A 54,307-nucleotide genomic window follows, 5' to 3' on the forward strand; every position below is an offset into this window, starting at 1 on the left:
CCTTCTGCTCGGGGCGCGCGTTCATCTGCGCGCCCGCGTCCCAGGCCCCGCTGAGCCGGGTGAGGACCAGGCCGTTGCCGATCTGCGCGTCGGCGATCCGGGCGCTGGAGGCGTTGGTGTAGACGAGTCCCTCGTCGATGAGACGCTGCCAGTACGCGGCGACCTTCCGGGTCGGGGCGTCCGCCATGGAGACGTTCCACGCGCCGTGCGAGGTGTCGAACCACTGGGCGCCCGCCTGGCAGGCCCAGGCGGCGAACTGTGTCATCCCGTCGGTGGGGAACAGCGTGAGCCTGCGACCGCCGCCCGTGCGCCGCACCTTGCGCGCCAGGTCGGCGAACTCGTCCCAGGTGGTGGGGACGTCGAAGCCGTACTTGTCGAACAGGTCCTTGCGGTAGTGCATCACCATCGGCTCGACGTCGAGCGGCACGCTGAACGTGTGCTTCTCGAACGTCGTCAGGCCGAGCGCCTGCGGAAGCAGCTTGCGGCGCAGCTTGTCGCTGATGAGCCCGGTGATGTCGCGGGTGACGCCGTCGATGGCGAAGCCCGGCAGCTGCGGATACTCGATGGTGGCGACGTCGGGGGCGTTGCCCGCGCGCGCCGCGTTGCTGAGCTTCAGATAGCCGCCCTGGGTGCCGGACGGGACCTGTTGGTAGTCGACCTGGATGTGGTCGTGGGTCTTGTTGAACTCGTCCACCACTTCCTGGCTGCCGCGAAGGGCGGACCAGAAGGTGATGGTCGTCTTGCCTGTCCTGCGTGAACTGGAGCTTGCCGACGCCGCGCTGTCGTTCCCGCTGCAGGCGCTCAGGGCGCCCGTCAGGGGCAGCGCGGTGATCGCGGCGAGCATCGATCGACGGCTCTGTCGACCAGGCATGGGCGCCTCCCGCGGCTCCTGCGTGTTCGAGTCACGGGAATCCTGATCGGTTCACGAGATACGGTCAATAGATCGATCAGAAGAAAATGAAACGGTCAAACGCTCACTGTGGGGCGGGTGTTGAGGGGAGCGGCCCGCGATACGGGGCGGACCGGGTGGAACCGCGCACCTTGAGCGTCGGGAGCAGCTCGACCCGGTGCGCGGGGCCGGCTCCCGCGCCCCGGCCCAGGCGGCGCAGCAGCTGCTCGGCCGCCGCCCGGCCGACCTCCGCCTTCGGCGGGGAGACGGCCGTCAGGGGAGTGCTGCCGAGCCCGGCGACCACGTCGTCGTACGCGATCGCGGAGCAGTCCTCCGGGACCCGGATCCCCGCGTCGCGCAGCGACTGGACGAGCATCAGCGCGTCGACGTCGCCGTGCAGCAGGACACCCGTGGCATCCAACTCCTCCAGCAGCGGCGGAAGTTCGAGCGGCTTCTCGGTGTGCTCCGCCTCCGGTTCGGGGACGGCGGTGGGGGAGCTGAGGGCGACGTCCCACTTGTCGACCCGCGGATGGTCCGCCGCGATCTCGGCGAACGCCGCACGCACCGCGCGCGCCGTCGGGCTGTCGTCGCGCGCCGCGAGCACGATGCGGCGGTGGCCGAGGCCCGTGAGGTGCTCGACGGCGAGGTGGACGCCGTACCAGTGGTCGGTGCAGACGGTGTCCACGGCGTGCAGCGCGCTGCCCCGGCGCGGCCTGCGCTCCATCACCACCGTCGGGACGTCGACGCGCGCGAGCCAGGCGTAGTCGGCCTCCTCGGTGGCGAGGCTGCGCCAGCGCGGGGCGATCAGGAGCCCGCGGGCGCCGTCCGCCAGCGCCCGCTCCACGAGGGGCTGTTCGGCGCCCGGCGCCGCGGGGGCGATGTGCAGGGCGATCCTGACCCCGGCCTCCTCGAAGGCGGTGCGGGCGCCGTGCAGCATCTCGTACAGATACGCGTGCCGCTCGGGGACGACGACGGCGACGGGGCCGCCGTCCGGGCCGAGGTCGGGGGCCGACTCCGGGGTTTCGCCCTGCTCGTGCCGCCGACCGTGGCCCTCGTCCTGCTCGGGCAGGATCGGGCGGGCGATGCCGTGGCCGCGGCGGAGTTTGCCCGCGCGTGCGAGCTCCTCCACGTCGCGGCGGAGTGTCACCACCGACACCGCGAGCTCCGTGGCCAGATCGCTGACCCGCGTCGCGCCGCGCGCCTGCACGGCGGCGAGAATCCGCTGCCGCCTGAGATCGACCGGTTCGCGCATGCTGGTGGCCCCCTCGTGTCCCGCTGGTCCCGCTGTTCGTTTGAGCGTTTCGCTGAACGCTTCGGCCGAGCATAACCAGCGGGCGGTGTCGGGCGTCAGCCCTCCGGGGAATTCGGTTCGGGCGGTACGTGATCGAGAACGATGCCGAAGTGCTGGTCGTAGGCCTCGAGGACGGAGGCGTCGGTGGGGAGCTCGGTGACCGTGCGCTCGCCGTCGACGGTGGCCGTGAGCGTATGACCGCTGAGGGTGATCCGGCCGTCCTCGGTGAGCAGCGAACAGACGAGGGACCGTGTGAAGTGGGAGGCGGGCGAGGTGCGGTGGTACCAGGCGCCCGCCTCGAAGTCCCGCAGCGCACGCGGCCGTTGCTCCAGCAGATACTGCACGTCGCCGTCCCTCAGCACGAGGAGGTCGTCATCGGCGGCGCCCTCGACCGCATCCGCGTCGGCGCCCTCGATCCGGAACACACCGCCCGGATCGGGCTGATCGGCCCGCTCGTCGAAGGCCAGCGGATAGTGGGTGTGCGTGCCGAACCCGACGTCGGCGAGCCACGTCGTCCCCTGCGCGGTACGTACGCGCAACGCCATGTGGTCGTACGGGATGCCGAGCCGGCCGTCCTTTCCCGCGACCCGTGCCTGAAGCGGTGTCACCTCGAACCCGAGGGCCGTGAGTAGAGCCCCGAACGCGCCGTTGAGCTCGTAACAGAACCCGCCGCGGCCACGATCCACGAGCTTCGACACGAGCGCGTCCGCGTCGAGGACGATCTCCTCGCCCAGGTGCACGGAGAGGTTCTCGAAGGGCACGGCGCGCAGATGCGCCAGATGCAGCGCCCGCAACGCGCCCGCGGTCGGCGCCGGGGGCCGCTCGGCACCGATGCGACGGAGGTAGGTGTCGACGCGGTGATCATCCATCGGGCCAGTGTCGCAGGGAGGCCTCCACCTCGGGGATTCCCGCTTCGCAGATCCCATGAGCCGTGGCCGGCGGGACGCGTAGGCTCCGGCGGATGACGAGCCACGGCATGCGCGACGCCCAGCTGAACCGCCTCTGGGGAGCCGTCTGCGCCTTCGGCGGGATCTTCCTCCTCCTGTGGGCACTGTCGTGGGTCAACGCGAACGTGCTCAACGAGGACCTGCAGAACCGCTGCGAAGACCTGCGCACGTCCGGCTTCCCCTTCGAGAAGTCGTGCGCACACGCGGACGGGACCGTCGAGGGAGCGAACAGCGTGCTGTTCGAGGGGCTCTTCTTCGGCTCGCTGGCCGCCGCAGTGGCGTCGCTGGGAGCCGCGTCGGTGCTCGAGGGCGTCCGCAGGAGGTAGTCCTCAGCCGCCTCCCTCGGCATCGTGGCTGTCCGCGCCGGGGCGCACCGGGAGTTCGCGCACGCTGTTGCCCACGAAGCTGGAATTCACCGGGAGCTCCTCCTCGGGAACGGCCAGGTCGAGCGCGGGGAACCGGGTGAACAGGCGCTCCAGGGCCACTGTCGCCTCGATCCGCGCCAGCGGGGCGCCCAGACAGTAGTGCGCTCCGTGCCCGAGCGAGAGATGCCGGGCCTGCCGGGCGCGCGTGACGTCGAAGCGGCCGGCGTCCGGGCCGTGCGCCGCCGGGTCGCGGCCCGCCCCCGAGTAACCGGCGAGCACCGGTGTGCCCTTCGGTATCAGCGTGCCGTCGACCGTCAGGTCCCGCGTCGGGTAGCGGAACGGGAAGTAGCTGACCGGGCTGTCCCAACGCAGCGTCTCCTCCACGACATCCGGCCAGCCCGCCGCGCCGTCGCGCACCAGGGCCAGCTGCTCGCGGTGGGCGCACAGCGCGCGTACCGCATTCGTGATCAAGTTCAGCGTCGTCTCATGCCCCGCCACGACGAACAGGATGAGCGTGCCGAGCAACTCCTCACGGCTGAGCCGGTCGCCGTCCGCCTCGTGTGCCGCGAGCAGCGCGCTCGTCAGATCGTCGCCCGGCTCCCTGACGCGGGAGGCGACCACCTCGGCCAGTACCGACACCATCTCCTGGTTGGCGGCCACGGCTCTTGCCGGTTCGATGTTCGTGGCCACGACCTCGCTGGACAGACGGTGCAGCGTGTCCCTGAACTCCGCGTCCACGCCGAAGAGCTCACAGATCACCCCCATGGGCAGCGGCAGCGCGAAATGCGTGCGCAGATCGGCCACCCCGTCCCCGGCCCGCGCCGCCGCGGCCAGTGCGTCCAGCAGTTCGTCCGTCAGAGCCTCGACCCGCGGGCGCAGCGCCTCCACCCGCCGCGCCGTGAAGGCCCGGCTCACCAGGGACCGCAGCCGCCGGTGGTCCTCGCCGTCGGCCGTCGTCATCCCGCGCACCGTCGCGAACGTCCGCAGCGGCCATCCCGCCGGTATGCGGCCCTCGGCGAGCGCCGTGAAGTGGCGGGCGTCCTTGGCCACATCACTGTGCCCGAGGAACTCCTTCAGCGCCTCGTGGCCCAGCACGAGCATGCCCTGGACTTCATCGGGCAGCACGACGGGGGCCACCGCGCCCTGCGCGCGCAACCGGGCGTTGCGCGCGTGCGGGCAGCCGCCCGACGGGTCGATGCGGTGCGGCGGATCCGAGGAGACAGTGCTCATGTCGTGCTCCCTGCAAGCCAGATGACGGCCGATGCGCCGGAACGCGACCGACACACCGCGTGCGGAGCACGATGCTAGGGCGACTCGGCCTCCAGTCCCAGCCCATAGATCCGCTCCAGCAGCCACGCCTCGTTGCCCGCGAGGCCCGCCCTGCTGAGCGCCTCGTCGGCCTCGGCGATCGGCACGGTGAGGACCGCCGCCGTGGCCGGAGACTCGGAGGCGGAGAGCGCCGCGCGGGCCGTGTGCATGAGGCGCAGGCAGGCCTGTGCCGCGGCCAACTCGGGGTTCATGGTCAGCTGTCCGTGGTTCCTGGTCCCGTTCATGACTCCACTCTTGCGCATGGGTCTGACAATCCGGCCGCGACGACGCGGGACTACCCTCGGGAAGATCCACTCAAGGGAGAGGAGGGACCGCTCGTGTCGTCGCCGTTCGCGTTCTCGCTGTTCGACCCGGCCGCCGGACAAGGCCTGCGCCAGCTCGCCGAGTTGGGGCTCGCCCTGGTGCTCTCCACGCTGATCGGGGCGGAGCGCGCCGTCCAGCAGAAGAGCGCGGGGCTGCGCACGCACACCCTCGTCGGCGTGGGAAGCGCGCTGTTCATGGAGGTGTCGCAGCACGGGTTCAACTCCGTGCTCGGCATGGACGGCGTGTCGTTCGACCCGTCGCGTGTCGCCGCGCAGATCGTCTCCGGCATCGGCTTCATCGGCGGCGGTCTCATCTTCGTGCGGCGCGACGCGGTGCGTGGACTGACCACCGCGGCGACCGTCTGGCTGACGTGCGCCATAGGGATGGCGTGCGGCGGCGGTCTCCCCTTGCTCGCCATCGCCGCGACCGCCTGTCATTTCCTGGTCGTCCGCGGCTACCCGTGGCTGACGCGCCGCGTCCCGTCCCTCGCGACGGAGCGGCGCACGGGCCTGCACCTCGCCTACCGGGTCGGCTCCAGCGTGCTCCCCCGCGTACTGGAGGAGTGCACGAGCCGCGGCTTCCGGGTCGTCGAACTGCGGGGCGGTAGCGCCGACTGGGAACCCGGCCGGGGCCGGTCCGGGACGATGGCCGTCCGTATGGAGATCGAGGGAGCGGCCGACGTCCCGCACCTGGTCGCCGTGCTCGCGGAGTTGGACGGGGTACTGGACGTGGCGTCGCTGGCGGCGGCGCCGGACGAGTAGCCCGACGGGAGGCTTACGTCCGCGTCCCGTGCCAGGACCGCCACAGCGCCGCATACGCGCCGCCCGCTGCCACCAGTTCCGCGTGCGGGCCGAGTTCGGTCAGCCGGCCGTCCTCCATGACCGCGACCCGGTCCGCGTCGTGCGCCGTGTGCAGGCGGTGGGCGACGGCGATGACCGTGCGGCCGTGGAGGACCGCTGCCAGGGCGCGCTCGGTGTGGCGGGCGGTCGTCGGGTCGAGCAGGGCGGTCGCCTCGTCGAGGACGACGGTGTGCGGGTCCGCAAGGACCACCCGGGCCAGCGCCAGCTGCTGCGCCTGCGGACCGTCCAGGCGCAGGGCGCCGGCGCCGAGCTCCGTGTCCAGGCCGTGGGGGAGCGCGCCGGCCCAGTCGTCGGCGCCGACCGCCGTGAGCGCCGCGCTCAGGTCCGCGTCGTCCGCATCGGGCGCGGCGATGCGCAGGTTGTCGCGGACCGAGCCGAGGAACACGTGGTGCTCCTGCGTGACCAGGACGATGTGCCGACGGAGCTGTTCGGGCGCGAGCGCGGTGACCGGCACGCCGCCCACGCTGACTGTGCCGGAACGCGGCGCGTCGATCGCCGCGATGAGCTTGCTCAGGGTGGTCTTGCCCGCCCCGGACGGGCCGACCACGGCGAGCCGTTCGCCCGGCCGCACGGTCAGGTCCACTCCGTGGACGACATCGTCGCCGCCCTCGTACGCGTAGTGCACCGAGCGCAGTTCGATGGCGTCGCCCACGGGGAGTGCGGCTGTGCACGCGCGCGTACGAGGTGTCCCGTCGATGCCCTCGACGCGGGCGAACGAGGCGCCACTGCTCTGCAGTTGCTCACCGGCCGGTCTGTCGTCCGGCAGGTCCGTGGTGGGGTCACTCATTGACGCACCCTATGCGGGGCGTCGGAGCCCCGGACAGGTCACCTGCGCGTCAGCCGCAGCCGCAGGCCTCGCGGCATCAGCGTCAACCGCTCCGTGATCGCGAGGCGGTAGTCGGGCTCCGGGCGCAGGTCGTAGCGGCGCAGCAGCAGGCCCAGTACCAACGTCGCCTCGTGCAGGGCGAACTGGCGGCCGATGCAGGCGCGGGCACCCGTGCCGAACGGCTTGAAGACGTGGGCGGGGCGGGCGCGGACCGCCTGCGGGGTGAACCGTTCCGGGTCGAAGGTCTCCGGGTTCTCGCCCCACGCGTCCGGGTCGCGGTGCAGCATCGTCGTCAGGACCAGCGCCCACGCGCCGCGCCGCATCGGGTGAGTGCCGCCGAGCGTCGTGTCCGCGAGCGCCTCGCGTGCGAACGCGGGTGCGGTCGGCCACAGGCGCAGCGATTCGTCCAGCACCCGCCGCAGGTAGCGCAGCTTGGCGACCTGTTCGTACGCCGGGACGTCGGCGTCGCCCCACACCCGGTCGACCTCGTCGCGCGCCTTCGCGAGGACCTCGGGGTTCTGTGCGAGGTAGTGCAGCGCGAAGGACAGCGCGCCCGACGTCGTCTCGTGCCCGGCCACCAGGAACGTGATGACCTGGCGGCGGATGTTCTCCGGCGAGAGCCGCTCGCCGGTCTCCGGGTGCGTCACCTCCAGCATCCGGTCGAGCAGGTCGCCGGGCCCGCCGTCGGAGGCGCGGCGCGCCGCGACCACCTCGTCGACCGTGCGGTTCAGATACGCCCGGTCCGCCGCGTTGCGCTTCTCCGCGCCGCGCAGCAGCACGGACAGCAGCGGCGGCACGACGTTGCGGCGCTGCGCGAACGTCAGCGCACCGACCATCGCCGTCACGAACGGGTGCGGCCGCTCGCGCTCGAACGACCCGAAGTCGTGCCCGAACCCGGTCCGGGCGATCGTCTCCAGGGTCAGCTTGGTCATGTCGCCGGGCACGTCGACCGTGCGGCCCGCGGCCTCGCTCGTGTCCCAGGAGGCCATGAGCTGTCCCGCCACGTCCAGCATCAGCGGGTGGTAGCCGGCCATCGCGTCGCGGCTGAAGCCCGGCGCGAGGATGTCGTGCGCGAGCTGCCAGTTGGGCTCGTGGTTGTACGCGGTGAACAGGCCGTCGCCCGCGACGGGGCGCAGATTCGCGACGCCGAGTCCGACGTGCTTGGCGAACCGCGACTCGTCGGCCAGCTCCGCCGCGAGCTCCGCGCCCGACACAAACACGATCTCCTTGCCGAACCCCTTGCGCCGGAAGATCGGCCCGAGTTCTGCGGCGAGCTTCATCGAATCCTGCAGCGGGGAGCGGACGTTCGCCCCGACCACGTCACCGATGAACGGGACCCGGCGGGAGGGGTGCGGGATGCGGTCCAGGCGCGGCCACCCTTGCTCGGCACTGCGAAAACCTCGCGGCAGCGGGGTGCCCGCGGCCTGCGTCACCTGCGGCGTCGTCATCGTGTCCATCTCCCTTGCACCGATGCCCCGTTGGAGCACCCGGACCACACTGTTAGACGTGGATTCAATAACGGGCCACAGTCTGTGCCTGTTATTGAACTCACGTCAAGTAAGAGGCGGCGGGTCCAGTAGGGTGCGCCTCATGGCCAGGGAGCGAGCGGGAGTGTCGGCGACGGGGGAGCGCACCCGGCGCAGACTCAGTACGCAGGAGCGCCGCGAGCAACTGCTCGCCGTGGGTGCCAAGTTGTTCGCGCAGGCCCCCTACGGCGACGTATGGATCGAGGAGGTCGCGGAGATCGCCGGCGTCTCGCGCGGGCTGCTGTACCACTACTTCCCGAACAAGCGGGACTTCTTCGCCGCCGTCGTGGAGCGCGAGAGCCGGCGGATGCTGCGTCTGACGGCGGCCGTGCCGGGCATCCCCGTCCGTGACCAGCTCGGCACGGGGCTCGACACCTTCCTCGAATACGTCGCCACGCACGCGCACGGCTTCCGTGCCTTCCACCGCGCCGAGGCGGCGGGCGATCCGGCCGTGCGCGCGGCGTACCAGGAGGGGCTCGCCGCGCACGAGGAGCAGATCATGGCCGCCCTCGCGGCGGACCCGCACATCGCCGACAGTCTCCCCGCGCCGGAGGTGCTGCGCCTCGCGGTGCGCGGCTGGCTCGCGTTCCTCGTCGCCGTCTGCCTCGACTGGCTGGACGCCTCCCAGCTCACGCGCGAGCAGGTGCGGGACCTGTGCGCCCGGGCGCTGGTGGGGGCGATCGGGCTGTGACCGGCCCGGGACCGGCGCAGGCGAGCCCGCGAGGGTCATAAGGGTAACTTGCAAGGCTTCCTGTCTACCTCGTACGGTGTCGACATGTCAGCTACGCAGTCAGCCGCAGGGGACGAGCCGCCCACCGGGCAGCTCGCCGCCGATCTCGCCACCGTCGTCGGCCGGCTCTCGCGCCGGCTGCGCAGCGCGTCGCCGGACAGCCTGCTCACCCCCACCCAGCGCACCGTCCTCGCCCGCCTGGAGTCGGAGGGCCCCGGCACGACCGCGGCGCTCGCCCGCGGCGAGTACGTACGGCCGCAGTCCATGCGGCTCACCCTCGGCGCACTGGAGGAGCAGGGCTTCGTCTCGCGCGCGCCGGACCCGACCGACGGGCGGCAGTCCGTCGTGTCGATCACCGACAGCGGCCGCGCCACCCTCGACGCCGTCCGGGCCGCCAAGCACGGCTGGCTCACCCAGGCGCTCACCGACGAACTCGACGCCGCCGAGCGGCACACCCTCGCCGAGGCCACCGCGCTCCTCGAACGGCTGGTGCGCAAGTGACACAGGGCGTGGGAGACCCGGCCGTCGTCACGGGCGACGGTGAGGCTCCCGCGCGCCTGCAGGGATTCAGGGCCCGGCTCACGGCGCCCCTGCTCCTCGGCTCCGTGCTCAACCCGCTCAACACCACGATGATCTCCACCGCCCTGGTGGCGATCGGGCACGACTTCGGGATCGGCGCCGCCGACACGGCCTGGCTGATCTCCGTCCTCTACCTGGCGAGCGCCGTCGCCCAGCCCGTCCTCGGCAAGCTCGCCGACACCCTCGGCCCGCGCCGCGTGTTCCTGGCAGGGCTCGTCGTCGTATGCGTCTCCGGGGTCGTCGGCGCGCTGGCGCCCGCCTTCGGCTGGCTCATCGTCTCCCGGCTGCTCCTCGGCATCGGGACCTCCGCCGCCTACCCGGCCGCGATGGCCGTGCTGCGCGACGAGGGCCGCCGGGTGGGCCGCCGCCCGCCGCGCCCGGTCATGGCCCGGCTCTCCTTCGCCGCGCTCGGCAGCGCGGCGGTCGGCCCGACGCTCGGCGGACTGCTCGTCATGGTCGTCGGCTGGCGCGGCATCTTCGCGGTCAACGTGCCGGTGGCGGCGATCGCGTTCGCCTCCGCCCTGCTGTGGATCCCGCGCGACCCTCCGCGCTCCACGGACGGGGAACCGGCGCCGCGCCCCGCCCTCGACCCGCTCGGCATCGGCCTGTTCACCACGGCCCTCACCGTCCTGGTGTTCTTCCTTCTCGACCTGTCCGACCCCATGTGGTGGCTGCTCGCGCCCTTCGTCGTGCTCACCGGCGTGCTGGTGTGGTGGCAACTGCGCAGCAGGGCGCCGTTCATCGACGTCCGCATGCTCGCGGGCAACGGCCCGCTGGCCCGCACGTACCTGCGCCACGGCCTGAGCTATCTGCTCATCTACTGCGTCATGTACGGCTTCACCCAGTGGTTGGAGGAGGCGCGCGGCTTCTCCTCCGGGCACACCGGGCTCCTGATGCTCCCGATGTCGCTCACGGCACTGGTGTGCTCGCTGCTCGGCGCCCGCACCAAGGGCATCCGCGCCCCGCTCGTCACCGCAGGCGTGCTGCTGACCGCGGGCGCCGGCCTGCTGGTGTTCCTCGACGGCGACACACCGCTGGCGCTGCTGCTGCTCGCGGGCGCGTGCTTCGGCATCCCGCAGGGGTTCGTCGGCACCTGCAACCAGGCCGCCGTGCAGGAGCACGCCCCCGCGGCCGACATCGGCTCCGCCGCCGGGCTCCAGCGCACTGCCCAGTACATCGGCGCCATCACCGCGTCGAGCCTGATCGCCCTCGCCTACGGGCAGCGCGCCAGCGACAGCGGGCTGCACCTGATGGCCGGCGTCTCCGTCGTCCTCGGTGTGCTCCTGGTGGGCCTGACGGTGACGGACCGGGCGCTGCGCAGGAGTTGAGCCCGTGGGCGCCATAATGCGTGCATGGATCATGTGACCGCGCGGACGTTCGTCGACTCCTGGGTGTCGGCGTGGAACGCGCACGACCTGGACGCCCTGCTGGCCCACTTCGCGGACGACGTGACGTTCAGCTCGCCGGTCGCCGCCCAACTGCTCGGCGGCGACGGCGTCATGCGCGGCAAGGAAGCGCTGCGCGCCTACTGGGCGGAGGGGCTCCGGCGCATCCCCGACCTTCGGTTCGAGGTGGTGGGCAGCTACGTGGGCGTGAACAGCCTGGTCATCAACTACCGCAACCAGAAGGGCGGCCTCGTCAACGAGGTGCTCGTCTTCGAAGGACCGCTCGTCGCCGAGGGCTACGGCACCTACCTCGGCGAGGACGTCAACCCGGCCGGAGCCCGCTGAAGTCGCTCACGAAGCGGGCGGCTGGGGCTGCTGCTGTGCCCGCTCCAGGAAGCGCAGCAGCTCGACGGGGAACGGCAGCACCAGTGTCGAGTTCTTCTCGGCGGCGACCGCCACCACGGTCTGCAGGAGGCGGAGTTGCAGGGCTGCGGGCTGCGCCGACATCTCCTTCGCGGCCGCGGCGAGCTTCTTCGAGGCCTGCAGCTCGGCGTCGGCGTTGATGACACGCGCGCGGCGCTCACGGTCGGCCTCGGCCTGCCGGGCCATCGAGCGCTTCATGGTCTCCGGCAGCGACACGTCCTTGATCTCGACGCGGTCGATCTGCACGCCCCAGCCGACGGCCGGGCTGTCGATCATCAGCTCCAGGCCCTGGTTGAGCTTCTCGCGGTTCGACAGCAGATCGTCGAGGTCGCTCTTGCCGATGATGGAGCGCAGCGAGGTCTGCGCCATCTGGGAGACGGCGAACCGGTAGTCCTCGACCTGGATCAGCGCGTTCGCCGGGTCGACGACCTTGAAGTAGATGACCGCGTCGACGCGCACCGTGACGTTGTCCCGCGTGATGCCGTCCTGCGCGGGCACCGGCATCGTCACGATCTGCATGTTGACCTTGCGCAGCCGGTCGATCATCGGCACGACCATCGTGAACCCCGGCTCGCGCGCGCTGCCCGCCAGCCGTCCCAGGCGGAACACGACACCGCGCTCGTACTGCTTCACCACCCGGGCCGCTGCCGCCGCGTACACCAGCAGGACGCACACCAGTGCCACGCCCGCGATCGCCAGTTCCTGCACCATGGCGACACCCCCAGGTGTCCGAGTCCTCCGCTTAATCAACGATATGCCCGGTGTGCTGGTCCAGTCGAGAGGCGGGCGGGGTTACGGGACCGGGATGACGGGGCCGTGGCTCATTCCGCGTCGTGGAGCACGAGCCCCAGGGTGTGGCGACGGCCGGAGCGGACCGTGCTCACGCCGTGCCGCATCGGACCGTTCGACCAGCCGCGCACCGAGCGCACAGGCCGGTCACGCGTCGTGAACACCAGGGCGTGCCCCTGGAGCAGCGTGGTCGAGTGGCCGCGCGACTGGGCACGCGCCCGCTGCTCGGTCATCAGGAACTCGCCGCCGGTGAAGTCGACACCCGGCTCGTCCAGACCGATCACGACCTGCAGCGGGAACACCAGCTCGCCGTAGATGTCGCGGTGCAGCGCGTTCCAGTCGCCCGGCCCGTAGCGCAGCAGGATCGGTGTCGGCCGGGTCTGGCCCGCCGCGTGGCACTGGTCGAGCCACTCGTCGAGGGTGTCGGGCCACGGCGCGGCCCTGTTCAGGCGCCGCGCCCACTCGCGCGCGACGGGCAGCAGCCGCGGATAGAACGCCGCACGCAGCTCCCGTACGAGCTCGGGCAGCGGGTGGTCGAAGTAGCGGTACTGGCCGCGGCCGAACCGGTAGCGCTCCATGTCGATCGTCGACCGGAACCGGTGCACGTCGTCGTAGAGCGCCGCGACGGAGCGGCACTCCTCGGCGGTGAGCACGGGATCCGGGGTGAGCGCATGCCCGAACGCGTCGAGTTCCGCGCCGAGGGCGGCCCAGTCGAGGGCCTCCACGCGCGCGTGCGTGGCGGTGGTGGTGCCGGTCATGGCTGTGCGTCTCCGTAGGTGGGCGGTGGCGGCCAGGACACCAGCCTCGTCGGCTCCGGCGCCGGGTGCTGGCGGCAATCGGACGCGGTGTTCGGTGGGGTAATGTGGCCGCTCCGTGCAGCACCGCGAGGGAACGAGGAGGTGAGTCCGATCACCGTTGTGTCAGGTCGGGAGCTCCCTTCTCCCGCCGTACGCCCCGCCCGCTCGCGCTGAGCGTGGCCTCGGCCGTGCGGTGACCGGGAGCCCCCTCGGCATCCCGAGAGGCCACCCGCTTATGCCGCTTTCCCCTTCGACCGACTCGCTCCTTCCCACCGACACGGCCTCGCTGGTCGCGTCGCTGCGTGCCGCCGGCTGCGTCTTCGCCGAGGACGAGGCGCGCGTCCTGCGCTCCAGCGCCCGCGACGCCGCCGAACTGGCGGCCATGGTCGAGCGCCGCGCGAGCGGACTGCCCCTGGAACACGTCGTCGGCTGGGCGGAGTTCTGCGGGCTGCGCGTCGCCGTCGACCCCACCGTCTTCGTGCCGCGCCGCCGCACCGAGTTCCTGGCCCGCCAGGCCCTCACCCGTACGCCGCCCGGCGCCGTCGTCGTCGACCTGTGCTGCGGCACGGGCGCCGTGGCCGCCGTCCTGGCCGCCCGCCGCCCGGCCCGGCTGCACGCGGCCGACCTCGACCCCGCGGCCGCGCGCTGCGCCCGCCGCAACCTCGCCCCGCTCGGCGGGGAGGTCCACGAAGGCGACCTGTACGCGCCGCTGCCCGCCGACCTCAGGGGCCACGTCGACACCCTGGTGGCGAACGGGCCCTACGTCCCGACCGGCGACGTCGCGCTGTTGCCGCCCGAGGCCCGCGAGCACGAGCGGCGCATCGCCCTCGACGGCGGGCACGACGGCCTCGACGTGCTGCGCAGGGTGGCGGGCGAGGCCCCGGACTGGCTGGCGCCCGGCGGACACCTCTTCGTGGAGACCAGCGAGCGCCAGGCCGCCGCGGCGTGGGCGGCCGTGCGCTCGGCTGGCCTGCACGCGCGCGTGGTCGCGGACGAGGACCTGTACGCCACGGTCGTCATCGGTACACGCCCCTCCTGACATGGGGTTTGACCCGACGCGTCGCCGGTACCCGCAAACGACCTCGGACCACGGTCCGGGTACCGGCGACGAATAGGGAGAAGCACCATGACCGACACGCCTCCCGTCCACGGCTTCGCACCCGCGGTGGTGGGCGTCGCCCTCAGCGACTGCACACCACAGGACGCCGCCAAGGTCCTGCGCGTGCTGTGCACCGCCTTCCCCTCGGACCGCACCCCCACGGACCGCCCCGACGACGACGCGACGGTCTGGCTCACCACCGTGGACGCCGGTTCCCTGCCGGCGCCCTCCGAGGCGGCGCCCCTGGCCGAGGCGGTCACTGCGGACATCCAGGGCGGCCCCGAGGCCCTGGACCATGTGCGCGCGGCGCTGACGTCCGCCTTCACCCTCACCGAGGCGACCGCCGCCTCCGGCGACCAGGAACAGGAACTTCACGTGCGCCTGATGTCGCGGCACTGACCGGGGAATCCGGCGCGGGGCAACGGGCGTTGGTCGGGGAGACCGCATCCAGGACAGCACCGCCCGCGTGAAAGGCCCCGCCTCCATGACGAACACCGCGCCGACCCCGGCCGCCCCGAAAGTGCTGCACTACACCGCGTTCTCGACGAGCCCGGACGGCGGCAACGGCGCCGGTGTCGTGCTCGACGCGACCGGGCTCGGCGAGCGCGAGATGGTCGCGATCGCCGCCGACCTCGGCTACTCCGAGTCCGCGTTCCTCACGCCGGGACCCGACCCGGACGACAAGCGGTCCTTCACGCTGCGGTACTTCAGCCCCAAGGCCGAGGTCGACTTCTGCGGCCACGCCACCGTCGCCGCCGCGGTGGCGCTCGGCGAGCAGTTCGGCACGGGGGACTTCGAGTTCCACACCGCGGCCGGGCGCGTGCCGGTCGTCGTCAGCAGCGAGCACGGCGTCCTCAAGGCCACCCTCACCAGCGTGGAGCCGCGCGTGCACGACGCGGCACCCGAGGATGTGCGCGAGGCGCTCGCCGCGCTCGGCTGGCAGGCCGACGAGTTGGACTCCGCGCTGCCGCCGAGGATCGCCTACGCGGGCGTGCGGCACCTGGTCCTCGCGGCGGCAGCCCGGGACCGGCTGGCCGATCTGGACTACGACTTCGAGGCCCTGCTGACCCTCATGCGCCGGCTCGACCTGACGACCGTGCAGCTGGTGTGGCGCGAGAACCCGACCACCTTCCACGTGCGCGACCCGTTCCCGGTCGGCGGCGTCGTGGAGGACGCCGCCACCGGCGCGGCGGCCGCCGCCTTCGGCGCGTACGCCCGCGCCCTGGGCCTCGTGCCCGACGAGGCGCATCTGACACTGCACCAGGGCCACGACATGGGCCGCCCGTCCCTGCTGGAGGTCGACCTCAGCGCGGGGGACCCCCGCGTACGGGTGTCCGGGGCGGCGGTCCGCGTCCGGTGCTAACCTTTCGGAGGCCGTGCGAGAGAACGAGGAGGTGGTACCCGTGAACGAATCGACGTGGGTGCTCTCCTCCGGGGTCACGGTCGGGCGATAGGTCGTCGCCCGGGAGCGCCGTCTCTGTGCTCTCCCGAAAGGCACGACCATGCATTTCACTTCTGAACAGCGTCTCGACGACGGCGTCGTCGAGCGCTCCTTCACCCTCGGCGACATCCCCGGCATCCTGTGGACACCCGCCTCCGCGTCGGCGTCCGCGCCCGTTCCGCTGATCCTGCTCGGCCACCCCACGCTCGGCCTGAACAGGATGTACCCGCGGCTCCTGGGCAGGGCACAGCGCTCCGCGGAGGAGGGCTTCGCCACGGCGACCATCGAGCTTCCCGGCTGCGGTGAGCGGCCCCGTTGGCCCGCCGCCGAACAGGCGCGCGCCGACCTGCGCCGCGCCCTGCAGGCCGGGGAGCCGGTCGGTGACGAGATCATCGACGCCGTGATCCTCCCGCTCGTCGAGAAGTCGGTCCCGGAGTGGCAGGCCGCCCTGGACGCCCTGCTCGCCCAGCCGGAGATCGGCGGCCCGGTCGCCTACTCGGGCGGCGTGATCTCCATCGGCGTCCGCCTCGCGGCGATCGAACCGAGGATCGTGGCCGCCGGCCTCTTCGCCGGGAGCTTCGTGCCCCGCGCCATGTTCGAGGAGGCCCGCCGGGTCACCATCCCGCTGCACGTCCTGCTGCAGTGGGACGACGAGGGCAACGACCGACAGGCCGCCCTCGACCTGTTCGACGCCTTCGGCTCCAAGGAGAAGACGCTGCTCGCCAACATGGGCGGCCACACGGGCGTCCCGCGGTCCGCGGGGGAGGACGCGGCCGCGTTCTTCGCCCGGCATCTGCGCTAGTCCGGGCGTCTGCGCCAGGGGCCTGCCGAGGGCCCCTGGTCACGTCCCGTAGGAGACGTTCACGTCGCGGAAGCCCAGGGAGCCCAGCAGGCCCCGGAGCATCTCGGTCGTGTTGCGCTCGGCGCGGCCCGTGAGGTGGCTGTCCCGCGCGGCCTCGCCGATGTGCCGGGCGGCGAGTTGGCGCACCGCCTTCTCGTCGCCCGGGTTGTCGGAGAAGAGGTCGCCGAGCCGGTCGAGCAGGCCGCGCTGCTTCGCCACGGCGTACGAGCGGTCCGTGTCGAGCACGGGCGCGGCGAGCCGGGCGTGCGGCAGACGCAGCGTCGCGGAGGTCCGGTCGTCGTTCACGCGGACGTCGCCCGGGCCGACCCGGCCCAGGTCCACGTACGCGTTCACGCTGCCCGCACCGATGTAGAGCGTGCGCGTGCCCTGGATGGCGTCCGGCAGGTACTTGGAGTCCTTGTCCAGGTCGACCACCACCTGGTAGTTCCCGGCCGCCGCGTCGTAACGGCTCAGGTCCCGCACGGACTTGAGCAGCGCGGGCCCCGAGCGGTCGTGCGTCTCGGTGCCGAACACGCCGCCCAGGCGGTGCACCATGCCCAGGGCGGTGAACACGACCGCGAGCACCACGAGGAGCACGACCGCCGCCTTCGCCCACAGGGGGAGTCGCGCGGCCCTCGCCCACCGGGGCAGTACGGACCTCGTCGTCATGGGGAGGCCTCCTTCCCATGACTACGAAATGCCACAGAGGACGCTGATCACGCCCTTTTCACGAAGCTGCGAACCTCCGTACGTACCTCTTCTGCCACGGCGTCTCAACCGCCTCACGCCTGTAGTGCTCGCGTACGTAGGCGACGGCCACGTCCGCCGGTACTCCGTCCAGCACCGCTAGACACGCGAGCGCCGTTCCCGTACGACCGCGTCCACCCACGCACGCCAGTTCCACCCGCTCGTGCGCGCAGCGCCGCCAGGTCTCGGCGAGCACCGTACGCGCGCGTGCCCGGTCGGCGGGGAGCCGGAAGTCGGGCCAGCGCAACCACGTCGACTCCCAGTCCACGGGCGGGGGTTCGGCGCCCAGGAGGTAGACGCCGTACGTCGGGACGGGGCCGGTCGGCAGCGGATCGCGCAGCCCTCTGCCGCGCACGAGCCGCCCCGAGGGCAGCCGCAGCACGCCAGGAGCCCCGGCCTGCCAGGTCGTCGCCGTCACCGCGCGTCCTTCGCCGCGGACAGCAGGAACGCGGCCATCCGCCGCGCCCGCCCGAACGCGTCCGGGAACACGTCCAGGCCGTCCGAGACCAGCGCCCCCTCGTGCAGCAGCATCAGGGAACGCCCCAACTCCCTTGCGGAATCCGGCGCCACGTCCCCCGCGAGCCGGGTGAACAGCTCCAGCATCCACCGCTTCTGACCGGTGATCACCGCGTACGCGGGGTGCGCGGGGTCGCTGATCTCCGCGTGGGCGTTGACCATGCTGCAGCCCTTGCCGCTGTTGTCGCGCATCCACTCCTGGGAGGCGTCGAAGACGGCCAGCACCCGGTCGGCGGGGGAGAGTTCGGCGTCCTCGTGGTGGCGGGCGAGATAGGCGCGCCAGCGGGCGTCACGGGTCGCCAGATAGTCGACGACGATCTGCTCCTTGGAGCCGAACCGGTCGTAGAGCGTCTTCTTCGTGACACCCGCCTCGGCCGCGATCAGGTCCACGCCGACCGCGTGGATGCCGCGCTCGTAGAACAGCCGCGAGGCGGTCTCCAGGACCCTGCGCGCGGCCGGTGTGAGGTCGGGCCGGTCCGGATCGACGGCCGGCGGGGCGGGGTTCGTCGTCGTACGCATGCCTCCAGGCTATACCGATCTGTATAGTGGCGCCAGGTAAGCCGATCGGTATACCCGGGCCGTACGGCCCTCGACCTGAACCCGACCACGCGAGGCGGTGGCCGCGCCATGAACGTCCTTCTGTCCATCGGATTCGTCCTGACCTGGAGCTCCGGCTTCATCGGGGCCAAGCTCGGCGCCGGCGACGCGAGCGCCGTGACCACGCTCATGTGGCGGTTCCTGCCGCTGGCGCTGGTCCTGGGTGCCGTCGCGGTCGCGACCGGCAGGGAACGGTGGCGCGGGCTCGGAGCGCGCACGGTCGGGCGGCAGGTCGTCGTCGGCGCCCTCTCGCAGAGCGGATACCTGCTGACCGTCTACTACGCCATCCAGCTCGGCGTCTCCAGCGGCACCACCGCCCTCATCGACGGCACCCAGCCCCTGGTCGCGGGAGCCCTCGCCGGACCGCTGCTGCGGCAGTACGTCACCGCGCGCCAGTGGCTCGGCCTGTGCCTGGGGCTCGCCGGGGTCGTGGTCGTCACCACGGCCGACGCGGGCGCCGTCACGGGCGTCCCGTGGTGGGCCTACGGTGTCCCGTTCCTCGGGATGCTGTCGCTGGTCGCGGCCACCTTCGTGGAGAGCCGCTCGCGCACCAGGGTCGAGCCGATGGTCGCGCTGACCGTGCACTGCGCCACCAGCGCCGTCGTCTTCACCGGCCTCGCGGTCGCGCTCGGCGAGGCCGCGCCGCCCGCCGATCCGTCCTTCTGGCTGGCGGTCGCCTGGCTCGTCGGCCTGTCGACGTTCGGCGGCTACGGCCTCTACTGGCTCGTGCTGCGGCGCCGCGGCCTCACGCAGGTCAACACCTTGATGTTTCTGATGGCGCCCGTGACCGCCGTGTGGGGCGCGCTGATGTTCGGCGAGCCCTTCGGAGTGCGCACGGCGATCGGGCTCGTCCTCGGCCTCACGGCCGTCGTGGTCGTGCGCCTCGGCACGCGCGCGTACCCGCTACGGAGCGGCCGTGACAAGGTGGCGGTTGGGGAGCACCGCCGCGTCGGCCAGCTCCGGGACCTCCACCACGGTGACGCCCGCTGAGGCGAGCAGCCCGATCCCGTCGGCGCCCGGCACGAAGGTGTCCGGCTCCCGCCACGCCGTCACCACACGGCGGACCCCCGCCTCGACGATGAGCCGGGCGCAGGGCTTCGGACGCGAGGCACGGTGGGCGCACGGCTCCAGGCTGCTGTAGACGGTGGCCGCGGCCAGGCGCGGGTCGTCGGCGGCGAGCTTGCCGAGCGCGGCCTCCTCGGCGTGCACCACGGGGTCCTCGCCCTCGCGCGAGTAGCCGCGCGCCAGTTCCGTGCCGTCGTCCGCGACGACCACGGCGCCGACGCTGAACGCGGTCCTCGACGGCGGGCACTCGGCGGCCAGTTCGCAGGCCAGGCGCAGCCAGTGCCGGTCCGCGGCGGTGGCGGTCCCCCCGGGACCGGGGACGGTCGGCGCGTACCGGGTGACGATCACGTCCCCGACCCGTTCCGTGCCGAGCACCCGCATCCGGCTGCGCGGCCCGCCGGGATAGGAGCCGGGCCCGAACAGGCGCGGCGCGCCCGGCTCGCTGACCACCAACGGGGCGACGGCGAGCCGCAGTTCGTCCGCGAGGCCCAGCTGCAGCAACTGGGTGTGCACGCGCGCGCCGCCCTCGACGAGCAGCCGCCGCACCCCGCGCGTACCGAGGTCGTCGAGGAGCGCCGCCAAGTCGAGGTGCGGGCCGAGCTCCACCACGTCCGCCGCGCCACCTACGCGCGTGTGCGCGAGCGTGGCACCGGATTCCGTGGTGTACACGAGCCGTTCGCCGCCCGTGGTCCAGAACGGGTCGCCCGGATCCAGGTCCCCCGAGGCCGTCACCGCCACCTTCAGCGGGTAGGCGGGCCGCCCGTCGTCGACCCGCTTGGCGCGCCGCGCTTCGGAGTTGACCAGCAGCCGGGGCCGGTCCGCGCGCAGTGTCCCCGCCCCGACGAGGATCGCGTCGCTCGCCGCCCGCACCGCGTCCACCCGCTCGAAGTCCTCGGCGCCGGACAGCAGCAGCCGCTCGGGCCCGGTGTCGTCGAGGCACCCGTCGAGCGACACAGCGGCGGAAAGCAACACGTGGGGGCGGGACATGGCGACTCCGTGACCAGGTGGTTCGTACGCCCAGAGCCTATCGGGACGCGGGTGGTGTGCCGTCGCCGAACGGGCGCCCGCCCAGCTTCTCGCGCCCGTGCGGGGTCTCCCAGCCGGACGGGTCCGGGCCGAGCGGCACGATCCGCGTGGGGTTGATGCCGGTGTGCACCTGGTAGTAGTGCCGCTTGATGTGGTCGAAGTCGACCGTGTCCCCGAAGCCGGGCGTCTGGTAGAGGTCGCGCGCGTACGCCCACAGGACGGGGTCCTCGGCCAGCTTGTTGCGGTTGCACTTGAAGTGGCCGTGGTAGACGGCGTCGAAGCGGACCAGCGTCGTGAACAGCCGGACGTCCGCCTCCGTGATCGTGTCGCCGACGAGGTAGCGCTGGTCGGCGAGCCGCTCCGACACCGTGTCGAGGCGCGCGAACACGTCCCGGTACGCCTCCTCGTAGGCGTCCTGCTCGCTCGCGAAGCCGGCCCGGTACACGCCGTTGTTCACATCTCGGTAGATGCCGTCCATCACCTCGTCGATCTCGTCGCGCAGCGGCTCCGGGTACAGGTCGGGCGCGCCGTCCCGGTGCAGCGCCGTCCACTCGGTCTCCAGGTCGAGCGTCAGCTGCTGATAGTCGTTGGTGACGAGCTTCCCGGACGGTACGTCGACGATCGCCGGCACGCTGACGCCGCCCGGATACCCGGTCTCCCGCGCGTCGTAGGCCTCGCTGAGGTAGCGGATCCCGAGCACCGGGTCGCGGTCGTCCGGGTCGAGCGTGAAGCGCCAACTGCGGTCGTCCTGGATCGGATCGGCGACCGCGAGCGACAGCGCGTCCTCCAGGCCGAGGAGGCGGCGCACCACCAGGGCGCGGCTCGCCCAGGGGCAGGCCCTGCTCACGACGAGCCGGTAGCGGCCCGCCTCCACCGGCCAGCCGTCGCGGCCGTCGGCGGTGATCCGGTCGGTGAAGTGACTGCGGGACCGCTTGAATGCCTTCTTGCCGTACGAGGCGTTGCCGGGCACGTGGGTCTCCCTCCGGGGTCTGACACGATCCGTGCGCCCCGAGCCTGCCCGAGGAACGGCCCGCGCACCACCGCGGCGGAGGCGACTGTCGGCGGCCGGTGAGAAGGTCGGCAGTGGGCATTGACCGCGACGGCACGGAAGGCGCAGGCATGACGACCACCACCGGCAGCTACCTCACCCTGGACGACGGCCGACCCGCCGTCCGGTTCACCCGTACGTACGGGAAGCCGATCGACCGCGTCTGGCGGTATGTCACGGACCCGGCCGACCTCGCGCACTGGTTCCCGTCCAAGTTCGAGGCCGGCGAGCTGGGTCCGGGCGCCACGATCCGCTTCTTCGACGACCCGAACATGCCGGAGTCGGTCGGCACGGTCGTCGCCGCGGAGCCCCCGCGGCACTTCTCGTTCACGTGGGGAGGCGACGAGCTGCAGTACGACCTGGAGGAGCGCGGCGACGGCGGCACGCACCTGACGCTCACCAATGTGCTGGAGAGCGCGGCCGCGGCGGCTCGCAACGCGGCGGGCTGGGAGGTCTGCCTGCTCGCCCTCGACGCGGCGGACCGCGGCGAGCCCCTGACCGAGGACCACACGGGGGCGACGCCGCCGTGGAAGGAGTTCTACGACGCCTACGTCGCGGCCGGCTTCCCGTCCGGCGCGCCCGTGCCCGGCCTGGACGAGGGGTCCTGAGGCACACGCACCACGTGTGCGCACGGTCACATTCTGAATAGCGGGATCCCACGAACGGGCGCAAAATCGGACGCATGTCCTTTATGTCCGCGAGTGTGACGTGGCTCGGACTCGGCCTCACGGTCGGTACCGCGGGACTGGTGACCTACGGTCTTGCGGCGCTCCCGTGCGGGGCCTCTGTCCGGCAGGAGGATGCCGAGGCGGCCTGCCGCCCGGCCAGGCGGACGGCGCTCGCCCTCGGTGCGCTCGGCATCGCGGCGTTCGTCGTCGGGACGGTGTTCCTGTTTCTGGACGTGACGAACTTCGGCTGAGCGGCGGGCCGGGGAGCGCTTCGGGATTTTTTCGCGGAAGCCGTCACACATCCGTCGTGGCGCGTGTCGTAGCAGTGAGAGTCACGTATCGATTGAAGGAGTACTCCATGACCAGCGGTCAGCACACGATCATCGCCCCCGTTCGCGACCTCGCCGCCGCCAAGGCCGTCTACACCAAGCTGCTCGGCGTGGAGCCGTCATCGGACGAGGCGTACTACGTGGGCTACGACGTGGCGGGGCAGCACTTCGGGCTGAATCCGAACGGGCACCAGCAGGGGATGACGGGCCCCGTGGGCTACTGGACCGTCGACGACATCGCGGGGACGGTCAAGTCCCTGGTCGAGTCCGGCGCCGAGGTCGTCCAGGACGTCACGGAGGTAGGCCCCGGCCGGCGGATCGCCTCCCTGAAGGACGCGGACGGCAATGTCTTCGGAGTGCTCCAGGACAGCTGACCGGTCCTGGAACGGACGGTGGGGCCGGGCCCGAAGGCCACGGCCCCACCCGATCCCGGTCCTGCTACTTGTCACCGCTCCCGTAGGGGCGCGTGATCGCTTCCATGCCGTGGCCCGCGGGGTCCATGAAGTACACGCCACGGCCCCCGTCGTTGTGGTTGATCTCGCCGGGCTGCTTGCCGTGCGGGTCCGCGTAGTACGTGAGCCCCGCGTCCTTGATGCGCCCGAAGATCCCGTCGAACTCCTCCTCGGTGACGAGGAAGGCGTAGTGCTGCACGGTGATGGACTCGGCGGGGATCGTCGCGAAGTCCAGGGTCACGCCGTTGCTCAGTTCGAGCGGGATGAACGGGCCCCATGCGTCCCCTGCTTCGAGTCCCAGGATGTGTGCGAGGAACTCGGCGGACTCCCGGTTGTCCCGGGCGTGAACGATGGTGTGATTGAGCTGAACTGCCATGGTGGATTGCCTCCAGAAGGCAACTCCGGCACCTCCATGCCTCACCCGGTCGGTGACCGGCACGCGATGCTGCCCGGGATCCTATACACGGTACGGCGCACGGGGCCAGCCCGTTTTCGGCTCCGGTGTCAGTCCAGGACCAGCTCCGGGTCGTACATGTCGAGCCAGAGCGCCAGGTCGAGCGTGCGCTCCAGGCCGCGCCGCGAGGCCTGCATGATCTGCGGACTCTCACGGTGGGCGAGGGCGCTGAGCCGGTCCCGGTCGACGATCTCGAAGACCCGGTGCGAGGGCTTCGCGAGCAGGTCCTTGGCGTGCTCCTGCAGCGCGAGCGCGTACTTCGGGTCCTGCGTCGACGGGTAGGGGCTCTTGACCCGCTCGTACACGGACGTCGGCAGCACGTCCGCCGTCGCCTCGCGCAGCAGGGACTTCTCCCGGCCGTCGAAGGACTTCAGCGCCCACGGCGTGTTGTAGACGTATTCGACGAGGCGGTGGTCGCAGAACGGGACGCGCACCTCGAGGCCCACCGCCATGCTGGCCCGGTCCTTGCGGTCGAGCAGGACCCGCACGAAGCGGGTCAGGTGCAGATAGCAGATGCGGCGCATCCGGTACTCGAAGTCGCTCTCGCCCTCCAGGCGTTCGATGTCGCGCACCGCCTCGGCGTAGCTGTCGGCGGTGTATCCCTCCAGGTCGAGGCGCTTGGCGAGCTCGGGCCTGATCACGTCCGAGTCGTCACCCATGTGTCGGCCCATGCTGACCAGCCACGGGAACGCGTCCGCGGTGCGGGCCTCCTCGTCGAAGAACTGGAGGTAGCCGCCGAACACCTCGTCCGCCGACTCGCCGGACAGGGCGACCGTCGACTGCTCGCGGATCGCCTTGAACAGCAGGTACAGGGAGGCGTCCATGTCCCCGAGTCCCGCCGGCAGGTCACGTGCCCGGATGACGCGGGCGCGCACCTCGGGGTCGGCGAGCGCGTTCGAGTCGAGCACGATGTCCTGGTGGTCGGTGCCCGAGGCCTGCGCCACGTCGTGCACGAAGGGGGTGTCGGGCGTGCCCCGCAGCTCGTCGGCGACGAAGTTCTCGGCCTGGCCGAGGAAGTCGACCGCGAAGCTGCGCACCGTCTCGCCCTGACCGGCCAGCTGCTGGGCGGCGATCGCCGTCATCGCGGAGGAGTCGAGGCCACCGGACAGCAGCGTGCAGCGCGGCACGTCCGAGACGAGCTGGCGGCGCACGATGTCGTCGAGCAGCTCGCGCACCTTGGCGACGGTCGTCTCCTGGTCGTCGGTGTGCGGCTTCGTCTCCAGCGTCCAGTACGCGCGCTGCCGCAGTCCCGCACGGTCGACGGTGACGATCGTGCCGGGCTCCACCTCGTTCATGCCGTCCCACACGGCGTGCCCCGGAGTCTTCACGAACGTGAACAGCTCGCGCAGACCGTCCAGGGTGACCCGGCGTGCGGCGTTCGGGTTGGCGAGGATCGCCTTGGGCTCGGAGCCGAACAGCACGCCGTCCGGGGTCTCGTAGAAGTAGAAGGGCTTGATGCCCATCCGGTCGCGGATCATGACGAGCTTGTCGGCGCGGCCGTCCCAGACGGCGAACGCGTACATGCCGTTGAGGCGCTCGGGCAGGTCCTCGCCCCATTCGAGGTAGCCGTGCAGCACCACCTCGGTGTCGGAGTCGGTGCGGAACTCGTGGCCGAGGGCTTCGAGTTCGGCGCGCAGCTCGGTGTAGTTGTACGTCTCGCCCGAGTAGACCAGGGCGACGTTCCCGTCCGCCGTTTCGACGGTCATGGGCTGCCGGCCGCCCGGCAGGTCGATGATGGCGAGCCTGCGGTGACCGAGGGCCGCGGGGCCCTCGATCCAGGTGCCGCGGTCGTCGGGACCGCGGCACTCCATGGTCTGGGTCATCGCATCCACTGTCTCGGCCGAGGCCCGCAGGTCACGGTCGAAGGAAACCCAGCCGGTGATGCCACACATAACGCTTCCTCCTGCTCGCCGTACGGCCGTGGCCAACCGGGGCAACAAGTTGTACACGGCATCTATGTGTCGAGCGTGTGTCATGGCGGCGGGGTGGGTCAATGTCCCCGTAACACGCTGAAGGCGCCCGACCGAGCGGTTTCAGCCGCCGGTCGTGGCGCCAACCGGAATGATCCCCTTCGCAAATCCCTTGTGGCGGGGGCCTCCTGGAAAAAGTTGCCTTGGGCGACCAGAGCGATCCGGCCACGGGCAAAGAATTGATCAATCCTGCGTCGGGTCCGACGCCGTCTCAGCAAGTGATCCGTCGAAGGTCGCCGCCGCGAGCCCGAACGACAGCGTCATGCCGATCCCCGAGGTCACCGAGAGCGCCCGGACGCCCGGCGCCACCTCGCGCACGAGCAGGGGGCCGCGGGGGCTGCTGGCGTAGACGCCCTGCCAGCGCTCCGTGACCCGCACCGAGGGGACGCCCAGGACGCGCGAGGCCTCGCGCAGCAGCAGCCGAGTCGTCGCCTCGTCCTGGAAGGGGATCTCCGTCGCGTCGTACGCGTGCGAGTCGCCGACCAGGACCGTGCCGTCGGGCAGCCGCGTGAACATCACGTTGGCGACCACGTCCAGCAACTCGGGGCTGTGCCCGGTGACTTCGGTGCGCAGCCGGTCGGCCGACGGCATCGCCGTGAACCCGTCGTAGCGCAGCATCGACGTCGCGGTCAGCACCGCCGAGTCCGTGCGGAAGGCATGGGGCGCGGCCACCCGGGCCATCGACAGGCGGCAGCGTTCGATGCCGTGCGCCTCGGCCTGCGCCGGATACAGACGGTCCAGGTCGTGGCCCACGCAGAGCAGGATCCGGTCCCCGTGCACGGGGCCGCGGCTGGTGTGCACCGTGCCGGACTCCACGCCGACCACGTTCGTGCCCCAGGTGATCGTCACGCCGGGCTGCCCGGCCAGCCACTGCGCGAGCCGGGGCGCCGCCTCGCGCGGGTCCACCCGCAGGTCCGCGGGCAGCAGCGCGCCGCCGACCAGGTCCGCGCGTCCCTCGGTGGAGCGGCCCAGTTCCTCGCCGACCTCGTCGCGCGTGCGCAGCCGCACCGCGTCCGCGCCGCGCTCGTCGCGCAGCTCCTCCAGGACCGCCAGCTCGGTCGCCGACCGCGCCACCACGAGCGCGCCCGCCTCCGGCGCCCAGAGGCCGGCCGACTTGGCGGCGTCCAGCCAGCCGGAGCGCGAGGCCAGCGCCAGGTCGAGCAGCTCGCCGCGCTGCGCCGTGACACAGCAGTGGCCGAAGTTGCGCACGGAGGCGCCCACCGGCCGCCGGTCCCGCTCGACCACGGTGACGCTGAGCCCCCGGCGCACCGCCTCGAAGGCGTGGGCGAGGCCGACGATGCCGGCGCCCACCACGACGAGATCGCTGCGGTCGCGGGGGAGGGCGGTGGATGGCGCTGATGCGTTGTTCATGACACCAACCCTGCGGAGCGCCCGCCACCACCCGCAAGGGTTGTCTATACAAGTTTCCTCGTTGTTTACCAGCTGTGCGCCGAGGTCACTCTTGCCCGGCTCGGCGTCGGGCTGAGACGCTCTACTTGTGAAGACAAGTGGTGAGGAGGGGCCGCTGCACCAGCGGCTCGGCGCCGAGTTCCGGCGGCGCATCGAGACGGGGGAGTGGCCCGAAGGGGCGCCCGTGCCCAGCGAGGCGCAACTGTGCGAGGAGTTCGGGACCTCGCGCGGCCCCGTGCGCCAGGCGCTCGCGCAGTTGCGGGCCGACGGCCATCTGGTCGGCGGCCGCGGCAAGCCGCCCGTCGCGCGCAGGGTCACGCCCTCGCAGCCGTTCGCCTCGCTGATGTCGTTCACGCAGTGGGCCGCGTCCATCGGGCGGACCCCGGGCCAGCACACCGTGGAGGTGGCCCGGCGCCGCGCGAGCCCCGAGGCCGCCGCACGCCTGGGCCTCGACGAGGGCGCCCCCGCCGTCGACCTCGTCCGGCTGCGCCACCTCGACGGGGTGCCGGCGATGGTCGAGCGCTCCACGTTCGTCCTCGACGTCGGCCTGCACCTGTTCGCGGTCGACCCGGACGAGGGCTCGGTCTACGACGCGCTCACCTCGCGCGGCGTCGACCTGCACCGCGCGCGGCACACCATCGACGCCGTCGCCGCGGACCCCCAGGACGCCGAACTCCTCGGTGTCGATGTCGGCCAACCCCTGCTCCGCGTACGGAGGTTGGCGTACACCGGCGACGGCAGGCCGGTTGAGTACGCGGACGACCGCTATCTGCCGTCCATGGCCACGTTCACCATCGAGAACACCATGGACGGCCGCACCGTCGCGGCCCGCGGCGGCACGACAGACACCCGCACGACAGACACCCGCACCACACGTGAGGAACAGCAGTGATCGAACTCGCCGTCTTCGACATGGCAGGCACCACCATCGACGAACACGGGGCCGTGTACGACGCGCTGCGGCACGCCGTCGAGACCACCGGCGTCCGTGTCGACCCGGTCGACCTGCAGACCTGGATGGGCACCGACAAGCGCGAGGCCATCGCCGCGCTCGTCCGCATCGGCGGCGGCACCCCCGACGCGGAGCTGGTCGAGAAGCAGTACGAGACGTTCCGCGCCCACCTGCGCGAGAGCTACGCGAAGCAGCCGCCGGAGCCGATCGCCCACGCCGACAAGGCACTTGAGGAACTGCGCGGCCGAGGCATCAAGGTCGCCCTCACCACCGGTTTCAGCGCGGACGTGGCCCTGCCCCTGCTCGACTCGCTCGGCTGGTCCACCGAGGAGGGCGGCAACCTCGACGCGGTCGTCACCTCCGACGAGGTGCCGCGCGGCCGCCCCGCCCCGTACATGATCCAGCGCGCCATGGAGAAGACCGGGACCGTCGACGTACGCAACATCCTCGTGGCCGGAGACACCGTCGTCGACCTGGAGGCCGGGTTCAATGCCGGCGCGGGCGTCGTGGTCGGCGTGCTCACGGGTCAGCTCACCCGTGAGCAGCTCGAAGCCCACCCGCACAGCTACGTGCTGGACGGCGTCGCCGACCTCCCCGGCATCGCGGAGACCCGGGACTGAGCCCGCCGCGTCAGCTGAGCGCCGCGTCCACGATCGCCTGCGCCTCGCTCTGCACCTGGGCGAGGTGCTCGGCGCCGTGGAACGACTCGGCGTAGATCTTGTAGACGTCCTCCGTGCCGCTGGGCCGGGCCGCGAACCACGCGTTCTCGGTGGTGACCTTGAGGCCGCCGATGGCCGCGCCGTTGCCCGGCGCCTCGGAGAGGCGAGCCGTGATCGGCTCGCCCGCGAGGGTGTCGGCGGTGATCGCGTCGCCGGTCAGCTTGGCGAGCCGCGCCTTCTGCTCCTTCGTCGCCTTGGCGTCGATGCGGGCGTACGCGGCGCCCGACGCGCCGTGCTCGGCGGCGAGTTCGGCGTAGTACACCGAGGGCGTCTTCCCGGTGACGGCGGTGATCTCGGCGGCCAGCAGAGCCAGCAGGATGCCGTCCTTGTCGGTGGTCCACACGCTGCCGTCCTTGCGGACGAAGCTCGCCCCGGCGCTCTCCTCGCCGCCGAACGCCACCGAGCCGTCGACCAGGCCCGGCACGAACCACTTGAACCCGACGGGTACCTCGACGAGTTCGCGGCCGAGCGTGGCGGCGATCCGGTCGATGACGGCGGACGACACGAGCGTCTTGCCGATGGCCGCGGACGCCGACCACTGGGGCCGGTGGCTGAACAGATAGTGGATGGCGACGGCCAGATAGTGGTTCGGGTTCATCAGGCCCGCGTCGGGGGTGACGATGCCGTGCCGGTCGGCGTCCGCGTCGTTGCCGGTCAGCAGGTCGAAGTCGTGGCGGCGTGCCAGGACCGAGGCCATCGCGGGGGCCGACGACGGGTCCATCCGGATCTTGCCGTCCCAGTCGAGCGTCATGAAACGCCACGTCGGGTCGGTCTCCGGGTTCACCACGGTCAGGTCGATCCCGTACTTCTCGGCGATCCGCGCCCAGTAGTGCACGCTCGCCCCGCCCAGCGGGTCGGCGCCGACCCGCACGCCGGAGGCGCGGATGGCGTCGATGTCGACGATGTTCTCGAGGTCCTCGACGTAGCGCTCACGGAAGTCGTACGGCTCCCAGGCCGCGTCGTCGGCCGTGCGCGGTGCCCAAGCGGGGTCTTCCAGAAGCTCGTTGGCGCGGTCGGCGATCCATGAGGTCGCCTGGGAGTCGGCGGGGCCGCCGTGCGGAGGGTTGTACTTGAAGCCGCCGTCGCGGGGCGGGTTGTGGCTCGGCGTGATCACGATGCCGTCGGCGCGCTCGGCCGGCGCGTCCCGGTTCCAGCGCAGGATCGCGTGGCTGAGCGCGGGCGTCGGCACGAAGTCCTCGTGGGCGTCGGCCAGGACCCGCACGCCGTGCGCCGCGAGGACGCCGAGTGCGGTCTTCAGGGCCGGGAGCGACAGGGCGTGCGTGTCGGGGCCGATGAAGAGGGGGCCCGTGATGCCCTCCGCGGTGCGGTGCTCGACGATCGCCTGGGTGATCGCGGCGATGTGCTTCTCGTTGAAGGCGCCGTCGAGGCTGGAGCCGCGATGGCCGCTCGTGCCGAAGACGACGCGCTGCTCGGGGCGCGTGACGTCGGGCTCGCGCGTGTAGTACGCCTCGATCAGCTCGTCGACGTCGATGAGATCGCCCGGCAGGGCGGGGGTTCCTGAGCGCTCAGCAGTCATGGAAGCAGTCTCCCACCTGCGCCTATGAAGAAAAGTGGGCGGCACAGGCGGGAGACGGGTTCCGGACGGTTGTTTGCCAGGGAGACGCTCAGTCCTCCCCGGACTCCTGCTGGTTCTTCACGATCTCCGAGAGGACCGCGAGGACCTGCGACTCCGCCTGGTCCTTCTCGATGCCGAGGCCGGCGAGCAGCCCCGTACCGTTCTCGTGCTCCAGGAGTGCGAGCAGGATGTGCTCGGTGCCGACGTAGTTGTGGCCCAGGCGCAGCGCCTCGCGGAACGTCAGCTCCAGGGCCTTCTTGGCGTCCGCGTCGAACGGCACCAGGGCCGGCATGTCGTCGGACTTCGCGGGGAGTTCGGCCGTCGCGGCCTGCCGGACGGTGTCCAGGAGCACGTTCTGCGCGACGATCGCCCGGGCCGCGAGGCCCTCCGGCTCGTGCAGCAGGCCGAGCACCAGGTGCGCGGGGGTGATGGTGGGGTTGCTCGCGGCGCGGGCCTCGTTCTGCGCGGAGACGATCACGTTGCGGGCGCGGTCGGTGTAGCGGTTGAAGCCCTGGCTGGGGTCGAGGTCGGACTCGGAGCCCTTGGCCACGAAGCGCTTCTGCGCGGCCTGGCGGGTGACTCCCATGCTCTTGCCGATGTCCGTCCAGGAGGCGCCGGAGCGGCGGGCCTGGTCGACGAAGTGGCCGATCAGATGGTCGGCGATGTCGCCGAGGTGGTCCGCCGCGATGACGGCGTTCTGGAGCTGGTCGAGGGCGTCGGTGTTCGACTTCTTGATGGCGTCGATGAGGTCGTCGAGGCGAACGGAAGGCGTGTTCCCGCCGGAATTGGTCATGATGCAACCGTAGGTTGACAGTACCTGGGTGTCAACCCAACGTTGACACTCTCCTGGTCCGGTTCACACCACCGGCGGATTCAGCTGCCGGAACCCGTCCTGGGTCCGGTACGGGTAGTACGGGTACGGGGCCTTGGTCTCGCTCGCCGCGTCCAGCTTCGCGACCTGCTCCGGGGTGAGCTCCCAGCCGATGGCTCCCAGGTTCTGCGTCAGCTGCTCCTCGTTGCGGGCGCCGATCAGCACCGTGGACACGGTGGGGCGGCGCAGCAGCCAGTTGATGGCGATCTGCGGGATCGCCCGCCCGGTCTCGAGGGCGATCTCGTCGAGCGCGTCCACCACCCGGTACAGGTGCTCGTCCTCGATCGGCGGCCCGAACTGCGCGGTCTGGTGGAGCCGGCTGTCGGCGGGCAGCGGCCGCCCGCGCCGGATCTTCCCGGTGAGCCGCCCCCACCCGAGCGGGCTCCACACCACGGCGCCGACGCCCTCCTCCTTGGCGAGCGGCATCAGCTCCCACTCGTAGTCCCGGCCGACGAGCGAGTAGTACACCTGGTGTGCGGCGAACCGCGGCCGCCCGTGCTTCTCCGCCGCCGCGAGCCCCTTCATCAACTGCCAGCCCGCGTAGTTGGAGACGCCGGTGTAGCGGATCTTGCCCGCCCGGACCAGGTCGTCGAGGGTAGCGAGCACCTCCTCGACCGGCGTGCTCGCGTCGTACGCGTGCAGCTGGAAGAGGTCGATGCGGTCGGTGTCGAGGCGCCGCAGCGCGGCATCGACGGACGCGATGAGCCGCGAACGCGACACCCCGGCGTCGTACGGCCCCTCGCCGGTCGGCAGCGCGGCTTTCGTCGAGATCAGCGCCCGGTCGCGCCGCCCCTTGAGTGCGGCGCCGAGCACCTCCTCGGAGGCCCCGTCCGAGTACACGTCGGCGGTGTCGAACAGGGTGACCCCGTGCTCCAGGCTCATGTCGACCATCCGCCGCGCCTCGTCGACCCCGGCGGTGCCCCAGGCGGAGAACAGCGGCCCACGACCACCGAAGGTCCCGGCTCCGAAGCTCAGCGCGGGCACCTTGAGTCCGGACGATCCCAGCTGTCGGTATTCCATGTCGATCTCCTCGTTAATGGTTCGGTAGCCCCGTTAAGGCGTGTTGGAACCCTAGCAAGGGATCGGCTGTAATGGAACCGCTGTTCCTTTAGGTGTGGGCCTCCGCGATGTCCTTGGCCGGGTACGGCGTCCGCTTGGTGTCGCCCAGCAGACGCTCGACGAAGCCGTCGAACACCGCGAGCGCCGGCGCGTGGGGAGCGAGCAGTCCGCGCGCCGCGTCGGGAGCGGTCGGAGGCAGGTGGTGGCGCCGCAGATGGCTCAGTGTCAGCAAGGTGTCGTACGAGGGGAGGTGTCGGTCGAGGGAATCGCGCTCCGTGGCGGAGAGTTGGAACCGGGAGCTGAGTGCGAGGCCGAAGTCCGCGAAGAGGATCCGGTCGCCGTCGGTGAGCAGATTGCCGAAGTGCGCGTCGAAGTGCACGACGCCCTGGTCCCGCAGGAAGCCGGTGCCGCGCCCCAGCTCCCGCAGCACCCAGCGGTACGCGGCGACATCGTCACCACGCGCCGCGAGCCATCCCGCGACCGTGGCCGGTACGTACTCCAGGAACAGCACGAGACTGTGGCGCGCCGCTGCCAGCTCCTCCAGGCGCCTGCGCACGGCGGGGGAGTCCTCCCAGTGGGCCACGGCCCCGTCGATCCCGCCGAACTGGTCCATGAAGCCGTCGGGCGGCGCGTCCGGCAGAACCCGCCAGTGGTACGTCAGCGGAAACCCGTCGTGGGCGCCGGACAGCACCCAGTTCGTGGTCGTCACGTGCGCCGCCAGCTCCCGCCACGCACCGAATCCGGCCGAGCCCACGCCGTACTGGTAGAAGCCCGGGAGCCCGAAGATGTTCGCGGTCGAGCGCAGATGCTCCGGCCTCAACTCCCTTTCCGTGAGAGGCACCCGCTTCACGAACACGGGAGTGCCGTCGACATCGAGAACGCCGGAGCGTCCGCCGATCCCTGCCCCACCGGACCGTGCGGCCTCGACCATGTCCCGCAGTCGGCGGTCGTCGTGGAGCGCGAGCGCGGTCGAGATGCGGGCGTGCGAGGCATGTCGGTGCATGGGTGGCTCCCGGTGGCAAGAAGGGGTGGCCGGGCATGCGCGCCCGGCCACCCCATCCTGCTGTGTCACCGACTGCCTACGGCAGCGATTCAATCTTGAACGTGGACGTCGTGTTGCGGATGTCCACCGCGTTGTCGCTCAGCTTCAGGTTGTGGAAGGTGACGTCGCCGACGGCCGGGCCCTGGCCCGCCTCGGGCATCTCGTTCGCCCACAGGCCGAAGCCGGACTTCGCGTCGTACGCGTCGCCGCTCTTGCGGGCCCCCGAGATCGTCACGTCGGTGAGGATCGTGTCCTTGATGGGGTACTGGGGCTGCCCTCCCACGTAGTTGGTCTGGAACATGATTCCGCTGTACGTCGGGTCGACGATGTCGACGTCGTTGACGCGGATCCCCTGGAACACCTTCGACGCCGAGAACATCCAGATCCCGGGGAAGGTCTGCCCGCCCCAGAAGTGGCCGCCGGAGCGGACGATGGAGGTGTTCTCCAGCTTCGTGGGGCCCGTGCCGAAGCCGTTCATCGGGTAGCCGAAGTCGAGCGAGCTGATGGTGACTCCGGAGTAGACGAGGGTGTCCGCGATGAGGATGTTGCGGAACGTGTTGTCGTAGCCGCCGTAGACCGCGATGCCCGCCGCTCGCCAGGTCAGCAGCGAGGTCAGGTTCTCGTAGACGTTGTTCTTCTCGTCGGCGCCGCCCGCGTCGATCGCCGAGAACAGCGCGAAGCTGTCGTCGCCGGTCGCCCGCGACTCGTTGTTCACGACGTGGTTGTCCGTCGACCCGTTCGTCATGTTGACGCCGTCGGCGAACGTGTCCCTGATCCGCGAGTTCTTGATGGTGATCTTGTCGGTGTTGGCGCCCCAGTACAGGCACACCGTGTGCTCGTTCCAGATGTCGTCGATGGTGATGTCGGCGACGTTCGAGAAGTCGAAGACCTTGCCGGGGCCGTCGATGCGTGACGTGTAGTTCCCGAAGAAGGCGAAGTGGGCGAAGGTCGACCCGTTGGCGCTGGCCTCGGCCCGGAAGCCCGCGTCCGTGTTCTCCTGCGAGGACGGGGTGTGGAAGCGCGTGAACCACGGCCCCGCGCCGACCACCTTCACGGCCTTCCCGTACACCTGGAACTTGTTCGACGTCTCGTAGTCACCGGCCGGCAGATACACACCGACGAGCTTGCCGCTCGTGTCCATCCGCACCTTGTCGAGCGCGTCCTGCACCGCCTGGTGCGAGAACCCGGTCGGCACGGCGTACGCCGCCGGGTCCGGGTTGGGGAGTTCCTTCGCCTCCTCGAGGTTGATGAAGTCGATCGCGTACGTGGAGTCGTTCGCGCCGTCCTTCTGCAGGCGGATCTTGCTGCCCTGCGGGACCGTCGTGCCGAGCAGCAGGTTCGCCTCGTCGTAGACGTGCCGGGGCGCCCCGGCACCGGGGGAGTTGCCCGGACCGGTCTCCGAGCCGTACAGCCACGCGTACTTCGACGTCAGGTCGACGGCCTTCAGGAACCTGCCGTCCACGTACACGTTCAGCGTCGAGTTCTTGCCTCCGCCGCCCGCCGCGTCCGGCATCGAGAAGCGCGTGACGAGCGTGTTCGTCGGCGCCTTCGTGGTGAACTCGACGTAGCTGCCAGTGGATTCGAGGGTGACCGCCTTGCGGCCCGAGGCCTCGCCGGCCACATCGCCGACGGTCCGGTTCGGGCCGACGACCTTCGCGCCGCCGCCGACCGTGCCGTCCTCCGCCTCGTACATGTCGTACGGCATGCTCGCCCCGCGGCCCACGAACAGGGGCTGCGTGGACGTGTTGTTGGCGCGCTTGACCGCCAGTTCGTTCGCGTCGTCGGCGATCACCGTCTTCACCGTGAACTTGCCCTTGCCCGCCGTCCAGGTGCCCAGCTTCACGGGCGGCGTGGTGTCACCGGCCGCGATCGCGCCGTCGTGGGAGCCGGTGAGTGTCTTCACGACGTTCCCGCCGGAGTCCGTGACGGTGAGCGTGATGTCGTGCCCGCCGCTCGCGCTCGCCTGGTTGCCCTGGTTCTTCAGCGCGACCGAGAAGTTGACCGTGTCGCCCTCGGTGGGCGCGCTCGGCGACCACGCGACCGGCGATGCCACCAGGTCGGCGCTCGTCACCGGCTTCACGACCAGGTTCGTCGGGCTGGTGTACTCGTTGTTGGCCTCGTCACGCTCCACGACCAGCTCGCTCGCGTCGACCACCGCGCCGACCTGGTACGAGCCCGCTTCGTGCGCGCCGACCTCCGCGCTCACGGTGGCCGACGCACCGGCCGCGAGCGCGCCCACGGAACCCGTACCGACCTTCTTCGAGCCGAGCGTGAAGTCGATGTCGGTCGCGTCGGCGGCCTCGGTGCCCGCGTTGCGCACCGTCGCCGACAGGGTGACCTTGTCGGACTCGACCGGTGTCTCCGGCTTCGACGTGATGCCCGTGACCACCAGGTCCGGGTTCGGGGCGGGCTCGCCGAGCACCTGGAACTCCGCCAACTGCCCCGCAGAGCCGCCCGAGTTGGCGGTGAAGACGAGCCGCACGTCCGCGACGCGCGCGGTCAGCGGCACCGTCACCTTGTTGCCACTCGCCGGATCGAAGCGGTACTCCTTCGGTTCGGCGAGCCGCGTGAACTCCGACGCCTTCTGCTCGCGCCCGAGCACCTCGATCTTCTGCGTGCGCGCCGCCCAGGCCGCGTCCGGGCTGAGCTTCAGGACGAGTGAGGAGACATCGGCGTTCGCGCCCAGCTTCACGGTCAGGCTGTTCGGATACGAGCCCGGGGCGCCCTCCCAGTACGTGCTGGTGTCGTCGTCCACCGCGTTCCGCGCGACGTACGCGTACACGGACGACGACGCGGACACCGGCTTGTCGACCGCCAGATTCGCGGACTCGGTGGTCGAGCCGTTGCGGGTCACGGAGTTGCTGTTCGCCGACTGGTTGCCGGCGGCGTCCTTGGCACGCACGTAGTACGTCACCGTCGCCGACGCGGGCTGGGTGTCCGTGTACGAGGTGACATCACCCGCGACGGACTTGAGGAGCTTGCCGTTCGCGTAGATGTCGTAGCCGGTGACCTTGACATCGTCGGTCGAGGCCCGCCAGTCGAGCTTGACCTGACCCTTGGTCTCCTCGGTGAAGGCGAGGGTGCCGGGCGCCGTGGGTGCCTGCGTGTCACCCGAATCGCCCTTGCGCGTCACGGAGTTGCTGTTCGCGGACTGGTTGCCCGCCGCGTCCTTGGCGCGCACGTAGTACGTGAGCGTCGCCGACGCGGGCTGGGTGTCCGTGTAGGTGAGGGTGTCACCGTCGACCGAGGCGCGCAGCTGCCCGTCCGCGTAGATGTCATAGCCGGTGACCTTCGAGTTGTCCGTGGACGCCTTCCACGTCAGCTTGATCTGGCCCGTCGCGGGCTCCGTGTAGGCGAGGTCGCCGGGCGCCGTCGGGGCCTCGGTGTCGCCCGTCGTCGGCCCGTACACCTCCAACTCGCCGACCTGTCCTGCCGGTTGGCGCGTGTTCGCCGTCACGAGCACACGTACGTAGCGCGTCGTCACCGAGTCGAACGTGATGCTCTGCCGCTGCCCGTCCGCCGCGCTGAACTCGTACGCCTTCGACGCCGCCAGATCGGTGAAGTCGGCGCCGTTCGTGCTGCCCTTCACGGCGAGCGTCTGCGTCCGGGTCTCCCAGGGCGGCGGCAGGCGCAGCACCACCCGGTTCACCCGCACCGACGCGCCGAGATCCACCTGGACCCACTGGGGGAGCGCGTCGTTCTTGCTCTCCCAGTAGCTCGACAGGTCGCCGTCGCCCGCGTTGGCGGCCGCGTACGTCTGCGTCACGGAACTGGCCGTGAACGTCTTGCCGCGCGCGAGGTTCACCGACGAGTCGGCGGCGCCGTGCACCTCGAGCTCCGCCAACTGGGCGGCCTTCCAGCCGGTGTTGGCGGTGACGACGATGCGTACGTACCTCGTCTGCGTGGCCGGGAAGGAGACGTCCACCGTGTTCCCCGAGCCGGGCGAGAAGTCGTACGGCGCCGAGGACTTGAGCGTGTCGAAGGTCGTTCCGTCGGTGCTGCCCTGCACCGAGAGCGTTTGCCTCCGGCTCTCCCAGGCGGCCGGCAGGCGCAGTGTCACCTCGTCGACGCGGGCCGTCGACCCCAGGTCGACCTGTGCCCATTGCGGCCAGTCGCCGCCCGAACTCTCCCAGTACGTCGAGGGGTTGCCGTCCGAGACGTTCCCCGCCCCGTAGCCCGACTTCGCGCTGCTCGCCTTGGTCTGCGCCCCCGCCGCGAGATTGGGCCCGCCCGTAGCCTGCGCGGTCATGGCGGGCAGGCCGAGGAGCGCCAGAGTGCACACGAGGAACGCCACCGCGGCTCCCCGCCACCCCCGTCTCCCCCTGGATCTGAACACGCACTGTCCGAACATGCCTCTCCTGTCCCTGCGCCGTTGTGAGCGAATTGAAGGACGTGCATCAGGTTCTTGCGTTCAGTTGTTGGAGAATTGCAGAGCCGTGTTGCTGAGTCCACTGTTTGAACAGAGAGAGTTGCGGTGAGGGAGAATCGAACGGCCACGATTCGACGCACCACGCCAGGGGAGCCAGCCCGATGCCCGCAGCCCACGTCACCCTTGCCGACGTACTGAGCGCCGCCGCGCCGGAGGCGACCGGCGCCCTCTGGCGGCTCGACGGCGCGGCCCGCCAGCTCGACGCCAACGTCGTCAGGCTGCGACCGGGCGGTGGCGGCGACGGGTACGTGGAGGCCGAGCTCGACGTGCTCCTCGTCGTCGTGGAGGGCCACGGCACGCTCCACCGGGCGGGCGAGGAGGAAGGTCTCGCGCCCGGCACGCTCGCGTTCGTGCCGCGCGGCGAGCGGCGCGCGGTCAGCGCGGGCGAGGACGGACTCGTCTATCTCACGGCGCACCGCAGGCGGCCCGGAATGACCATCCGCCGCGCCGAACCGCAGGTCACGGCCGAGGGGGGCGAGGCGCCCTGCCTGCTGCCCCGCGTGTGCGCGGCGTGCGGCCGCGCCGCCGACGACGCCGGAGCCCTGTTCTGCGCCCGGTGCGGGGAGCGCCTGGAGGGGCGCCCGGAGGCACAGTGATCCGGCCGTACTTGAGACGAAGGGATCACGCCAGACGGACCGGCCCGCGTCTCGACTCCCGCCCTATGTACGGGATGTGGCGCCACGAGCCCGTAACTTCTCGCCACTGATTCAATACGTAAAGTTACCGAATTCCGGGGGTGCGGGATGAAGTCCGCGGCCGTCCCCGGCAGACTCTGCGACACGGCGGCCGCGCACTCGGGCAGCGGTCGCCCGGGGAGGGAGCACCATCGGGGAGTCCGTGGGCGTGGGGCACGCGGACTCCCCGACCCGCCGCCGCCCCGACACCCCGTAGGCGCTGCGCGGCGCGGAGCCCGCCGCTGGTTACCGTTCCGGCATGGCCGACTACCGCATCGAAACTGTCCGCAACGGCGAACGCGACTGGACCGCGCGCAACGACCGCGGCGCCGAGGTCCGCATCGCCCCCGCCGACAGCGAGGGCGCCCAGCCCTCCTTCACCCCCGTGGAACTCCTCCTCGCCGCGCTCGGCGGCTGCGGCGGCCTGGTCGTGGACCGCACGGCCCGCACCGTGCCGCACGACGCGCTGCGCATCACCGTCGAGTCCGCGTCGCGGCCGGAGGACGACGGGCGGGTCGGATCCGTCCGGGTCTCGTACGAGATCGACCTGCCCGAAGGGGACACGGACGCCGCGGAGGCGCTCGAACGCGGCATCCGTCTGACCCACGAGAAGTACTGCACGGTCAGCCGCACCGTCGAACACGGCGCGCGCGTCGAGGCGCTGGGCCCCGACGGCACGATGCTCTTCATGGGCGGCTGACACGCGAGCGGGCCGGCGGCGTCGCGCCACCGGCCCGGGCCGCCGTCCCTACGGCAGCGCGTGCACCTTCGGACCCACCGCGTTCGACCAGGCGTTGCCCGCCGTCGCGTCCCAGTTCGTGGACCAGGTCATCGCCCCGCGCAGCCCCGGATAGGTCTTCGCGGGCTTGAACGTGCCACAGCCGGTGCCGCGCGCCAGACAGTCCAGCGCGTTGTTGACGACCGACGGGGCCACGTACCCGCTGCCCGCGCCGCGCGTCGACGCCGGGACGCCGAGCCCGACCTGCGAGGCGTCGAGGCCGCCCTCCAACTGGATGCAGGCGAGCGCCGTGAGGAAGTCGACGGAGCCCTGGCTGTAGACCTTGCCGTCGCAGCCCAGCATCGAACCGCTGTTGTAGTACTGCATGTTGACGACCGTGAGGATGTCCTTCACGTTCAGCGCGGTCTTGAAGTACTCGCCGGACGTCGACTGCATGTCGATGGTCTGCGGCGCCATCGTCAGGACCAGCTTGCCGCCCGCCTTCGCCGACAGCTGGCGCAGCGCCTTCGACATGTACGTCGAGTTGAGGCCGTTCTCCAGGTCGATGTCGACGCCGTCGAAGCCGTACTCCTGCATCAGCGCGTACGCGCTGTCCGCGAACGCCGTCGCCGAGGCGTCGCTGTTCACCGCGACGGTGCCCTTCTCGCCGCCGACCGACAGGATCACGGACTTGCCGGCCGCCTGCTTGGCGGCGATGTCCGCCTTGAAGTCGCCGGCGCTCGCGTACCCGACGGCCGGGTCCAGGTTGAAGGCGATCTTGCCCGGCGTGGTGGTGGCGTCGGCGAACGCGACGGCGATGATGTCGTACTGCGACTGGACGTCGCGCAGCTTCTGGACGCTCGCGCCGTTGTCGAAGTTCTGCCAGTACCCGGTCAGCGCGTGCTTGGGCACGGTGCCGCCGCCGGGATTGCCGCCGGACGTGGCGGTCCTCGCGCTCACCGCCGCCGACTTCCCGGACTCGCCCGCCGCGTTCGTCGCGGTGACCTGGAAGCTGTACGAGGTGTCGGCCGTGAGCCCGGTGACGGTGGTCGAGGCGCCCGTGACGGCGGCGACCTTCGCGCCGTCGCGGTACACGTTGTAGCCGGTGGCGTTGGAGACCGGGGACCAGGACAGGCCCACGGACGAGGCGGTGGTCGCGCCCGCCGCGAGCCCCGTGGGCGCGGCCGGGACCACCACCGGATCCGTGCCGCCGCCCCCGTCGGGGCCGAAGACGTTCACGTCGTCGACGTAGTACGCGCTCTGCCCGTACCAGCCGTGCGTGTAGACCGTCACCGAGGTCGTGTTCGCGCCGGTCTTGAAGCTCGTCGTGAGCTGCTGCCAGGAGGAGCTGCCCGGCGTCCACGTGGACACGTCGGTGGTGCCGGTGCCGCTCGCGCCGAGGTAGGCGTAGCCGCCCTGCACCCAACTGCTGAGCGTGTACGTCGAGTTGGGTTTAACAGCGACGGTCTGGCTGCACTTCGCGTTGTCCTGGCCCGACGGGGTGCCCTTCAACGCCTTGGTGCCGCCGTGCACGGGCGAGGTGACGGCGGAGCCGCTGCCCGCGGTGCACGTCCAGTTGCTCAGGTCCGACTCGAAGCCGGCGTTCTTGGCCACGTTGACGTCGGCGGCCTGCGCGGGAGAGGCGAGCGCGGTGACGCCGAGCGAGGCGGCCGCCACGACGGCGAGCGCGAGGCCGGGTCTGCGTCTGCGGGGGCGTGCACGGTCCACGGGAGAGCCTCCTGGCAAGAGGTGGGGATGGAGCGGATGTGAACGGTGGCCACCGCTGTGTGCGCCAAAGTTGGTTCAGACCAATGGAGTTGTCAAGGCCTCTGGCACGCACGAAAGCGGCGCCGGACGGGAGGTCCGGCGCCGCCGTCGAGTGCGTGCAGTCGGTGGGTTCAGCTCAGTCCGCGCAGGTAGGCGGCCTGCCCCACGTGCTGCAGATCGTCCGAGAGCACGCTGATGAGCCGTACCCCGAGCGTCACCGGCGGATCCCAGCCCTCGTCGACGACGCGGTCGAGGTCGGCGTCCTTCAGACCGCCGAGGAAACCGAGCGTCTGCTCGTGCACCGCGTCGTAATAGCCCACGAGGAGCTCGCCCGAGGCGACCCGCACCTGGCCGACCTGCTTCGGTGTGTGCCCGTACCCCGTGTCCGACTCGTCGAGGGGCAACTCGAACCGCTCGGCCCAGCCGCCCGCGAGCCAGATCTGCTCGAGCCCCGCGGCGTCGGCGACATGGTCGTCCTGAACGCGGGTGAGATGCCAGATCAACCAGGCAATGGAATTCGCCGTGTCCTCGGGGCGCTCGTTCAGCGCGTCGGCGGAAAGGCCTTCGACGGCCGCGTGCACCTCTTCCCGAATACGGCTGTAACCGTCCATGAGTACGTCGTGTGAGCGCATGCGTGCAGTGTCTCCGACCTGAGCTATTTCGGCCAACGCGCGCCGTGAATATGCCCGGAGACTGGCGTAAAAGCAATGGTGACACCGGATCCGGAGTGCCGATACTTGATCAGGGAACGGTTGAACTTTGCTCGAAGGCGGCGCGGTCCGGGCCAATTGCCCGGCACATTCTCGCCGTTGCGGTGGATCACTGATCGTTTGGCACAACAGTCAATGCAATCGGGCGCCAGGCATTGGGGGAGACCGTGCACGACGAATTCCTGTGCCACGTCACCGCGTACGGAATCTGCGGCGGCCGGCGCGTGGGTGTTCCGCTCGGCACATATCGCGCCCCCACCATCGCGCTGGCCCTGTGGTGGTTGCGCGACCGGGCCATGTGGATGGCCGAGCGCCTCGACCCGCACCCCGGGCAGCCGCACTTACCCGAGGGTGCGCTGACGCCCATGGCCGAGGACGCACCCGACGTGCCGGAACAGCTGCGGGCCTGGTGCGCCGACCCGGAGCAGCAGGAGAGCGTCGCGGAGGAGCTGGCCTCCGGACGGCTCGTCAGGATCGCGACCCGCGACGACACCACCGAGTACGAACTCCTCGCCGAGTCCGTCGACGCGGTCCGCATGGCCCGCACCCAGCCGCGCCGGCGCGGCCCGCGGCGTCGCATGCCGGTTACCAATAGTCACTGACAAGGGTGACACGGCGCTTGATCGCGTCGACTCCGGGGCAGTGTGATCACGCTCAGTAAGAACGATCACTCCGGGGTCACGAAATGAAACCCTTCATGAAGCACAGATCCGTGCTGCTCGCCCTCACGCTTCCCCTCCTCGGCGGCGCCACGACCGCCCTCGCACCCACCGCCGCCGCGGCGCCCGCCGCCGTGCCGCCCGGCCAGGTCTGCTTCTGGACCGAGGTCGGCATGCATGGCCAGGCCTGGTGCTACGGGCCGCCCGGCTACGCCGACGCGGAGAACGGGACGGCGCGGCACGCCGTCTCCTTCGACTCCCGCGTGGCCGGGACCGTCTACGCCATCAGCTACACCGCGACCGGCTGCCTCTACCGGGAGATCCGGCGCGACGACTACTCCGAGAACTGGGAGTGGGCCGGAAAACTCGACGGTGTCTCGGACACCACCATGGGGTGCGAGCAGGGCTGAGCGCGCCATGAACCGCCGCACCCGAGCCCTCGCCGTCCTCGCCTGCGCCCTGCTGCTCCCGCTCACGGGCTGCACCACCGAGCGCACCGAGAAGACCGCCCCCACACCCGAAGACACCATCAGGGCCGCGACCCAGACGCTCACCGACCGATGCCTCACCCGGCAGGGCCTCACACCGCCCCGGCCCGGGCGGCGCCCGGCGGACCGGGCGGAGGAGCAGCGGGTCGCAGCCGCCCTCTTCGGCCGCCCGCCCGCCGAACTCTCCCTGACCCTCGCCAACGGCATCCCCGTACGCGCCCACACCGACGGCTGCCTCGCCGCCGCCCAACGCACCCTCTACGGCGACCAGAAACGCTGGTTCCAGGTGTCGACCGTCGTCAACAACCTGGGGCCCGAGGCCGCCCACCGCGACCTCAGCCTCGCCTCCGTGCGCGCCCGGCACCGAGCCGACCTCGCCGACTGGCAGCGGCTGCGGGCCCACGCGCTCGACGCGTCCACCCGCGTGCTGCACGGCTCCACCTACTCAACCCGCTGATCCCGCTGATCCCTCAGATCCCGCAAGGAGAACAGACCAGATGAAGCACCCGATCGCCCTCGTCACCGCCGCCGTCCTCGCCCTCGGCGGCGCCGCGCTCCCCGCGACCGCCTTCGCGGCCCAGTGCCCCAGCGGCGAGTTCTGCGCCTGGACGGACGCCAACTACACCGGAATGCGCTGGAACTGGTCCGGCGACGACCACGACTGGGAGGACGGCATCCAGGACGAGGACTCCTCCTGGGCCAACCACGGAATCTCCGGACCAGGCATCAAGGACCACGTCCAGGTCTACGAGAACCCAGGGCTCGTCGGCTTCGGCACCGTCTGTCTCTCGCCCGGCCAGGAGATCCCCTCCAACGGCTGGGCGAACGACAGCGGCGACTCCCACACGTGGAAGATGGAGTGCTGAACCCGCCCAGCAGCGAGGTGAGTTCAGAACGTGTCGCCGGTGTGCGGCAGTAGCTCCGTGCGCAGCGCGGCGTCGAGCATCGACGCCGCGCCTTGCGTGTGCTCCGCCACCAGACCCGCGCGCACCAGGGCCGCCACCGGCGTCGCCGCCATGTACGCGGTCGCCAGATCGCGGGCCTCCACGGTCAGATCGGGCGCGTCGTCCGAGGGCACGTAAGAGAAGCCGTCCGGCGAAGCGATCAGCCGGAACGTCCCCGCGTTCGCCGGGAGCCACGCGTCACGGACCGCGAGCACCAGGTCCACGGGCGCCGCCCACGTGCGGGCCGCGAGCGCCGCGCGCACGTCCACCAGGCGCACCCACAGCGCCGGTTCGACCCGCGTCACGGTCACCTGATCGCGATCGGCCGCCAGCAGCGGCAGCGCGTCGTCGAGCGGCCTGCCGTGCGCGCGCACCGTGCCCGTCAGATCGATGTCCGCGAGATACCGCCACAGCGCCGCCGCCCCCTCGGGCGCGTCGGCCTCCAGCTCCTCGACGCTCACCAGACCGGCGGCGCCCCCGGACCAGTCGCCCGACTTGGTGCGGTAGATCGCGTAACCGGCGATGGGGTCGCCGAGCGTCACCACGCGCGGCGGCGACAGGTCCTCGTCCTCCTCGTCCTGCCGCGCCAGCAACTGTTCACGCCACCACGCGTGCGTGCGCGCGTGACGGCCGGCCCGCTGCCCGCGCGTCCTCTCGAAGTACGGGGCGAGCACGGCCGGCGCCGAATCGGCGTCGAGCAGGCGCAGCGCACGCTCGTCGGGTTCCACGCGCAGCGCGAGCGCGCGCCGCGAGTCGATCTCCACGGTCGCACCGTACGTGCCGGTGCCGAAGCCGAACCGGCCGTAGATCGCCGACTCCGACGCCCACAGCGCGGCCAGCGGCGCGCCTTGCCCGGCGCAGCGGTCGAACAGCTCCGACATCATCGCCGACAGCACGCCGCGCCTGCGGTGCGTGGGCGCGACCGAGACGTACGACAGGCCGGGGCAGGGCAGGTCGCCGCCGCCCGGCACGGAGAGTGTGAAGGGGTGCGCAGCGGCGAATCCGACGAGCTCCTCGCCGTCGTACGCGCCGATCCGCAGGGAGCCGGACAGCAGCTGCTCCTGCTGTTTGCGGCGTTCGTCGTCGGGTGACTCGTGGAAGACGAGACGGGTGAGCGCCAGGGCGCGTTCGATGTCGGACTCGGGTACGTCGCCGAGGCGGACGGAACCAATGTTCATGATCATCGACTGTAGTGGCGTCCCGCCGATCCCCACCTCAGCGGCGCCGACCCCGCTGAGATGGGCGGGCGGCGGGGTCTGGGCCGCCCGGGAGTGCGCGGCCGTGCTCGTGCGCCGCACACCGGGGGTTCGGCCCGAAGGGGCCGAACGGATGCACTCGGGTCCTGCGTGTCTCACCCGCGTTCGCCCCGGCCGCGCAGCCGGTCGCCGAGGCGCCGCATGCCACGCCGGGCGTGACTCTTGACCGTGCCCAGCGGCCAGCCGGTGCGCTCGGCGATCTGGGGTTGCGTCAGATCCTCGTAGAACGTGAGGGACAGCACCGTGCGCTGCGTGCTCGGCAGGCGTGCCAACTCCTGCGACAGCAGCAGCCGTTCTACGACCGCGTCCATGCCGGAGTCGTTCGCGGGCTCACGGCCGACCAGGATCGCGTGCCGACCGGCCGCCGCCTCGAACAGCGCAGCGCGCCGGCTCCGGGCGGCGAGCGCGTCCGCGACCCGGTGCCGGGCGATGCCCGTCAACCAGGCGGAGGGCGGGCCCAGTTCGGGCCGGTACCCGGACCGGCCGCGCCAGGCGGCGAGGAACACCTGCTGCATCACGTCCTCCGCCTCGTGGCGGTCGCCGAGCGCCCGCTGGGCAAGGCCCCGCACCAGCGGCGCCCACCGCCGGTACACCTCGGCGAGGCAGGCGACGTCACCCGCCGCGAGGCCGTCCGCCAGAGCGGCCTCCGACACCTCGCGCGGGTCGACGCCCCGCGCCAGCAAGCCTGGCATCCTCAACGCCCTGTCAACTCCTCGAAACGGTCGCGAACTCGACTGCCGGCGCCCCGGACCGGACACGCGCGGCGCCCGCCGGGTCGCGGCCCGGTCATCCTGGAAACGGCCGACGCAGTACGGCAACCCGCATCGGTTGTGCGTCGTATCGTGGGCCGATGGACGACGGGCGGCACGTGCGCGACGCGGCAGAGTCACAGGCGGCACCGGAGGAAGCGGGCGTCACCACCGGCGCCCTCGCGAGGCGCCTGGGCGTCTCCCCGACGACCCTGCGCAGCTGGGACCGGCGCTACGGTCTGGGGCCCGCGCAGCGCTCGGCGGGCCACCACCGGCGCTGGACCTCGCAGGACATCGCGGCCGTCGAGGAGATGTGCCGGCTGACGACGACGGGCCTGCCGCCCGCCGAGGCCGCGCGCCTCGCGGGCAAACGGCTGGCGAGGGAGCCCGCCGGGCTGCCGCTCCAGCGTCCCGCCCCCGCCGCGCCCGCGCCCGCCTCCCCGGCCACGCTGGAGCGCCAGTGCCGGGGCATCTCGCGCGCGGCGACCCGGATGGACGCGCCGACCGTGCAGAACCTGCTCACTGACGCCGTGGCCCAGCACGGCCTGGTCACCGCCTGGCAGGACGTGATGGCGCCGGTGCTGCACGCGGTGGGCCGCAAGTGGGAGGAGGCGGGCGACCGGTACGTCGAGGTCGAGCACCTGCTGTCCTGGCACGTCTCGCGCACCCTGCACCGCGCCGCGGCCCCCGTCGAGTCCACGCTCGCGCTGCCGCCGCTGGTCCTCGCCTGCGTCCCCGCCGAACAGCACGTGCTCGCCCTGGAGGCGCTCAGCGCCGGACTGAGCCAACTGGGCGTGCCGCAGCGGATGTTCGGCGCCGCCGTGCCCGTGGAAGCGGTGTCGGCCGCCGTGCGCCGGATCGGGCCACGCGTCGTCGTGCTGTGGGCGCAGGCCCGCTCCACCGCGAGCCTGCCGCTGGCCCGGCATCTCGCCGAGACCCACTGGGGCGTGCGCGGCGCCCGCGGCAAGCCCGCGGTGATGCTGGCCGGGCCCGGCTGGGCGGGGCGGGGAGTGCGCGGTGCGCTGCACCCGGCGACGCTGCCGCAGGCCCTCGACCAGATCCAGCGCCACTACCCGGAGGTCAGTCCAGGCCCCGGGCCCTCTTGAACCGGGCCAGCCCGTCCGGCAGATCCACGATCGGGTCCGGATAGTCGCCGAGCGCGGCCCGGTCGAGCCCGGTCAGCTTCCACGGGGTGTGCACCGCGGGGCCCCCGACGCCCGCCAACTCCGGTACCCAGCGCCGGACATAGGCGCCGTCCGGGTCGTAGCGCTTGGCCTGGGTCACCGGATTGAGCACCCGGTTCGGGCGGCTGTCCGTGCCGGTGCCCGCCATCCACTGCCAGTTCAACTGGTTGTTCGCGACGTCCCCGTCCACCAGCAGCTCCAGGAAGTGCCGGGCGCCCACCCGCCAGTCGACGTACAGCGTCTTGACGAGGAACGACGCGGTGAGCAGCCGCCCCCGGTTGTGCATCCAGCCCTCGTGGCGCAGCTGCCGCATCGCCGCGTCCACCACCGGAAAGCCGGTACGCCCCTCCTGCCACGCCTCGACCTCCCGGGGCGCCCTGCGCCAACGGTCGTGCTGGGTGCGGTAGTCGGCGTGCGCGGCGGCGGGCCGGGCCGCGAGCACCTGGTGGTGGAAGTCCCGCCAGGCCAGCTGCCGTACGAACGCCTCCGCCCCGGGGCCGCCCGCCGAACGGGCGCGATACGCCGCCTCCACTGGGCCGACGGTCCCGAAGTGCAGGTGCGGGGAGAGCCGGGAGGTGGCGTCGCCCGCCAGATCGTCGTGCCGGTCCTCGTACGCGGCGATCCCCGAACGCAGCCAGGCGGTCAGGAGCGCGCGGCCCGCGCGCTCGCCCCCGGCGGCGAGCCCCGGAGACACCCCGGCCACGTCCGCCCGCTCGGGCAGCGCCTCGGAGCCGACCCCGTCGGGGACCCGCACCGCGCGCGGCGCCCGGACGACGGCCCGCAGCCCGTGCTGCGCCCAGTGCCGGTGGTAGGGCGTGAACACCGCGAAGTGGTCCCGGGAGTCGGGCGTGACGGCACCGGGCGGGACACAGGTGACGACCCCGTCGTGCGCCACGAGATCGCAGCCGAGACGGCCCAGGGTGTCCCGCAGCCGGTCCTCCCGGCGCTGCGCGTAGGCGGACACGCCGCCCGCGATGTGCACGGCGCACGCATCCGTCTCGGCCACCACCTTCGCGACCGTCTCGACCACGTCGCCCGTGCGCACCACGAGCCGCCCGCCCCGCTCCCGCAGCCCCGCGTCCAGGTCCCGCAGACAGTCGGCGAGGAACGCCTCCCGGTTCGGGGCGAGGAAACCGGCGACCCCCGCGTCGCGGACGAACAACGGCACCACGGCGTCCGCCGAGTTCAGCGCCGCCCGCAGCGGCGGATGGTCGTGCACGCGGAGATCGGAGGTGAACAGGACGACACGGACACGCACGGAGTGGCTCCTGACGGCTGGGGGCGGCTTACGTCAGACCTTCCCCACCGATGACGTGCACGGATGCACGATCACCCGGACGGGACGGCAGCATGCGGGGCGCGCTCCGCCGCCGCCGCGATATTGCGCGCCATCCCCCCGAACACCACGGAGTGGAACGGGGCCACGCTCCACCAGTACGCCTGACCCGCCAGGCCGTGCGGATGGAACAGCGCCCGCTGGTGGTAGCGGGCGCGCCCGTCGCCCGACGGCTCCACGGACAGCTCGAGCCAGGCGAGCCCCGGCAGCCGCATCTCGGCGCGCAGCCGCAGCAGCCGCCCCGGCTCGATCGCCTCGACGCGCCAGAAGTCCAGCGAGTCGCCGACCCGAAGGCGTGCCGCGTCCCGCCGCCCGCGCCGCAGCCCCACGCCGCCCACCAGCCGATCGAGCCACCCGCGCATGGCCCACGCCAGCGGGAACGAGTACCAGCCGTGCTCGCCGCCGATGCCCTCGATCACGTCCCACAGCCGGTCGGGCGAGGCGTCGACGGGCCGTTCCCGCTCGTCCGTGTAGAGGCTGCCGCCCGCCCAGTCCGGGTCGGTGGGCAGCGGGTCGCTGGGCGCGCCCGGCAGCGCGGCGGACGACCAGCGCGTGGCCACCTGCGCCTCCTGGACCCGGCGCAGCGCAAGGCGGACCGCCTCGTCGAACCCGACCGGCGAGCCCGGCGGGTACGCCGCCCACTCCTCGATGTCGTGCTCGTGGCAGACGACCTCGTGGCGCAGCGACTCGGTCAGCGGGCGGGCGATGGAGGCAGGGACGGGTGTCACCAGTCCGACCCAGTGGCTCGACAGGCCGGGGCTGAGCATCGGCACCCCGACCACGATCCGTCGGGGCAGCCGCGCCACCGCCGCGTACCGGAGCATCATGTCGCGGTAGGTGAGCACGTCGGGCCCGCCGACGTCGAAGGCCCGGGACACCTCGGGCGGCAGCGTCGCCCCGGCCACCAGACAGCGCAGCACGTCGCGGACCGCGATCGGCTGGATCCGGGTGTGCACCCAGCTCGGTGTCACCATCACCGGGAGCCGTTCGGTCAGATAGCGCAGCATCTCGAACGAGGCGGAGCCGGACCCGATGATCACGGCCGCCCGCAGCACCGTCGTCGGCACGCCCGAGGCCAGCAGGATGTGGCCCACCTCGGCCCGCGAGCGCAGATGCGGCGACAGCTCCCGCTCGGGCACACCCGCGGGCGTCAGGCCGCCCAGATAGACGATCCGCCGCACCCCCGCCCGGCGGGCCTCGTCGGCGAAGGCCGTCGCCATCTCGCGGTCGGTGCGCTCGAAGTCCTTGCCGGTGCCGAGCGCGTGCACCAGGTAGTACGCGACGTCGATCCCGCGCAGCGCGGCGCCGAGCGAGCCGCGGTCGGTGAGGTCGCCTTGCGCCACCTCGACGTCACCGGACCACGGATGGTCCCGGAGCTTGTCGGGGGAGCGGGCCAGGCAGCGCACGTGATGACCCGCGGCCAGCAGTTCCGGTACGAGACGGCCGCCGATGTAGCCGCTCGCCCCGGTGACCAGACACCGCTGCCCGGCACGTTCCGCGTTCATGGGTCTCCTTCGCTCGCCCCCTGTCCACCACCGTCCGCCCCCTGACCGACTTCCGCATCAACAGCGCCGGCGGATGCAGCGGACCCGAGCGCTCATGGCTTCCCGGGTGCCACCTCCAGCAGCCGCTCGCCGGTGTCGAGCCGGGCCGCCACCCGGACGGCGCCGTGCTCGGGCGCGCGGACGGCCAGGGTGCGGCCCGTACGGGACCCGGTCACCGCACCGCTCGCCTCGATCCGGGTGACCGCCCGGCTGCCCGCCGCCAGGAGATACCAGTGGCCGTCCGGAGCCCTCCAGCGGGTGCCGGCGACCACGTGCTGACCGAACCGGCTGCACGCCGCCGTGGACTGCGCCCGGCCGACCAGGTCCGCCGGTTCGGTGGCCGCGGCGGGAGTGCGCAGCAGGAGCGCGACATCGCCCGGCCCGCGCCACGTGGAGGCGCGCACGCAGGACCACACCGCCCGGCCCGCGTCCTTCGGCAGCCGCTGCTCGGCGAAGTCCCAGGCGTTCACGGCGCGCACGGCGCCGCCCCGCCACGGCTGGAGCCGGCAGGCGGTGCGCGCCCACGCGACCAGGGCCTGGCTGCCGGTGGCCTCGCGCGGCTGCCGGGGCGGAGGCGTGCCGTGTCCCGGCAGCGGCGTGTACGTGAGGTGCACCGGCGAGAGCCCGCCGAGGTCGGCGAGCAGGAACGAGTGGTCCTCCACGATGCGCGGCGAGGACCGCAGTTGGAGCACGGGGCGGCGCCCGCAGCCGTCCGCCGGCGCGACGGGCACGGCGTCGGTCACCCCGTCGTCCGACACGTCGAGCGGCCGTCCCGGAGCGTCGGGCCGCAAGAGGTCCCGGGTGGTCGCCCCGGCGATCCACGGCGCCGTCAGATAGCGGGCGGAGCCCCGGCCCCGGTGGAGGACGACGGCCGCCGCCGTGGTCACGTCGGCGTCGTCGACCCGGGCGAGAGCGAGGCCTGCGGGGTCTTCGCCGTCCGGCGCGGTGTAGCGGGCGAGTCGTTCGCCGTCGCTCAGGAGCACCACGACACGCCCGTCGACGGCGCCCGAGAACAGCAGTTGCGGGGCGCGCGGCGCCGGGTCGGCGGGCGTGTCCGGGGTCCTGCTGACGCGCACGGCGCCGGAGGGCCGAGCCCAGGCGGCCAGCGCCCGGTCCAGCAGAGCGGTGTCGCCGGTCCGGTCGCCGCGCGCGGGCCACGCCGTGAAGTCGACCCGCGAGGTGTCGGCCCAGATGCCCGGCTCGGCGCGGGTGAGGTCCCCCGCGCGCGGCGCCGTCCGGACCGGGGCGTCGCCGCCCGTCGCCTCCCGGTGCGGGGCGGAGCCGGGGGAGAGCAGCGCGGCCGCTGCGACGACGGCCACCGCGCCGACCGCGAGCACCGCCCGGGTCCGCCGTGCGCGGCGCGGCAGATCCGTGGGACGGGTCTGCACGGAGCAGGCGTCGAACTCCTGGGAGCGCAGCAACGCCGCGGCGGCGGGCCTCGCTTCGGCGTCGAGCCCGAAGGATTCCCGCACGGCCGACTCCGCGCCGCTCACCCCGGCCGCGGCCAGGAGCGCCGACACCCGGTCCGCGCCCATGCCGTCGACGTGCCGGAGCACGAACGCGGCGCGCGCCGCGGCCGAAGCGCCGGAGAGGGCCCGTAAGAGCGCGAGTTCCTCGGCGCCGCCGGAGCGCGGGAACAGCCGCAGCCCCCAGACCACGGGGAGCCGGGGCAGCAGCGTGCGCGGCGGTGGCAGCGCCGCGGGCCAGCCGGCCGGCCGGTGCGCGACGGACAGGGCGGCCCGCACAATCCGTACGCGCAGCGCGTCGGCGGCAGGAGCGGCGCCGTCGTCGGGGAAGCGGGGCTCGGGCACGACCCCGGCCCGGCGTCCCGGCAGTGCGCGCTGGACGGCCGTATGGGCCAGCAGCACACGGCGGTGACGGGTGAAGGCGGCCGGGAGCGTGAGATACGCCAGACGTACGAGGCCGGTGTACTGCTCGAGCAGGGCCGTCTCCGCCTGGTCGGTGGCACTCCGTGAGCGGGGGATAATGCTGTCGCGGCGAAGCTTGGGCATGGCTGGCCTCTCCCGGAAGTCCGAAGGGACGCGGTGTCGTCCTTCAAACGACGCGCCGGGGACCCGGTCACCCGGTTGAATCCGGCAGGACTGCGCGGCCTCAAGCGGGGTATCAGCAGGCTGCGGGTGTCCATCGCGGAGTCCCGCAGGCGTGAAAGAGACACGAATGACCGAGTACATGGACGGGGCACTGATCCCCACCGGCTTCGACGAGGCAGTCGGGCCACTGATGCAGGCCACCCACTACGCGGGCGACGAGGGCTGCCTGGCCGACGCGCGCAGGTTCGCCGATGTGTTCCTCACCCGGCTGCGCCAGGAGTGGTGCGTCGAGCTCGACCCGCGCACGGCCGGGGACGTCCTGCTCGTCGTCAGCGAGCTGATCACGAACGCGGACCGGCACAGCGCGGGCCCGTACGTACTGGAACTCGAGGGCACGTCGCGGCACGTCGCCGTCACCGTCTACGACAGCAGCGCCGCCGTTCCGGTGCGCTTCCCGCGGGACCCGGCGCGCGTGGGCGGGCACGGCCTGGAGATCGTTGACGCGCTCGCCGCCGTCTCCGTGGAGCAGGTCCCGGTCGGCAAGCGGGTGCGCGCCGTGCTGACCCTCGCTTCCTGACCGACCCCGTCTCCTGAACGGGCTCGTCCCCTGAGCGACCCGCGCCGTCCGACGGCGCGAGGCGGTGTTCCATGATGGTCCCCGACCCGTGAACGCGCCGGTCAGGGACATCTGTTCAGGAGGACGACATCGACACCGCAGACACGAGGGGCACGGTGGGCGAACTCGCCGCCGCGCTCCCGGACAGCACCCTCGTCACCGACCCGGACGTCCTCGCGTCCCTCGGCCACGACGACGCCGAGTGGGCGCCGATGGGCCGGCCGCTCGCCGCGGTGCGCGCCACGTCCGCCGAGGAGGTCGAGTCCGTGGTGCGGGCCTGCGCGGCCCGGCGGATACCGGTCGTGACGCGGGGCGCGGGAACCGGCCTGTCCGGCGGGGCCAACGCCAGCGACGGCTGCCTCCTGCTCGACGTGTCGCGGATGAACCGCATCCTGGAGATCGACACCGAGAACCTGATCGCCGTCGTCCAGCCCGGCGTCGTCAACAACGACCTCAAGGCCGCCGTCGCCGAGCACGGCCTGTGGTACCCGCCGGACCCGGCCAGCGCCCCCTGGTCCACGATCGGCGGCAACGTCTCCACCAACGCGGGCGGCCTGTGCTGCCTCAAGTACGGCGTCACCCGCGACTACGTCCTCGGCATGGAAGTCGTCATGGGCGGCCCGGCAGGGGAGTACGGCAGCAGGGTCCGGCTCGGCCGGCGCACCACCAAGGGCGTCGCGGGCTACGACCTCACCAGCCTGTTCGTCGGCTCCGAGGGCACCTTCGGCGTCATCACGGAGATCACGCTCAAGCTGCGGCCCGCACCGGCCGCCGAGCCGCGCACCGTCGTCGGCAACTTCGACAGCCTGGTCGCCGCGGGCGCCGCCGTCGCCCTCGTCACGAGCCGGGGCCTCGCGCCCGCCGCCCTCGAACTCCTCGACCGCGCCTGCATGGAGGCCGTGGAGAACTGGAAGCACCTGGGCATCGAACCCGGCGCCGAGGCGATGCTCCTGGCCCGGATCGACGCCCCGGGCGACGCGGGCGAGGCCGAGGCGAGCGCGATCGCGGACGCCTTCCGGGAGGCGGGCGCGCTGTGGGCCGAGCAGTCCACCGACGCCGTCGAGGCCGAGGCCCTGTTCGACGTACGGCGCCTGGCGTATCCGGCCCTGGAGCGCCTTGGCCCGGTTCTCACCGAGGACCTGTGCGTACCGCGGTCCGCCGTGCCGCAGATGCTCGCGACCATCGAGAAGATCGGGCGCAGGCACGGCGTGCGGATCGCGACCATCGCGCACGCGGGCGACGGCAATCTGCACCCGCTGCTGATCACCGAGCCGGGCGACGAGGCCGAACGGGTCGCCGCGCAGGCCGCCTTCGAGGAACTGCTCGAGGCGGCGATCGCCGCGGGCGGCACGGTCACGGGCGAGCACGGCGTCGGCCTGCTCAAGCGCGGCGGCATGCGCAGTGAACTCGGGCCCGCCGTCTGCGCGTTGCAGCGGGCCGTCAAGCAGACCCTGGACCCGCTCGACCTGTTCAACCCCGGCAAGGTCGTCGGCGAGGACTGAGGCACCGCCTTCCGGCAGCCCACCGCGAGTGCCGTCCCTTTCTGCGGCACGCCGTCCCAAATGAGGCAATTGTCCGTTTATCCGCCCTACGGTGCGGGGGTCGGTGTCCGTGCGGGGGGACGCGCAACGCCCCCGCCCGGGGCGCGGATTGGGTTGCCCATGGAGTTCGAAGAATCCGGTCGGTCCAGTGGAATCAGTCGCAGACGTGTGGCACGTCTCGGCCTCGGTGCCGGTCTCGGCGCCGCGGCCGGGGCGCTCGCCGGATGCGGGACGAGCGGCGGCGAGAAGGAGGGCCCGCCCCCGGCCGGCCCCGCCCGCCACCCCGAGCGCCCCGCCAAGAAGAAGGCGCTGCCCCGCCTGATCGGCGACGGCTCGACCTCGTACACGGGACGGCAGCCCAAGCAGCCCGCCGCGCCCGTCGCCCTGGAACCCGGCCAGACGCCGCCGCAGTTCGTCGTCTTCTCCTGGGACGGCGCGGGCGAGGTCGGCAACGGCCTGTTCCCCCGCTTCCTCGAACTGGCCCGGCAGCACGATGCCCGCATGACCTTCTTCCTGTCCGGGCTCTATCTGCTGCCCGAGGCGCAGAAGCGCCGCTACCTGCCCCCGAACAACCCCGTCGGCGCCTCCGACATCGGCTACCTCAGCGATCCGCACGTGAAGGAGACGCTGAAGTACGTCCACCAGGCCTGGCTCGACGGGCACGAGATCGGCACCCACTTCAACGGGCACTTCTGCGGCGGCTCGGGCTCGGTCGCCAAC

Annotated in this window: 53 protein-coding genes and 2 pseudogenes (2 of these 55 only partly in view); 26 read left to right on the top strand and 29 right to left on the bottom strand. The window is 72.1% G+C overall.

Annotation, left to right across the window (positions count from 1 at the left end):
* From ACZ7L4_RS04960 to ACZ7L4_RS04970, 3 genes are all read right to left on the bottom strand, one after another.
* Positions 1-871: the 5' portion of an ABC transporter substrate-binding protein gene (locus ACZ7L4_RS04960; RefSeq protein ID WP_472099740.1), read on the bottom strand. Its footprint begins 473 nt before the window's first position; the window shows 871 of its 1,344 coding nt (coding positions 1-871); it begins with the start codon at positions 869-871; its stop codon lies off the left edge, out of view.
* Between the two features lie 103 nt (positions 872-974).
* Positions 975-2,141, bottom strand: a complete 1,167-nt coding sequence (locus ACZ7L4_RS04965) for a substrate-binding domain-containing protein (protein ID WP_472099742.1) — start codon at positions 2,139-2,141, stop codon at positions 975-977.
* Positions 2,142-2,236: 95 nt separating this feature from the next.
* Entirely contained in the window at positions 2,237-3,049 is an 813-nt protein-coding gene (locus ACZ7L4_RS04970) for an arylamine N-acetyltransferase family protein (RefSeq protein WP_472099744.1), read from the bottom strand.
* A gap of 92 nt (positions 3,050-3,141) precedes the next feature.
* Between ACZ7L4_RS04970 and ACZ7L4_RS04975 the strand changes: the two genes are divergently transcribed.
* Positions 3,142-3,453 carry a hypothetical protein gene (locus ACZ7L4_RS04975; RefSeq protein WP_472099746.1) on the top strand — a complete coding sequence of 104 codons (312 nt, stop codon included), beginning with the start codon at positions 3,142-3,144 and terminating at the stop codon, positions 3,451-3,453.
* A 3-nt stretch (positions 3,454-3,456) separates the two neighbouring features.
* On the opposite strand, the gene ACZ7L4_RS04980 is transcribed toward ACZ7L4_RS04975, so the two are convergent.
* Together ACZ7L4_RS04980 and ACZ7L4_RS04985 are read right to left on the bottom strand one after the other, a co-directional pair.
* A complete protein-coding gene (locus ACZ7L4_RS04980; RefSeq protein ID WP_472099747.1) occupies positions 3,457-4,722 on the bottom strand; it encodes a cytochrome P450 family protein in 1,266 nt (421 codons plus the stop codon).
* 74 nt (positions 4,723-4,796) lie between these two features.
* On the bottom strand, positions 4,797-5,045 hold the full coding sequence (locus ACZ7L4_RS04985) for a hypothetical protein (protein WP_472099749.1): 249 nt from the start codon (positions 5,043-5,045) through the stop codon (positions 4,797-4,799).
* 93 nt (positions 5,046-5,138) lie between these two features.
* On the opposite strand from ACZ7L4_RS04985, the gene ACZ7L4_RS04990 reads away from it, so the two are divergent.
* Positions 5,139-5,885: an MgtC/SapB family protein gene (locus tag ACZ7L4_RS04990; RefSeq protein WP_472099751.1), complete on the top strand. Its 747-nt coding sequence runs from the start codon at positions 5,139-5,141 to the stop codon at positions 5,883-5,885.
* Between the two features lie 13 nt (positions 5,886-5,898).
* On the opposite strand, the pseudogene ACZ7L4_RS04995 reads toward ACZ7L4_RS04990, so the two are convergent.
* Together ACZ7L4_RS04995 and ACZ7L4_RS05000 are read right to left on the bottom strand one after the other, a co-directional pair.
* Positions 5,899-6,726: pseudogene (locus tag ACZ7L4_RS04995) on the bottom strand (ABC transporter ATP-binding protein); the annotation flags it as partial.
* Between the two features lie 83 nt (positions 6,727-6,809).
* Positions 6,810-8,258: a cytochrome P450 gene (locus tag ACZ7L4_RS05000; protein ID WP_472099753.1), complete on the bottom strand. Its 1,449-nt coding sequence runs from the start codon at positions 8,256-8,258 to the stop codon at positions 6,810-6,812.
* A gap of 142 nt (positions 8,259-8,400) precedes the next feature.
* On the opposite strand from ACZ7L4_RS05000, the gene ACZ7L4_RS05005 reads away from it, so the two are divergent.
* The 4 genes from ACZ7L4_RS05005 to ACZ7L4_RS05020 all read left to right on the top strand — a co-directional run bounded on the left by ACZ7L4_RS05005 (position 8,401) and on the right by ACZ7L4_RS05020 (position 11,375).
* A complete protein-coding gene (locus ACZ7L4_RS05005; protein ID WP_472099754.1) occupies positions 8,401-9,027 on the top strand; it encodes a TetR/AcrR family transcriptional regulator in 627 nt (208 codons plus the stop codon).
* An 84-nt stretch (positions 9,028-9,111) separates the two neighbouring features.
* Positions 9,112-9,567, top strand: a complete 456-nt coding sequence (locus ACZ7L4_RS05010) for a MarR family winged helix-turn-helix transcriptional regulator (RefSeq protein WP_450815773.1) — start codon at positions 9,112-9,114, stop codon at positions 9,565-9,567.
* Positions 9,564-10,973 (top strand): MFS transporter, encoded by a 1,410-nt coding sequence (locus ACZ7L4_RS05015; protein ID WP_472099756.1) that lies wholly within the window; start codon positions 9,564-9,566, stop codon positions 10,971-10,973. The genes ACZ7L4_RS05010 and ACZ7L4_RS05015 overlap by 4 nt, the downstream gene beginning before the upstream one ends.
* A gap of 24 nt (positions 10,974-10,997) precedes the next feature.
* Positions 10,998-11,375, top strand: a complete 378-nt coding sequence (locus ACZ7L4_RS05020) for a nuclear transport factor 2 family protein (protein ID WP_472099758.1) — start codon at positions 10,998-11,000, stop codon at positions 11,373-11,375.
* A 12-nt stretch (positions 11,376-11,387) separates the two neighbouring features.
* Here ACZ7L4_RS05020 and ACZ7L4_RS05025 read toward each other — a convergent pair.
* Together ACZ7L4_RS05025 and ACZ7L4_RS05030 are read right to left on the bottom strand one after the other, a co-directional pair.
* Positions 11,388-12,164 (bottom strand): annotated as a pseudogene (locus ACZ7L4_RS05025) (slipin family protein); the annotation flags it as partial.
* A gap of 110 nt (positions 12,165-12,274) precedes the next feature.
* Positions 12,275-13,000, bottom strand: coding sequence for a 2OG-Fe(II) oxygenase (locus tag ACZ7L4_RS05030; RefSeq protein WP_472099759.1), 726 nt, complete (start codon positions 12,998-13,000; stop codon positions 12,275-12,277).
* 274 nt (positions 13,001-13,274) lie between these two features.
* Here ACZ7L4_RS05030 and ACZ7L4_RS05035 point away from each other — a divergent pair, with 274 nt between their 5' ends.
* The 4 genes from ACZ7L4_RS05035 to ACZ7L4_RS05050 all read left to right on the top strand — a co-directional run bounded on the left by ACZ7L4_RS05035 (position 13,275) and on the right by ACZ7L4_RS05050 (position 16,381).
* Positions 13,275-14,078: a putative protein N(5)-glutamine methyltransferase gene (locus ACZ7L4_RS05035; protein WP_472099761.1), complete on the top strand. Its 804-nt coding sequence runs from the start codon at positions 13,275-13,277 to the stop codon at positions 14,076-14,078.
* Positions 14,079-14,165: 87 nt separating this feature from the next.
* A complete protein-coding gene (locus ACZ7L4_RS05040; protein ID WP_472099763.1) occupies positions 14,166-14,537 on the top strand; it encodes a hypothetical protein in 372 nt (123 codons plus the stop codon).
* Positions 14,538-14,622: 85 nt separating this feature from the next.
* The gene (locus ACZ7L4_RS05045) at positions 14,623-15,501 is read left to right on the top strand and encodes a PhzF family phenazine biosynthesis protein (RefSeq protein WP_472099765.1); all 879 of its coding nucleotides are present in this window, start codon (positions 14,623-14,625) and stop codon (positions 15,499-15,501) included.
* Positions 15,502-15,640: 139 nt separating this feature from the next.
* Positions 15,641-16,381, top strand: a complete 741-nt coding sequence (locus ACZ7L4_RS05050) for a dienelactone hydrolase family protein (protein ID WP_472099767.1) — start codon at positions 15,641-15,643, stop codon at positions 16,379-16,381.
* A 39-nt stretch (positions 16,382-16,420) separates the two neighbouring features.
* Here ACZ7L4_RS05050 and ACZ7L4_RS05055 read toward each other — a convergent pair whose 3' ends face one another.
* The 3 genes from ACZ7L4_RS05055 to ACZ7L4_RS05065 are packed head-to-tail and all read right to left on the bottom strand — an operon-like array spanning position 16,421 to position 18,202.
* Positions 16,421-17,089 carry a DUF4230 domain-containing protein gene (locus ACZ7L4_RS05055; protein ID WP_472099769.1) on the bottom strand — a complete coding sequence of 223 codons (669 nt, stop codon included), beginning with the start codon at positions 17,087-17,089 and terminating at the stop codon, positions 16,421-16,423.
* Between the two features lie 58 nt (positions 17,090-17,147).
* Positions 17,148-17,585 (bottom strand): protein-tyrosine phosphatase family protein, encoded by a 438-nt coding sequence (locus tag ACZ7L4_RS05060; RefSeq protein WP_472099771.1) that lies wholly within the window; start codon positions 17,583-17,585, stop codon positions 17,148-17,150.
* Entirely contained in the window at positions 17,582-18,202 is a 621-nt protein-coding gene (locus tag ACZ7L4_RS05065) for a TetR/AcrR family transcriptional regulator (protein WP_472099773.1), read from the bottom strand. The genes ACZ7L4_RS05060 and ACZ7L4_RS05065 overlap by 4 nt, the downstream gene beginning before the upstream one ends.
* 108 nt (positions 18,203-18,310) lie before the next feature.
* On the opposite strand from ACZ7L4_RS05065, the gene ACZ7L4_RS05070 reads away from it, so the two are divergent.
* Complete coding sequence (locus tag ACZ7L4_RS05070; protein WP_472099775.1) at positions 18,311-19,270, top strand: DMT family transporter; 960 nt, start codon at positions 18,311-18,313, stop codon at positions 19,268-19,270.
* Here the strand turns inward: ACZ7L4_RS05070 and ACZ7L4_RS05075 are convergent.
* Together ACZ7L4_RS05075 and ACZ7L4_RS05080 are read right to left on the bottom strand one after the other, a co-directional pair.
* Positions 19,184-20,332 (bottom strand): dihydrofolate reductase family protein, encoded by a 1,149-nt coding sequence (locus ACZ7L4_RS05075; protein WP_472099777.1) that lies wholly within the window; start codon positions 20,330-20,332, stop codon positions 19,184-19,186. The two genes, ACZ7L4_RS05070 and ACZ7L4_RS05075, sit on opposite strands and share 87 nt — an antisense overlap.
* 37 nt (positions 20,333-20,369) lie before the next feature.
* Positions 20,370-21,341, bottom strand: coding sequence for a glutathione S-transferase family protein (locus tag ACZ7L4_RS05080; protein ID WP_472099779.1), 972 nt, complete (start codon positions 21,339-21,341; stop codon positions 20,370-20,372).
* Between the two features lie 149 nt (positions 21,342-21,490).
* On the opposite strand from ACZ7L4_RS05080, the gene ACZ7L4_RS05085 reads away from it, so the two are divergent.
* The 3 genes from ACZ7L4_RS05085 (at position 21,491) to ACZ7L4_RS05095 (ending at position 22,790) form a co-directional block, all read left to right on the top strand.
* Positions 21,491-22,027, top strand: a complete 537-nt coding sequence (locus ACZ7L4_RS05085; RefSeq protein WP_472099781.1) for an SRPBCC family protein — start codon at positions 21,491-21,493, stop codon at positions 22,025-22,027.
* A 74-nt stretch (positions 22,028-22,101) separates the two neighbouring features.
* On the top strand, positions 22,102-22,338 hold the full coding sequence (locus tag ACZ7L4_RS05090) for a hypothetical protein (RefSeq protein ID WP_385761443.1): 237 nt from the start codon (positions 22,102-22,104) through the stop codon (positions 22,336-22,338).
* 107 nt (positions 22,339-22,445) lie between these two features.
* Entirely contained in the window at positions 22,446-22,790 is a 345-nt protein-coding gene (locus ACZ7L4_RS05095) for a VOC family protein (protein WP_399234406.1), read from the top strand.
* 64 nt (positions 22,791-22,854) lie between these two features.
* On the opposite strand, the gene ACZ7L4_RS05100 is transcribed toward ACZ7L4_RS05095, so the two are convergent.
* The 3 genes from ACZ7L4_RS05100 to ACZ7L4_RS05110 form a co-directional block, all read right to left on the bottom strand.
* The gene (locus ACZ7L4_RS05100; RefSeq protein ID WP_472099783.1) at positions 22,855-23,244 is read right to left on the bottom strand and encodes a VOC family protein; all 390 of its coding nucleotides are present in this window, start codon (positions 23,242-23,244) and stop codon (positions 22,855-22,857) included.
* 128 nt (positions 23,245-23,372) lie between these two features.
* Positions 23,373-25,214, bottom strand: a complete 1,842-nt coding sequence (asnB, locus tag ACZ7L4_RS05105) for an asparagine synthase (glutamine-hydrolyzing) (RefSeq protein WP_472099785.1) — start codon at positions 25,212-25,214, stop codon at positions 23,373-23,375.
* 261 nt (positions 25,215-25,475) lie between these two features.
* Positions 25,476-26,663 carry a TIGR03364 family FAD-dependent oxidoreductase gene (locus ACZ7L4_RS05110; RefSeq protein ID WP_472099787.1) on the bottom strand — a complete coding sequence of 396 codons (1,188 nt, stop codon included), beginning with the start codon at positions 26,661-26,663 and terminating at the stop codon, positions 25,476-25,478.
* A 127-nt stretch (positions 26,664-26,790) separates the two neighbouring features.
* Between ACZ7L4_RS05110 and ACZ7L4_RS05115 the strand changes: the two genes are divergently transcribed.
* Together ACZ7L4_RS05115 and ACZ7L4_RS05120 are read left to right on the top strand one after the other, a co-directional pair.
* Positions 26,791-27,594 (top strand): GntR family transcriptional regulator, encoded by an 804-nt coding sequence (locus ACZ7L4_RS05115; protein ID WP_472099789.1) that lies wholly within the window; start codon positions 26,791-26,793, stop codon positions 27,592-27,594.
* Entirely contained in the window at positions 27,591-28,274 is a 684-nt protein-coding gene (locus tag ACZ7L4_RS05120) for a phosphonatase-like hydrolase (protein WP_472099791.1), read from the top strand. Before ACZ7L4_RS05115 ends, ACZ7L4_RS05120 begins: the two co-directional genes overlap by 4 nt.
* A gap of 10 nt (positions 28,275-28,284) precedes the next feature.
* On the opposite strand, the gene pgm is transcribed toward ACZ7L4_RS05120, so the two are convergent.
* The 5 genes from pgm to ACZ7L4_RS05145 form a co-directional block, all read right to left on the bottom strand.
* Positions 28,285-29,910 (bottom strand): phosphoglucomutase (alpha-D-glucose-1,6-bisphosphate-dependent), encoded by a 1,626-nt coding sequence (gene pgm, locus ACZ7L4_RS05125; RefSeq protein ID WP_472099793.1) that lies wholly within the window; start codon positions 29,908-29,910, stop codon positions 28,285-28,287.
* A gap of 88 nt (positions 29,911-29,998) precedes the next feature.
* Entirely contained in the window at positions 29,999-30,742 is a 744-nt protein-coding gene (locus ACZ7L4_RS05130; RefSeq protein ID WP_472099795.1) for a Clp protease N-terminal domain-containing protein, read from the bottom strand.
* A gap of 63 nt (positions 30,743-30,805) precedes the next feature.
* Complete coding sequence (locus ACZ7L4_RS05135) at positions 30,806-31,840, bottom strand: aldo/keto reductase (RefSeq protein ID WP_472099797.1); 1,035 nt, start codon at positions 31,838-31,840, stop codon at positions 30,806-30,808.
* An 88-nt stretch (positions 31,841-31,928) separates the two neighbouring features.
* Positions 31,929-32,882: a hypothetical protein gene (locus tag ACZ7L4_RS05140; RefSeq protein ID WP_472099799.1), complete on the bottom strand. Its 954-nt coding sequence runs from the start codon at positions 32,880-32,882 to the stop codon at positions 31,929-31,931.
* Positions 32,883-32,958: 76 nt separating this feature from the next.
* Positions 32,959-37,272, bottom strand: a complete 4,314-nt coding sequence (locus ACZ7L4_RS05145) for a discoidin domain-containing protein (RefSeq protein ID WP_472099801.1) — start codon at positions 37,270-37,272, stop codon at positions 32,959-32,961.
* A gap of 179 nt (positions 37,273-37,451) precedes the next feature.
* Here ACZ7L4_RS05145 and ACZ7L4_RS05150 point away from each other — a divergent pair, with 179 nt between their 5' ends.
* Together ACZ7L4_RS05150 and ACZ7L4_RS05155 are read left to right on the top strand one after the other, a co-directional pair.
* Positions 37,452-37,946 (top strand): cupin domain-containing protein, encoded by a 495-nt coding sequence (locus ACZ7L4_RS05150; protein ID WP_472099803.1) that lies wholly within the window; start codon positions 37,452-37,454, stop codon positions 37,944-37,946.
* A gap of 337 nt (positions 37,947-38,283) precedes the next feature.
* Positions 38,284-38,724, top strand: a complete 441-nt coding sequence (locus tag ACZ7L4_RS05155) for an OsmC family protein (RefSeq protein ID WP_472099805.1) — start codon at positions 38,284-38,286, stop codon at positions 38,722-38,724.
* A gap of 48 nt (positions 38,725-38,772) precedes the next feature.
* Here ACZ7L4_RS05155 and ACZ7L4_RS05160 read toward each other — a convergent pair whose 3' ends face one another.
* Both ACZ7L4_RS05160 and ACZ7L4_RS05165 read right to left on the bottom strand, forming a co-directional pair.
* Positions 38,773-40,470, bottom strand: coding sequence for a chitinase (locus tag ACZ7L4_RS05160; RefSeq protein ID WP_472099807.1), 1,698 nt, complete (start codon positions 40,468-40,470; stop codon positions 38,773-38,775).
* Between the two features lie 170 nt (positions 40,471-40,640).
* Positions 40,641-41,141: a mycothiol transferase gene (locus ACZ7L4_RS05165; protein ID WP_472099809.1), complete on the bottom strand. Its 501-nt coding sequence runs from the start codon at positions 41,139-41,141 to the stop codon at positions 40,641-40,643.
* Between the two features lie 245 nt (positions 41,142-41,386).
* Here ACZ7L4_RS05165 and ACZ7L4_RS05170 point away from each other — a divergent pair, with 245 nt between their 5' ends.
* The 4 genes from ACZ7L4_RS05170 (at position 41,387) to ACZ7L4_RS05185 (ending at position 43,232) form a co-directional block, all read left to right on the top strand.
* The gene (locus ACZ7L4_RS05170) at positions 41,387-41,821 is read left to right on the top strand and encodes a hypothetical protein (RefSeq protein WP_450814096.1); all 435 of its coding nucleotides are present in this window, start codon (positions 41,387-41,389) and stop codon (positions 41,819-41,821) included.
* A gap of 95 nt (positions 41,822-41,916) precedes the next feature.
* Positions 41,917-42,288 (top strand): hypothetical protein, encoded by a 372-nt coding sequence (locus ACZ7L4_RS05175; protein WP_472099811.1) that lies wholly within the window; start codon positions 41,917-41,919, stop codon positions 42,286-42,288.
* 7 nt (positions 42,289-42,295) lie between these two features.
* Entirely contained in the window at positions 42,296-42,823 is a 528-nt protein-coding gene (locus tag ACZ7L4_RS05180; protein WP_472099813.1) for a hypothetical protein, read from the top strand.
* A gap of 40 nt (positions 42,824-42,863) precedes the next feature.
* On the top strand, positions 42,864-43,232 hold the full coding sequence (locus tag ACZ7L4_RS05185) for a peptidase inhibitor family I36 protein (RefSeq protein ID WP_450814102.1): 369 nt from the start codon (positions 42,864-42,866) through the stop codon (positions 43,230-43,232).
* Positions 43,233-43,255: 23 nt separating this feature from the next.
* Here the strand turns inward: ACZ7L4_RS05185 and ACZ7L4_RS05190 are convergent, their stop codons facing one another.
* Together ACZ7L4_RS05190 and ACZ7L4_RS05195 are read right to left on the bottom strand one after the other, a co-directional pair.
* The gene (locus ACZ7L4_RS05190; RefSeq protein ID WP_472099815.1) at positions 43,256-44,488 is read right to left on the bottom strand and encodes a GNAT family N-acetyltransferase; all 1,233 of its coding nucleotides are present in this window, start codon (positions 44,486-44,488) and stop codon (positions 43,256-43,258) included.
* Between the two features lie 173 nt (positions 44,489-44,661).
* Positions 44,662-45,258, bottom strand: coding sequence for an RNA polymerase sigma factor (locus tag ACZ7L4_RS05195; RefSeq protein WP_472099817.1), 597 nt, complete (start codon positions 45,256-45,258; stop codon positions 44,662-44,664).
* Between the two features lie 158 nt (positions 45,259-45,416).
* Here ACZ7L4_RS05195 and ACZ7L4_RS05200 point away from each other — a divergent pair, with 158 nt between their 5' ends.
* Positions 45,417-46,421, top strand: coding sequence for a MerR family transcriptional regulator (locus ACZ7L4_RS05200; protein ID WP_472099819.1), 1,005 nt, complete (start codon positions 45,417-45,419; stop codon positions 46,419-46,421).
* Here the strand turns inward: ACZ7L4_RS05200 and ACZ7L4_RS05205 are convergent.
* The 3 genes from ACZ7L4_RS05205 to ACZ7L4_RS05215 form a co-directional block, all read right to left on the bottom strand.
* The gene (locus ACZ7L4_RS05205) at positions 46,396-47,757 is read right to left on the bottom strand and encodes a cryptochrome/photolyase family protein (protein ID WP_472099821.1); all 1,362 of its coding nucleotides are present in this window, start codon (positions 47,755-47,757) and stop codon (positions 46,396-46,398) included. The genes ACZ7L4_RS05200 and ACZ7L4_RS05205 overlap by 26 nt on opposite strands.
* Before the next feature lie 71 nt (positions 47,758-47,828).
* A complete protein-coding gene (locus tag ACZ7L4_RS05210; protein ID WP_472099823.1) occupies positions 47,829-49,340 on the bottom strand; it encodes an SDR family oxidoreductase in 1,512 nt (503 codons plus the stop codon).
* 92 nt (positions 49,341-49,432) lie between these two features.
* On the bottom strand, positions 49,433-51,391 hold the full coding sequence (locus ACZ7L4_RS05215) for a hypothetical protein (protein WP_472099825.1): 1,959 nt from the start codon (positions 51,389-51,391) through the stop codon (positions 49,433-49,435).
* Positions 51,392-51,557: 166 nt separating this feature from the next.
* Between ACZ7L4_RS05215 and ACZ7L4_RS05220 the strand changes: the two genes are divergently transcribed.
* The 3 genes from ACZ7L4_RS05220 to ACZ7L4_RS05230 all read left to right on the top strand — a co-directional run.
* The gene (locus tag ACZ7L4_RS05220) at positions 51,558-52,007 is read left to right on the top strand and encodes an ATP-binding protein (RefSeq protein ID WP_385761506.1); all 450 of its coding nucleotides are present in this window, start codon (positions 51,558-51,560) and stop codon (positions 52,005-52,007) included.
* 155 nt (positions 52,008-52,162) lie between these two features.
* Positions 52,163-53,548, top strand: coding sequence for an FAD-binding oxidoreductase (locus ACZ7L4_RS05225; protein ID WP_472099827.1), 1,386 nt, complete (start codon positions 52,163-52,165; stop codon positions 53,546-53,548).
* A 159-nt stretch (positions 53,549-53,707) separates the two neighbouring features.
* On the top strand, positions 53,708-54,307 hold the 5' end (the start) of the coding sequence (locus tag ACZ7L4_RS05230; RefSeq protein ID WP_472099829.1) for a polysaccharide deacetylase family protein. It continues 759 nt past the right edge of the window; the window shows 600 of its 1,359 coding nt (coding positions 1-600); the start codon lies at positions 53,708-53,710; the stop codon falls past the right edge of the window.

The organism is Streptomyces sp. NPDC107575, assembly GCF_055657265.1.

Excerpts from the sequence above, each read along its gene's own strand:
- ACZ7L4_RS04965 (WP_472099742.1), bottom strand. The coding sequence starts at position 2,141 with ATGCGCGAACCGGTCGATCTCAGGCGGCAGCGGATTCTCGCCGCCGTG.
- ACZ7L4_RS04970 (WP_472099744.1), bottom strand. The coding sequence starts at position 3,049 with ATGGATGATCACCGCGTCGACACCTACCTCCGTCGCATCGGTGCCGAG.
- ACZ7L4_RS04975 (WP_472099746.1), top strand. The coding sequence starts at position 3,142 with ATGACGAGCCACGGCATGCGCGACGCCCAGCTGAACCGCCTCTGGGGA.
- ACZ7L4_RS04980 (WP_472099747.1), bottom strand. The coding sequence starts at position 4,722 with ATGAGCACTGTCTCCTCGGATCCGCCGCACCGCATCGACCCGTCGGGC.
- ACZ7L4_RS04985 (WP_472099749.1), bottom strand. The coding sequence starts at position 5,045 with ATGAACGGGACCAGGAACCACGGACAGCTGACCATGAACCCCGAGTTG.
- ACZ7L4_RS05000 (WP_472099753.1), bottom strand. The coding sequence starts at position 8,258 with ATGACGACGCCGCAGGTGACGCAGGCCGCGGGCACCCCGCTGCCGCGA.
- ACZ7L4_RS05005 (WP_472099754.1), top strand. The coding sequence starts at position 8,401 with ATGGCCAGGGAGCGAGCGGGAGTGTCGGCGACGGGGGAGCGCACCCGG.
- ACZ7L4_RS05010 (WP_450815773.1), top strand. The coding sequence starts at position 9,112 with ATGTCAGCTACGCAGTCAGCCGCAGGGGACGAGCCGCCCACCGGGCAG.
- ACZ7L4_RS05020 (WP_472099758.1), top strand. The coding sequence starts at position 10,998 with ATGGATCATGTGACCGCGCGGACGTTCGTCGACTCCTGGGTGTCGGCG.
- ACZ7L4_RS05030 (WP_472099759.1), bottom strand. The coding sequence starts at position 13,000 with ATGACCGGCACCACCACCGCCACGCACGCGCGCGTGGAGGCCCTCGAC.
- ACZ7L4_RS05035 (WP_472099761.1), top strand. The coding sequence starts at position 13,275 with ATGCCGCTTTCCCCTTCGACCGACTCGCTCCTTCCCACCGACACGGCC.
- ACZ7L4_RS05040 (WP_472099763.1), top strand. The coding sequence starts at position 14,166 with ATGACCGACACGCCTCCCGTCCACGGCTTCGCACCCGCGGTGGTGGGC.
- ACZ7L4_RS05045 (WP_472099765.1), top strand. The coding sequence starts at position 14,623 with ATGACGAACACCGCGCCGACCCCGGCCGCCCCGAAAGTGCTGCACTAC.
- ACZ7L4_RS05050 (WP_472099767.1), top strand. The coding sequence starts at position 15,641 with ATGCATTTCACTTCTGAACAGCGTCTCGACGACGGCGTCGTCGAGCGC.
- ACZ7L4_RS05055 (WP_472099769.1), bottom strand. The coding sequence starts at position 17,089 with ATGACGACGAGGTCCGTACTGCCCCGGTGGGCGAGGGCCGCGCGACTC.
- ACZ7L4_RS05065 (WP_472099773.1), bottom strand. The coding sequence starts at position 18,202 with ATGCGTACGACGACGAACCCCGCCCCGCCGGCCGTCGATCCGGACCGG.
- ACZ7L4_RS05070 (WP_472099775.1), top strand. The coding sequence starts at position 18,311 with ATGAACGTCCTTCTGTCCATCGGATTCGTCCTGACCTGGAGCTCCGGC.
- ACZ7L4_RS05075 (WP_472099777.1), bottom strand. The coding sequence starts at position 20,332 with ATGTCCCGCCCCCACGTGTTGCTTTCCGCCGCTGTGTCGCTCGACGGG.
- ACZ7L4_RS05085 (WP_472099781.1), top strand. The coding sequence starts at position 21,491 with ATGACGACCACCACCGGCAGCTACCTCACCCTGGACGACGGCCGACCC.
- ACZ7L4_RS05090 (WP_385761443.1), top strand. The coding sequence starts at position 22,102 with ATGTCCTTTATGTCCGCGAGTGTGACGTGGCTCGGACTCGGCCTCACG.
- ACZ7L4_RS05095 (WP_399234406.1), top strand. The coding sequence starts at position 22,446 with ATGACCAGCGGTCAGCACACGATCATCGCCCCCGTTCGCGACCTCGCC.
- ACZ7L4_RS05100 (WP_472099783.1), bottom strand. The coding sequence starts at position 23,244 with ATGGCAGTTCAGCTCAATCACACCATCGTTCACGCCCGGGACAACCGG.
- asnB (WP_472099785.1), bottom strand. The coding sequence starts at position 25,214 with ATGTGTGGCATCACCGGCTGGGTTTCCTTCGACCGTGACCTGCGGGCC.
- ACZ7L4_RS05110 (WP_472099787.1), bottom strand. The coding sequence starts at position 26,663 with ATGAACAACGCATCAGCGCCATCCACCGCCCTCCCCCGCGACCGCAGC.
- pgm (WP_472099793.1), bottom strand. The coding sequence starts at position 29,910 with ATGACTGCTGAGCGCTCAGGAACCCCCGCCCTGCCGGGCGATCTCATC.
- ACZ7L4_RS05130 (WP_472099795.1), bottom strand. The coding sequence starts at position 30,742 with ATGACCAATTCCGGCGGGAACACGCCTTCCGTTCGCCTCGACGACCTC.
- ACZ7L4_RS05135 (WP_472099797.1), bottom strand. The coding sequence starts at position 31,840 with ATGGAATACCGACAGCTGGGATCGTCCGGACTCAAGGTGCCCGCGCTG.
- ACZ7L4_RS05140 (WP_472099799.1), bottom strand. The coding sequence starts at position 32,882 with ATGCACCGACATGCCTCGCACGCCCGCATCTCGACCGCGCTCGCGCTC.
- ACZ7L4_RS05145 (WP_472099801.1), bottom strand. The coding sequence starts at position 37,272 with ATGTTCGGACAGTGCGTGTTCAGATCCAGGGGGAGACGGGGGTGGCGG.
- ACZ7L4_RS05150 (WP_472099803.1), top strand. The coding sequence starts at position 37,452 with ATGCCCGCAGCCCACGTCACCCTTGCCGACGTACTGAGCGCCGCCGCG.
- ACZ7L4_RS05155 (WP_472099805.1), top strand. The coding sequence starts at position 38,284 with ATGGCCGACTACCGCATCGAAACTGTCCGCAACGGCGAACGCGACTGG.
- ACZ7L4_RS05165 (WP_472099809.1), bottom strand. The coding sequence starts at position 41,141 with ATGCGCTCACACGACGTACTCATGGACGGTTACAGCCGTATTCGGGAA.
- ACZ7L4_RS05175 (WP_472099811.1), top strand. The coding sequence starts at position 41,917 with ATGAAGCACAGATCCGTGCTGCTCGCCCTCACGCTTCCCCTCCTCGGC.
- ACZ7L4_RS05180 (WP_472099813.1), top strand. The coding sequence starts at position 42,296 with ATGAACCGCCGCACCCGAGCCCTCGCCGTCCTCGCCTGCGCCCTGCTG.
- ACZ7L4_RS05185 (WP_450814102.1), top strand. The coding sequence starts at position 42,864 with ATGAAGCACCCGATCGCCCTCGTCACCGCCGCCGTCCTCGCCCTCGGC.
- ACZ7L4_RS05190 (WP_472099815.1), bottom strand. The coding sequence starts at position 44,488 with ATGAACATTGGTTCCGTCCGCCTCGGCGACGTACCCGAGTCCGACATC.
- ACZ7L4_RS05195 (WP_472099817.1), bottom strand. The coding sequence starts at position 45,258 with ATGCCAGGCTTGCTGGCGCGGGGCGTCGACCCGCGCGAGGTGTCGGAG.
- ACZ7L4_RS05200 (WP_472099819.1), top strand. The coding sequence starts at position 45,417 with ATGGACGACGGGCGGCACGTGCGCGACGCGGCAGAGTCACAGGCGGCA.
- ACZ7L4_RS05210 (WP_472099823.1), bottom strand. The coding sequence starts at position 49,340 with ATGAACGCGGAACGTGCCGGGCAGCGGTGTCTGGTCACCGGGGCGAGC.
- ACZ7L4_RS05215 (WP_472099825.1), bottom strand. The coding sequence starts at position 51,391 with ATGCCCAAGCTTCGCCGCGACAGCATTATCCCCCGCTCACGGAGTGCC.
- ACZ7L4_RS05220 (WP_385761506.1), top strand. The coding sequence starts at position 51,558 with ATGACCGAGTACATGGACGGGGCACTGATCCCCACCGGCTTCGACGAG.